This is a genomic window from Carnimonas bestiolae (assembly GCF_051251145.1).
GTDB lineage: Bacteria > Pseudomonadota > Gammaproteobacteria > Pseudomonadales > Halomonadaceae > Carnimonas > Carnimonas bestiolae.
Window position 1 is genome coordinate 1 of sequence record NZ_JBPCZK010000012.1, and the last position, 55,450, is coordinate 55,450.

The 55,450-nt window shown below is 56.9% G+C and carries 58 protein-coding genes; 33 read left to right on the plus strand and 25 right to left on the minus strand.

Annotated elements, in window-relative coordinates:
* Positions 1–453: 453 nt before the first annotated feature.
* Positions 454–1,386 carry a LysR substrate-binding domain-containing protein gene (locus R84865_RS12050; protein ID WP_435639787.1) on the minus strand — a complete coding sequence of 311 codons (933 nt, stop codon included), beginning with the start codon at positions 1,384–1,386 and terminating at the stop codon, positions 454–456.
* Between the two features lie 198 nt (positions 1,387–1,584).
* On the opposite strand from R84865_RS12050, the gene R84865_RS12055 reads away from it, so the two are divergent.
* The 3 genes from R84865_RS12055 (at position 1,585) to R84865_RS12065 (ending at position 4,099) form a co-directional block, all read left to right on the plus strand.
* A complete protein-coding gene (locus tag R84865_RS12055) occupies positions 1,585–2,625 on the plus strand; it encodes a type II asparaginase (protein WP_435639788.1) in 1,041 nt (346 codons plus the stop codon).
* Between the two features lie 293 nt (positions 2,626–2,918).
* A complete protein-coding gene (locus tag R84865_RS12060; RefSeq protein WP_435633383.1) occupies positions 2,919–3,128 on the plus strand; it encodes a DUF4223 family protein in 210 nt (69 codons plus the stop codon).
* A gap of 242 nt (positions 3,129–3,370) precedes the next feature.
* Positions 3,371–4,099 carry an SDR family oxidoreductase gene (locus R84865_RS12065; RefSeq protein ID WP_435633382.1) on the plus strand — a complete coding sequence of 243 codons (729 nt, stop codon included), beginning with the start codon at positions 3,371–3,373 and terminating at the stop codon, positions 4,097–4,099.
* 141 nt (positions 4,100–4,240) lie between these two features.
* On the opposite strand, the gene R84865_RS12070 is transcribed toward R84865_RS12065, so the two are convergent.
* Positions 4,241–5,314: an alkene reductase gene (locus tag R84865_RS12070; protein ID WP_435633381.1), complete on the minus strand. Its 1,074-nt coding sequence runs from the start codon at positions 5,312–5,314 to the stop codon at positions 4,241–4,243.
* Positions 5,315–5,462: 148 nt separating this feature from the next.
* Between R84865_RS12070 and R84865_RS12075 the strand changes: the two genes are divergently transcribed.
* The 8 genes from R84865_RS12075 to R84865_RS12110 all read left to right on the plus strand — a co-directional run bounded on the left by R84865_RS12075 (position 5,463) and on the right by R84865_RS12110 (position 13,241).
* Positions 5,463–6,356 carry a LysR family transcriptional regulator gene (locus R84865_RS12075; protein ID WP_435633380.1) on the plus strand — a complete coding sequence of 298 codons (894 nt, stop codon included), beginning with the start codon at positions 5,463–5,465 and terminating at the stop codon, positions 6,354–6,356.
* Positions 6,357–6,517: 161 nt separating this feature from the next.
* Entirely contained in the window at positions 6,518–8,140 is a 1,623-nt protein-coding gene (locus R84865_RS12080; RefSeq protein WP_435639789.1) for an ABC transporter substrate-binding protein, read from the plus strand.
* A complete protein-coding gene (locus tag R84865_RS12085) occupies positions 8,137–9,141 on the plus strand; it encodes an ABC transporter permease (protein ID WP_435639790.1) in 1,005 nt (334 codons plus the stop codon). The genes R84865_RS12080 and R84865_RS12085 overlap by 4 nt, the downstream gene beginning before the upstream one ends.
* Before the next feature lie 22 nt (positions 9,142–9,163).
* Complete coding sequence (locus tag R84865_RS12090) at positions 9,164–9,967, plus strand: ABC transporter permease (protein WP_435639791.1); 804 nt, start codon at positions 9,164–9,166, stop codon at positions 9,965–9,967.
* An 11-nt stretch (positions 9,968–9,978) separates the two neighbouring features.
* The gene (locus R84865_RS12095) at positions 9,979–10,812 is read left to right on the plus strand and encodes an ATP-binding cassette domain-containing protein (RefSeq protein WP_435639792.1); all 834 of its coding nucleotides are present in this window, start codon (positions 9,979–9,981) and stop codon (positions 10,810–10,812) included.
* Positions 10,809–11,444, plus strand: coding sequence for an ATP-binding cassette domain-containing protein (locus tag R84865_RS12100; RefSeq protein ID WP_435639793.1), 636 nt, complete (start codon positions 10,809–10,811; stop codon positions 11,442–11,444). Before R84865_RS12095 ends, R84865_RS12100 begins: the two co-directional genes overlap by 4 nt.
* Positions 11,445–11,679: 235 nt before the next feature.
* A complete protein-coding gene (locus R84865_RS12105) occupies positions 11,680–12,630 on the plus strand; it encodes a hypothetical protein (RefSeq protein ID WP_435639794.1) in 951 nt (316 codons plus the stop codon).
* Between the two features lie 41 nt (positions 12,631–12,671).
* Entirely contained in the window at positions 12,672–13,241 is a 570-nt protein-coding gene (locus R84865_RS12110) for a hypothetical protein (protein WP_435633375.1), read from the plus strand.
* Positions 13,242–13,252: 11 nt separating this feature from the next.
* Here R84865_RS12110 and eco read toward each other — a convergent pair whose 3' ends face one another.
* From eco to R84865_RS12125, 3 genes are all read right to left on the minus strand, one after another.
* The gene (eco, locus tag R84865_RS12115; protein WP_435639795.1) at positions 13,253–13,720 is read right to left on the minus strand and encodes a serine protease inhibitor ecotin; all 468 of its coding nucleotides are present in this window, start codon (positions 13,718–13,720) and stop codon (positions 13,253–13,255) included.
* Between the two features lie 180 nt (positions 13,721–13,900).
* Positions 13,901–15,766, minus strand: a complete 1,866-nt coding sequence (locus tag R84865_RS12120; protein ID WP_435639796.1) for a polyurethane esterase — start codon at positions 15,764–15,766, stop codon at positions 13,901–13,903.
* 279 nt (positions 15,767–16,045) lie between these two features.
* Positions 16,046–16,948 carry a LysR substrate-binding domain-containing protein gene (locus R84865_RS12125; protein ID WP_435638067.1) on the minus strand — a complete coding sequence of 301 codons (903 nt, stop codon included), beginning with the start codon at positions 16,946–16,948 and terminating at the stop codon, positions 16,046–16,048.
* 153 nt (positions 16,949–17,101) lie between these two features.
* Between R84865_RS12125 and R84865_RS12130 the strand changes: the two genes are divergently transcribed.
* Together R84865_RS12130 and R84865_RS12135 are read left to right on the plus strand one after the other, a co-directional pair.
* Positions 17,102–18,160, plus strand: a complete 1,059-nt coding sequence (locus tag R84865_RS12130) for an HlyD family secretion protein (protein ID WP_435633371.1) — start codon at positions 17,102–17,104, stop codon at positions 18,158–18,160.
* Positions 18,160–19,317 (plus strand): FUSC family protein, encoded by a 1,158-nt coding sequence (locus R84865_RS12135; protein ID WP_435639797.1) that lies wholly within the window; start codon positions 18,160–18,162, stop codon positions 19,315–19,317. Before R84865_RS12130 ends, R84865_RS12135 begins: the two co-directional genes overlap by 1 nt.
* 307 nt (positions 19,318–19,624) lie before the next feature.
* On the opposite strand, the gene lptG is transcribed toward R84865_RS12135, so the two are convergent.
* From lptG to R84865_RS12150, 3 genes are all read right to left on the minus strand, one after another.
* Positions 19,625–20,692: an LPS export ABC transporter permease LptG gene (gene lptG, locus R84865_RS12140; RefSeq protein WP_435633369.1), complete on the minus strand. Its 1,068-nt coding sequence runs from the start codon at positions 20,690–20,692 to the stop codon at positions 19,625–19,627.
* Entirely contained in the window at positions 20,692–21,759 is a 1,068-nt protein-coding gene (gene lptF / locus R84865_RS12145) for an LPS export ABC transporter permease LptF (RefSeq protein ID WP_435633368.1), read from the minus strand. The genes lptG and lptF overlap by 1 nt, the downstream gene beginning before the upstream one ends.
* 193 nt (positions 21,760–21,952) lie before the next feature.
* Positions 21,953–22,537: a hypothetical protein gene (locus tag R84865_RS12150; protein ID WP_435638064.1), complete on the minus strand. Its 585-nt coding sequence runs from the start codon at positions 22,535–22,537 to the stop codon at positions 21,953–21,955.
* On the opposite strand from R84865_RS12150, the gene R84865_RS12155 reads away from it, so the two are divergent.
* The 5 genes from R84865_RS12155 (at position 22,538) to R84865_RS12175 (ending at position 27,929) form a co-directional block, all read left to right on the plus strand.
* Positions 22,538–24,316, plus strand: a complete 1,779-nt coding sequence (locus tag R84865_RS12155; RefSeq protein WP_435639798.1) for a fatty acyl-AMP ligase — start codon at positions 22,538–22,540, stop codon at positions 24,314–24,316.
* Between the two features lie 40 nt (positions 24,317–24,356).
* Positions 24,357–25,334, plus strand: coding sequence for an NAD-dependent epimerase/dehydratase family protein (locus tag R84865_RS12160; RefSeq protein ID WP_435639799.1), 978 nt, complete (start codon positions 24,357–24,359; stop codon positions 25,332–25,334).
* Positions 25,334–25,588 (plus strand): acyl carrier protein, encoded by a 255-nt coding sequence (locus tag R84865_RS12165; RefSeq protein ID WP_435633364.1) that lies wholly within the window; start codon positions 25,334–25,336, stop codon positions 25,586–25,588. Before R84865_RS12160 ends, R84865_RS12165 begins: the two co-directional genes overlap by 1 nt.
* Complete coding sequence (gene spt, locus R84865_RS12170) at positions 25,585–26,769, plus strand: serine palmitoyltransferase (protein ID WP_435639800.1); 1,185 nt, start codon at positions 25,585–25,587, stop codon at positions 26,767–26,769. The genes R84865_RS12165 and spt overlap by 4 nt, the downstream gene beginning before the upstream one ends.
* Before the next feature lie 293 nt (positions 26,770–27,062).
* Positions 27,063–27,929, plus strand: a complete 867-nt coding sequence (locus tag R84865_RS12175; RefSeq protein ID WP_435639801.1) for a hypothetical protein — start codon at positions 27,063–27,065, stop codon at positions 27,927–27,929.
* Here the strand turns inward: R84865_RS12175 and R84865_RS12180 are convergent.
* Positions 27,926–29,086, minus strand: coding sequence for a hypothetical protein (locus tag R84865_RS12180; protein WP_435639802.1), 1,161 nt, complete (start codon positions 29,084–29,086; stop codon positions 27,926–27,928). The two genes, R84865_RS12175 and R84865_RS12180, sit on opposite strands and share 4 nt — an antisense overlap.
* A 20-nt stretch (positions 29,087–29,106) precedes the next feature.
* On the minus strand, positions 29,107–29,850 hold the full coding sequence (locus tag R84865_RS12185; protein ID WP_435633360.1) for a nucleoside/nucleotide kinase family protein: 744 nt from the start codon (positions 29,848–29,850) through the stop codon (positions 29,107–29,109).
* A gap of 177 nt (positions 29,851–30,027) precedes the next feature.
* Between R84865_RS12185 and R84865_RS12190 the strand changes: the two genes are divergently transcribed.
* From R84865_RS12190 to R84865_RS12205, 4 genes are all read left to right on the plus strand, one after another.
* Positions 30,028–30,762 carry a nucleoside/nucleotide kinase family protein gene (locus R84865_RS12190; protein WP_435633359.1) on the plus strand — a complete coding sequence of 245 codons (735 nt, stop codon included), beginning with the start codon at positions 30,028–30,030 and terminating at the stop codon, positions 30,760–30,762.
* Entirely contained in the window at positions 30,759–31,571 is an 813-nt protein-coding gene (locus tag R84865_RS12195; RefSeq protein WP_435633358.1) for a nucleoside/nucleotide kinase family protein, read from the plus strand. Before R84865_RS12190 ends, R84865_RS12195 begins: the two co-directional genes overlap by 4 nt.
* Before the next feature lie 51 nt (positions 31,572–31,622).
* Positions 31,623–32,366, plus strand: coding sequence for an aspartyl/asparaginyl beta-hydroxylase domain-containing protein (locus R84865_RS12200; protein WP_435633357.1), 744 nt, complete (start codon positions 31,623–31,625; stop codon positions 32,364–32,366).
* A 64-nt stretch (positions 32,367–32,430) separates the two neighbouring features.
* Complete coding sequence (locus tag R84865_RS12205) at positions 32,431–32,757, plus strand: diacylglycerol kinase (RefSeq protein ID WP_435639803.1); 327 nt, start codon at positions 32,431–32,433, stop codon at positions 32,755–32,757.
* An 87-nt stretch (positions 32,758–32,844) separates the two neighbouring features.
* Here the strand turns inward: R84865_RS12205 and yddG are convergent, their stop codons facing one another.
* A complete protein-coding gene (gene yddG / locus R84865_RS12210) occupies positions 32,845–33,798 on the minus strand; it encodes an aromatic amino acid DMT transporter YddG (RefSeq protein WP_435633355.1) in 954 nt (317 codons plus the stop codon).
* A 547-nt stretch (positions 33,799–34,345) separates the two neighbouring features.
* Here yddG and R84865_RS12215 point away from each other — a divergent pair.
* Together R84865_RS12215 and R84865_RS12220 are read left to right on the plus strand one after the other, a co-directional pair.
* Positions 34,346–34,972 carry a carbonic anhydrase gene (locus R84865_RS12215; RefSeq protein ID WP_435639804.1) on the plus strand — a complete coding sequence of 209 codons (627 nt, stop codon included), beginning with the start codon at positions 34,346–34,348 and terminating at the stop codon, positions 34,970–34,972.
* Between the two features lie 19 nt (positions 34,973–34,991).
* Positions 34,992–36,593, plus strand: coding sequence for a SulP family inorganic anion transporter (locus R84865_RS12220; RefSeq protein WP_435639805.1), 1,602 nt, complete (start codon positions 34,992–34,994; stop codon positions 36,591–36,593).
* Positions 36,594–36,825: 232 nt separating this feature from the next.
* Here the strand turns inward: R84865_RS12220 and R84865_RS12225 are convergent, their stop codons facing one another.
* A complete protein-coding gene (locus tag R84865_RS12225; protein WP_435633352.1) occupies positions 36,826–37,071 on the minus strand; it encodes a hypothetical protein in 246 nt (81 codons plus the stop codon).
* Positions 37,072–37,354: 283 nt separating this feature from the next.
* Positions 37,355–37,642, minus strand: coding sequence for a YciI family protein (locus R84865_RS12230; RefSeq protein WP_435638052.1), 288 nt, complete (start codon positions 37,640–37,642; stop codon positions 37,355–37,357).
* A 32-nt stretch (positions 37,643–37,674) separates the two neighbouring features.
* Between R84865_RS12230 and R84865_RS12235 the strand changes: the two genes are divergently transcribed.
* Together R84865_RS12235 and R84865_RS12240 are read left to right on the plus strand one after the other, a co-directional pair.
* The gene (locus tag R84865_RS12235; RefSeq protein ID WP_435639806.1) at positions 37,675–37,878 is read left to right on the plus strand and encodes a hypothetical protein; all 204 of its coding nucleotides are present in this window, start codon (positions 37,675–37,677) and stop codon (positions 37,876–37,878) included.
* 47 nt (positions 37,879–37,925) lie between these two features.
* On the plus strand, positions 37,926–38,915 hold the full coding sequence (locus R84865_RS12240) for an aldo/keto reductase (RefSeq protein ID WP_435639807.1): 990 nt from the start codon (positions 37,926–37,928) through the stop codon (positions 38,913–38,915).
* 105 nt (positions 38,916–39,020) lie between these two features.
* Here R84865_RS12240 and R84865_RS12245 read toward each other — a convergent pair whose 3' ends face one another.
* Positions 39,021–39,293 carry a putative hemolysin gene (locus R84865_RS12245; RefSeq protein WP_435633349.1) on the minus strand — a complete coding sequence of 91 codons (273 nt, stop codon included), beginning with the start codon at positions 39,291–39,293 and terminating at the stop codon, positions 39,021–39,023.
* Positions 39,294–39,389: 96 nt separating this feature from the next.
* Between R84865_RS12245 and R84865_RS12250 the strand changes: the two genes are divergently transcribed.
* Complete coding sequence (locus R84865_RS12250) at positions 39,390–39,779, plus strand: hypothetical protein (protein ID WP_435638050.1); 390 nt, start codon at positions 39,390–39,392, stop codon at positions 39,777–39,779.
* A 33-nt stretch (positions 39,780–39,812) separates the two neighbouring features.
* On the opposite strand, the gene R84865_RS12255 is transcribed toward R84865_RS12250, so the two are convergent.
* Positions 39,813–39,962, minus strand: coding sequence for a hypothetical protein (locus tag R84865_RS12255; RefSeq protein WP_435638049.1), 150 nt, complete (start codon positions 39,960–39,962; stop codon positions 39,813–39,815).
* 66 nt (positions 39,963–40,028) lie between these two features.
* On the opposite strand from R84865_RS12255, the gene R84865_RS12260 reads away from it, so the two are divergent.
* Entirely contained in the window at positions 40,029–40,535 is a 507-nt protein-coding gene (locus tag R84865_RS12260; RefSeq protein WP_435639808.1) for a GNAT family N-acetyltransferase, read from the plus strand.
* 55 nt (positions 40,536–40,590) lie between these two features.
* Here R84865_RS12260 and R84865_RS12265 read toward each other — a convergent pair whose 3' ends face one another.
* Entirely contained in the window at positions 40,591–40,824 is a 234-nt protein-coding gene (locus R84865_RS12265) for a hypothetical protein (RefSeq protein ID WP_435633345.1), read from the minus strand.
* A gap of 293 nt (positions 40,825–41,117) precedes the next feature.
* Here R84865_RS12265 and R84865_RS12270 point away from each other — a divergent pair, with 293 nt between their 5' ends.
* Together R84865_RS12270 and R84865_RS12275 are read left to right on the plus strand one after the other, a co-directional pair.
* The gene (locus R84865_RS12270) at positions 41,118–41,312 is read left to right on the plus strand and encodes a hypothetical protein (RefSeq protein ID WP_435639809.1); all 195 of its coding nucleotides are present in this window, start codon (positions 41,118–41,120) and stop codon (positions 41,310–41,312) included.
* Entirely contained in the window at positions 41,312–41,563 is a 252-nt protein-coding gene (locus tag R84865_RS12275; protein ID WP_435639810.1) for a hypothetical protein, read from the plus strand. The genes R84865_RS12270 and R84865_RS12275 overlap by 1 nt, the downstream gene beginning before the upstream one ends.
* A gap of 152 nt (positions 41,564–41,715) precedes the next feature.
* On the opposite strand, the gene proP is transcribed toward R84865_RS12275, so the two are convergent.
* From proP to R84865_RS12305, 6 genes are all read right to left on the minus strand, one after another.
* A complete protein-coding gene (proP, locus tag R84865_RS12280) occupies positions 41,716–43,287 on the minus strand; it encodes a glycine betaine/L-proline transporter ProP (protein ID WP_435633342.1) in 1,572 nt (523 codons plus the stop codon).
* Between the two features lie 136 nt (positions 43,288–43,423).
* Positions 43,424–44,521, minus strand: a complete 1,098-nt coding sequence (locus R84865_RS12285) for a 5-(carboxyamino)imidazole ribonucleotide synthase (RefSeq protein WP_435639811.1) — start codon at positions 44,519–44,521, stop codon at positions 43,424–43,426.
* Positions 44,522–44,603: 82 nt separating this feature from the next.
* Entirely contained in the window at positions 44,604–45,095 is a 492-nt protein-coding gene (gene purE, locus R84865_RS12290; protein ID WP_435638045.1) for a 5-(carboxyamino)imidazole ribonucleotide mutase, read from the minus strand.
* 304 nt (positions 45,096–45,399) lie between these two features.
* A complete protein-coding gene (locus R84865_RS12295; protein ID WP_435638044.1) occupies positions 45,400–46,656 on the minus strand; it encodes a c-type cytochrome in 1,257 nt (418 codons plus the stop codon).
* Positions 46,653–48,419 carry a GMC family oxidoreductase gene (locus R84865_RS12300; protein ID WP_435633338.1) on the minus strand — a complete coding sequence of 589 codons (1,767 nt, stop codon included), beginning with the start codon at positions 48,417–48,419 and terminating at the stop codon, positions 46,653–46,655. Before R84865_RS12300 ends, R84865_RS12295 begins: the two co-directional genes overlap by 4 nt.
* Positions 48,420–48,425: 6 nt before the next feature.
* Positions 48,426–49,187 carry a gluconate 2-dehydrogenase subunit 3 family protein gene (locus R84865_RS12305; protein WP_435638043.1) on the minus strand — a complete coding sequence of 254 codons (762 nt, stop codon included), beginning with the start codon at positions 49,185–49,187 and terminating at the stop codon, positions 48,426–48,428.
* 616 nt (positions 49,188–49,803) lie between these two features.
* Here R84865_RS12305 and R84865_RS12310 point away from each other — a divergent pair.
* Positions 49,804–50,349 (plus strand): glutathione peroxidase, encoded by a 546-nt coding sequence (locus R84865_RS12310; protein WP_435639812.1) that lies wholly within the window; start codon positions 49,804–49,806, stop codon positions 50,347–50,349.
* 89 nt (positions 50,350–50,438) lie between these two features.
* Here R84865_RS12310 and R84865_RS12315 read toward each other — a convergent pair whose 3' ends face one another.
* Positions 50,439–51,761 (minus strand): ammonium transporter, encoded by a 1,323-nt coding sequence (locus tag R84865_RS12315; protein WP_435633335.1) that lies wholly within the window; start codon positions 51,759–51,761, stop codon positions 50,439–50,441.
* Between the two features lie 752 nt (positions 51,762–52,513).
* On the opposite strand from R84865_RS12315, the gene R84865_RS12320 reads away from it, so the two are divergent.
* Positions 52,514–52,798 (plus strand): septal ring lytic transglycosylase RlpA family protein, encoded by a 285-nt coding sequence (locus R84865_RS12320; protein ID WP_435639813.1) that lies wholly within the window; start codon positions 52,514–52,516, stop codon positions 52,796–52,798.
* Between the two features lie 135 nt (positions 52,799–52,933).
* Positions 52,934–53,737 (plus strand): hypothetical protein, encoded by an 804-nt coding sequence (locus R84865_RS12325; RefSeq protein ID WP_435633333.1) that lies wholly within the window; start codon positions 52,934–52,936, stop codon positions 53,735–53,737.
* 123 nt (positions 53,738–53,860) lie between these two features.
* Here the strand turns inward: R84865_RS12325 and R84865_RS12330 are convergent, their stop codons facing one another.
* Both R84865_RS12330 and R84865_RS12335 read right to left on the minus strand, forming a co-directional pair.
* Positions 53,861–54,823 carry a homoserine kinase gene (locus R84865_RS12330; protein ID WP_435633332.1) on the minus strand — a complete coding sequence of 321 codons (963 nt, stop codon included), beginning with the start codon at positions 54,821–54,823 and terminating at the stop codon, positions 53,861–53,863.
* A gap of 151 nt (positions 54,824–54,974) precedes the next feature.
* Complete coding sequence (locus R84865_RS12335; protein WP_435633331.1) at positions 54,975–55,310, minus strand: DUF2782 domain-containing protein; 336 nt, start codon at positions 55,308–55,310, stop codon at positions 54,975–54,977.
* Between the last annotated feature and the right edge of the window lie 140 nt (positions 55,311–55,450).

Below are 55,450 nucleotides of genomic sequence, written 5' to 3' on the forward strand. Positions count from 1 at the left end.
GCCTGCCGCCTGCCGCCTGCCGCCTGCCGCCTGCCGCCTGCCGCCTGCCGCCTGCCGCCTGCCGCCTGCCGCCTGCCGCCTGCCGCCTGCCGCCTGCCGCCTGCCGCCTGCTGAATCAGGTCATGTAAGCGTGGCTTTATTGACAATAATTCTCATTACCTAGATATTGGCTAAGGCGGTGCTGCTTGGGCATCTGTTTCCACCCTTTGCTGGAGTGGTGTGCGTCATGTTTCATTTCGCTGATTGGCCGCACGGGCTGCGTCGTGCTTTCTTGCCAATCGTCACCGTGATCGTTTTATCAATAACGTCGTTTAGCTTCGTATCGCTGTGCGTTAATCGCGCCAGTATGCTGCACTGGCCACTGCACTGTGTATTGCTGGTGCTGCTGCCGTCGCTCGGCGGTGGTCTGGTTTCCGCGGTAGTGGAGGTCCGAACTGGCAGCCATGGATAACGCTACTGCGACTCGTTGTGCGATCGGCAAAAGTCGATAAAACGCTCGATCAAGGTACTTCGGTATTTCGCCTTGTGCACCACGATACGGAAATTACGTTCGATGACTAACGGATTTCCATCTTCCTGCATGATAGGCAGTGCTACCACCCGACCATCGGCCAATGCGTGGCGAGCTTCTCGCTCCGAAACGCAGGTTAGCCCCAGCCCTGCCGCCGTAGCGTTAATGATCGCCTCCGCAGAGTTTAGCTCCAGCGCTGCCGACCAATGACGCAAGTGCGGTGCCAGCGCTCGAATAAACTGCTCGCGCGTACCCGACCCCTCCTCGCGCAGTACCCACTGCTGGTCCTCCAGCGCGGCCAGCGGCAATGCTCGCTGTTTATTCGTGACCGCCAGCAATGCTGCCAATGGATGATCGAGCCCGGCTACTACGATTAAGCGATCACTGCACCAATCGACACTTTCCAATTCCGTCGATTCCGCCTCGCTTTCGATCAGGCCAATATCCAGCTCAAAGCGTTTCAGCGCCTCGCACACATCGCGGCTGTTGGCTAATAACACGCTCTGCTCGTTATGCCCTGTCGCTCGACGGAAATCTCGCAGCATCCACGGCAGCAACTGATTACCAATGGTGTGGCTAGCGCCAATTCGCAGCTCACCGCGCAGGCTATCGCCCTCGCTGGTAAATAATCCTTCGATTTCATGATGACGCGCCAGCAACTCGTCCGCCATCGGCAGTAAGCGACGGCCAAAATCATTGATATAAAGGCGGTTCTTATAGCGGTCGAACAGCGCATGCCCCAACTGCCGCTCGAGCTCCGACAGCGCCATACTGACCGCAGGCGTAGTCAGATGTAAGCGCTCCGCCGCCGCGGTGATTCCACCTTCGCTGGCAATGGCAACAAAAATGCTGAGCTGACGTGGGGCAATCTTCATGACCAGACTCGTTGTTCAGAAGCCTTCATTCTAACGGGGAGTACCGCCGCTTGCAGCGTGGAAAAAGAATGAGCGGTGGTGATGCTTCAGCATCTAGTGCGCAATAGGGCAGCGTGAGATTGTCGTCTATTGTTCTACCTCATTGCTTCTGGGAAACTGCTCCCTTTAACAACTACAACGAATGAAAGGATGTAACTCATGCTCTTGCGTATTTTTGCCGCCTTACTGCTGATGCTGTTCAGCGTGTCAGCCATGGCGGGTTCGAAACCCCACGTCGTTATTTTGGCTACCGGTGGCACCATTGCCGGTGAAGCGCCGGATAACACCCAGACGACCGGCTACAAGGCTGGCGCGCTGGGGGTTGAAGCGTTGATTAATGCGGTGCCTGAAGCCAAGAAGTATGCGGATATCAGCGGCGAACAAGTGGCTAATATCGGCAGTGAGAATATGACCAGCGATGTGACGCTGCGCCTGTCGAGACGCGTTAATCAGCTGCTGGCGCGTGACGATGTGAATGGGGTGGTGATTACCCACGGCACCGATACGCTGGACGAAACACCCTATCTTCTGAATCTTACCGTCAAAAGTGACAAACCGGTGGTGTTTACAGCGGCCATGCGTCCTTCCACCGCCATCAGTGCTGACGGCCCCATGAACCTGTTGGAAGCAGTGCAGATAGCGGCTTCGCCTTCTTCGCGCGACCGCGGTGTGCTGATGGTCATGAATGACCGCATTGGCTCCGCGCGCTTCACGAGAAAAACCAACACTACCGCACTAGATACTTTCAAGGCCCCTGAACAGGGCTATTTGGGGCAAATAGCGGGGGGCCGTATTTATTGGGAAAATCGCATTGAGAAGAAGCACACCAAGAATTCGGTGTTCGACGACCGCAATCTCAAGGTGCTGCCTCAGGTGGTAATCATCCAAGGGTATCAGGATGACCCTGCTTATATGTTCGATGCGGCGATTGAGCACCATGCGCAGGGCATTATCTACGTGGGCACCGGCAATGGCTCTGCGTCAACGCGTATTGAAGCAGCCATGAGAAAGGCTGAAAAAGCGGGAATTATCGTCGTAAGAAGCTCACGCACCGGCAGCGGCATAGTAACGATGAGCGATAGCCTGCCCGGTTTGGCAGCTGATTCCCTCAGCCCTGACAAGGCGCGCATCCTGCTGGCGCTTGCGCTGACGAAAACGCATCGTCCTGACACGATCCAAAAATACTTCCACCAGTATTGATACCTGCCTGAAATGTGCTGCGGCAGGCTGTTGGCTGCCGCGAAGCTGGCCGCGATGGCGCCATGCGCAGGTTTCTGGCCTCCTTATAACGCTACGTTGCCATTGGGACCATCGACCAATGGTGCGCCGCGCTGATGTCAGATAGCCTAAGGCGCGTTCGCCACGTGGTAGAAGGCGGATGACGCATCTCGTTCCCAGGCGCGATATCAGCGTGTCATGTTGCGCTGCCTGGTGTGGCGATCGTAATGACCGCGCTTAGGATAGCGCGACCTGTAGTAAGCCAAGGAAAGGTAATGAAGAAAGGTATTTTGAGCGCCTGCGCGCTAGTGGCGATGGCGTTCTCGCTGTCGGGATGCACCGGTTCAGTGAAAGCGTCGCAGCCGGGCTGCACATATCAGTATGTGTTTGTACCCGCGCTGTCGGTGTCGCGCTGGATGAACCAATGCGGGCCTGTGCAGCATAGCTCTGCGCATCACCCAGCGTTCAGTAAGGTGCGCCCCTAGTCCTCACGGATAGCCCCGCTGATGCAGCGGGGCGGTTCGATCTGCCTGCCTCGATGTTCCCAGATTCGGTTAATCAGTGTTCCGCTCGCTGATGATTGTGCGGCCCTCGCAACGCCCAACCAATGCCTCGGTTTTCGCTGCTACGCTTTGGCCTCGCCCTCCCGGTTAACCCACGCTATTAGACGGCTCTGCGCGTGGTGCCTAAGCTTAATGGCAATACGTCACGCGCAAGGAGTCTTCATATGTCAGCAGTTTTTAGCGGGAAAACAGTCGCCATTACCGGCGCTACCAGTGGTATTGGATTCGAAACGGCGCGTCAGTTGCTGGAGCAGGGCGCAACGGTCGTGGTGTTGGGGCGACCTTCATCGCGGCTGGACGCGGCGGTAGATAAGCTGGGCGAGCGCGCGTTCAAGCGGGCGGTGGACTTCGCGGATCATCACGATATTGGGCAGGCCATCGATGCCGTGGTTGCCGAGCACGGTGCGCTCGATATTCTGATTGCCAACGCAGGTGCCTATGTCGATGGTGAAGTGATCGATAACGATCCTGAGCGCTGGGACGAGGTGCTTAATATCAACGTCAATGGCACCTTTAAAACGGTACAGGCCGCGCTCAAGGTAATGCGTACGCAGGGCTATGGTGACGTTATTTTGACCAGCTCGATTGCGGGAATCGAAAACATTGCCGAGGCGCCCATTTACGCGGCCTCGAAGTACGCGGTGCAGGGGTTCGCCCATACCACTCGGCGACAGGTCGCGAAGCTTGATATTCGCATCGGTGCGATCTTGCCGGGGCCGGTAGAAACGCCGCTGTTGGAAGGCTGGGAGAAATCGCGGCTGGAAGCGATTCGGCAGTCGGGTGCGCTCGATCCCACTGATGTCAGCGAATCGATTTTGTTTATGCTGAGCCGTCCGCGTCACGTCATGATTCGGGATTTGGTGATTATTCCTGCCAAGACCGAACGCTTCTAGGCAGCATCACGCGCGTTACGAAATGACATTCAGCTCACGAAAAACGGCTGAACCCACCACCATGGGTTCAGCCGTTTCGTTGGAGTGACACCCAGCGCTTAGGCGCTGAGGGTGGCGCTGCTATCAACGCCACCCAGGCACTTAGTGCGCTGTTGGATAGTCGATATAGCCTTCTTCGGTTTGGCTATACCAGGTCTTGATATTGTCGTCGGCGAGCGGTAGCCCTTCCTTGAAGCGAGTCACCAGATCAGGGTTCGAGATGAAGCGACGGCCAAAGGCGATGAAATCAGCTTCGCCGTTCTGTACGGCCCGCTGTGCTTCTTCGAGGGTATAGTCCTGATTGAGCCCCAGCGGTTTGTGGAACACCTGACGAATCTTGGGCGACAGTTTGGGCTGATCGGTTTTGCCGAAGGTGCCTTCGGGGCCGGGTTCGCGCATTTCGAGGAAGGCAATATCCAGTTCCTGAAGCGCCTTCACTGCAGGAATAAACACGGCTTCAGGATCGCTATCGACGCAGCCAACCGTGTCACCAGTGGGTGTCAGGCGCACGCCGGTGCGCTCTTTGCCGACCGCCGAGATAACCCGCTCGGTAACTTCGCGCAGTAGACGAATACGGTTTTCCGCTGAGCCGCCGTACTCATCGGTACGCTTGTTGGTGCTGTCCTTAAGGAATTCATCCAGCAGGTAGCCGTTGGCAGCGTGAATCTGCACGCCGTCGAAGCCAGCCTTCAGCGCGTTGCGGGCAGCATTTTCGTAGTCGTCGAGCAGGCGTGGAATTTCCGCTACTTCCAGCTCGCGCGGCACTTCGTGATCGGCCTTGCCTTCATAGATATGAATCTGGCCCGGTGCGGCAATAGCGGAGGGCGCGACGGGCTGCTGGCCGCTTACGCTGGAGTGTACCTGACGGCCCATGTGCCACAGCTGGCAAACGATTTTGCCGCCCGCATCGTGGACTGCCTGGGTAATTGGCTTCCACGCCTCCACCTGCTCATCGCTCCAGATACCTGGTGCCCATGGCCAGCCGAGACCTTCACGCGAAATACCGGTCGCTTCCGAGATAATCAGCCCTGCATCGGCACGCTGCTTGTAGTACTCCACCATGATGGGAGTGGGCACATGGTCACGAGTGGCGCGTGCACGGGTGAGCGGCGCCATGACGATGCGATTGGCTGCATGAATGGGGCCGATGTCGATAGGGTCGAACAGGTCTGTCATGTCAGTCTCCTGCCTTGAGTGAGTCGTGTTAAAGCTGAAGCGGTAGAGCGTTTCGTGCCGCTTCTCAGTGAATGTATTCGACTCTAGCACTCTTTTATGACTGAATAATCACCTAAAATATAAAACCACTTTTTATACGTGATAAATAATGGATCAGCTGAATCTGCTCAGACTGTATGTCGAGATCGCTGAGCGCGGCAGTTTGTCGGCAGTGGCGCGGGCTAACGCCATCTCGCCTGCCACGGTGACCCAGGCGCTTAAAACACTGGAAGCGCGCGTGGGTGCCACGCTGATCATGCGTACTACGCGCAGGCTGTCGTTCACTCAGGAAGGCGAGCTGTTTCTGGCCGAATGCCGACGCATTCTGACCGATGTGACCGATGTGCTGGACGGTGTTTCCGACAAGGGCAGGATACAGGGCGAGCTGCGCGTGACGGCGACCAATGATTTTGGCCGCACACGGCTAACGCCGCTGATTGATCTGTTTATGAGAGAGCACCCCGGTGTGCGGGTAGCGCTGCAGTTGAGCGACTCGAATGTGGATCTGGTGGCCGAGCGGCAGGATGTGGCACTGCGTATGGGGCCGCTGCAGGATTCCGCGCTGACGGCACGGCTATTGATGCCGGGCAAGCGCTGTGTGTGTGCATCGCCGGCGTTTTGGCAACGTCACGGCAAACCAGCGCATCCGCGCGAATTGGTCAATTACAACTGCATCGTGCTGGCCCGCCCCGGATCACCCATGAGTCACTGGCGCTTCAGAATAGAGGGGCGCGATACGACGGTGCGTGTCTCGGGGGACCGCTCGGTCAACGACGGCAGCGCGCTGGAAACCTGGGCCATGGCGGGTGCGGGAGTGGTGCTGCTTTCCAGCATCGATATCAGGGAAGAACTGGCTAACCGGCGTTTGGAAACGGCGCTGGATGAGTTTTCCCATGAGGATACCAATCTGTATGCGGTGCATCCGGGTGGGCGGCAGCCTTCTCGGCGTGTTTCAGCGTTTATCCAGTTTTTGGTCGATCATCTCAATCCGCTGGAGGGATAGTTCGATCGTCTGCTAACTTCTTTCTTCGTGGGCTTTTAATGAGCGAACTAGCGGCTATCTTTTTGCTTCCTGTAATTTAACTTAATTCCCCGCACGGTTTCTGTACAGCGTTATTTTGAAATAATATAACAATTCCTTTCGACCTCTCGAAGGGAGCTTCCATGCCGCTGTCCACTGCGCTTGTGCGCCTGCTTTCTACCCTTGCCGTTGTAATGCTGACGCTGTTTTCCGCTGCCGCCTCGGTAGCAGCTTCTGCCGCCGATACCGTGGTCATCATTGATGGCGATACGTTGGGACGCTACAACCCCATTCTGGGCCATGGGCGCAACGGTGATTCGCATATTTATCAAGGGCTTTATCGCGTTGAAACCGGGGTCTTTACCACCCAGCCCAAGCTGGTGCCGGTCCTGGCATCTGGCCCAGCGGTGGCGAGCAAGCGCAATACCGTATGGCGGGTACCGCTGCGCAGCGGTGTGACCTTCTCCAATGGAGCATCCTTTGGTGCGGCGGATGTCGTGGCAACGTACCGAGCGCTGCTGGACCCGCGTTCGGCATCGTCAGAAATAGCCGCGTGGGACAACCTCGAAAAGGTGACCGCCGACGGCGCCAATGTGGTGTTTCATCTGAAAGAGCCGATGGCCGACTTCGATCGCCGGCTGATTAACGTGATCGCACCGGCATCGGCCTTTGATTTTGCTCATCTTGGACGCGCCGAACAGGCATCGCTTAATCATCATCCGATCGGTACTGGCCCCTACGCATTAACGTCGCTGCGCCCCGATCAGGCGATTTTCGAAGCGCGTGACGACTATTGGGGGGCTGCGCCTGCGGTGCGCCGTATTGTGGTGCGCTACACCGCCGACGACAACGCTCGCGCTCAGCAAATAAGGGCGGGGGAAGGCGATGGCACGCTGCTGGCCGGCGAGTTAGCGGCCACCTTTAAAGCGCCCGAGTACGAAGTGTTATCGGTGAAGTCCGCTGACTGGCGCGGGATTACGCTGCCGGCGGCGCATCCTGTGGCCGGCGACGACGCAGTGCGATTGGCGGTGAACTATGCGGTTGATCGTAAAGGCATGGTGAAGGACGTACTAAAAGGCAATGGCGTTGCCAACTCGACCTTCTTGGCAGGCTTCTATGGCAACGCGTACGACCCTGCTGAGGAGTTTGCTTTCGATCTGGAGCGAGCGCGCCAGATTCTCGATAAAGCGGGTTGGAAAGTGGGCCAGGATGGGATTCGGGTGCGCGACGGCCAGCGTGCCTCTTTCAAGGTGATCTACTTCCCCAATCGTGATCGTGCGCGCCGTGATCTTACGCTTGCTACCGCCAGCGCGCTGAAGAAGGTGGGTATAGAAGTCATACCTGAAGCTCGCGACTCAGGCTCGATCAATGCTGAGGATTATCGGACTACGCCGATCATGCTGGGCGGTGGGGGCATTCCGTACTCCGTTGACGGTCAGATTTATCACATTCTGCATTCCAAATATGCCAACAGCAGCACCGGTGCTATCTGGGATAACGGTTCGGACTATCGCAATCCCTCGATTGATAAGCTGCTGGATCAGGCCCGCGCGGAGCCCAGCGCCGCCAAACGCGCTGCGCTTTACCGTCAGGTGCAGAAGGCCTACCACGCCAAGCCCGCGATGCTGCAACTCGCCTATATCAATCACGTCTACGTGAAGCGCAACCAAGGCTACCGTCACGATGACGCGCTGCTCGAACCGCATACGCACGGTGTTAACTTCGGGCCCTGGTATGCCATTGAGGATTGGACCCGCGACAAGTGAATGCCTTGATGCTGAGCTGGCAGCGCCGTCGTGCCGATATTGTGCGGCTAGTGTGCCGACGTCTGCTGTTTGCGCTGCCGCTGTTACTGCTGACTACCCTCGCCGTGTTTGCGCTGGCGGCACTTAGCCCTTTCGATCCGCTGGAAGCCTACATGGGCGGGCGCGTGGCTGAATTGAGCCAAGCCCAGCGTGCGCAGCTAAGCGCTTTCCTGCAGCTGGATGTTGGCTGGTTTCGAGCGTGGTGCTCCTGGATATGGGGGCTGCTGCGCGGCGATCTGGGCACTTCTCGCTACTATCATCAGCCGGTTGCCGCGGTGCTTGCCGAGCGCTTGCCGTGGACGATGCTGCTCAGCGCAGTAGGCCTGCTACTGGCCACGGTGGTGTCGCTGCTGGTGGGCCTGCTGGCAGGGCTGAAGCCTTATGGGTGGCGCGATAAAACCATCAGCGCCATTGCCGCCACGCTGCAGGCAACCCCTCCCTTTGCGGTAGCGCTCGCGGCGGTCGCCATTTTCGCGTTGTGGCTCAACTGGTTGCCGAGCGGCGGAGTGAGCGCTCCCGGCGCTGATATCGAACCGCACTCGCTGGCCATTCATTTGTTGCTGCCGGCTCTGGTGCTGGCCGTCACGCAACTGCCGTGGCTGCTGCTCAGTATGCGCGAGGCGGTGGTTGATGCGATGGCCTCTGATGCGCTGCAAGGGGCAAGGGCTCGTGGTATTCCCTATCGCACGCAGGTTTGGCGCCATATCGTGCCGGTGGCGCTACCGCCGTTTGTCGCCTTATCCGGGGCGCGCCTGCCTGAACTGGTGGCGGGCTCGGTGGTGGTCGAGTCACTATTTGCCTGGCCCGGTGTTGGTCAGGCGTTGGTACAGAGCGCGCTGTCGCTCGATTTCGCGCTACTCACGTTATTGACACTGATCGTTACGCTGGTGGTGGTGCTGGGTAATTTGCTCGCGGATATCGCCTTCGTGTTGCTGGATCCGAGGGTCGATGCAGATGGCTAGCCGTACACGAGGGAGCGGCGGGATGGGTGTGGGTGCTTGGCTGGCATTGCTAGCGGTGGCGCTGATGGCGGCCTATGCGCTATGCGCCCCGTGGCTTGCCTCGGGTGACCCGCTCGATAGTGACTTCTCGCGCGGAGGATTGGCGCCTTCCTGGACGGCGTGGTTCGGTACCGATGCCGCAGGGCATGATCTGTTTGTGCGGGTGGCACTAGCGCTGCGGGTATCGCTATTGATCGCACTGGTCACTGCGTTGTCCTCCGCTGTGGTCGGGACGCTTGCCGGTATTGCAGCAGGCATGCTGGGAGGCTGGACGGACCGTATTGTGATGCGCTGCGCCGACACCCTATGCGCATTGCCGCATTTGCTGGTGGGGGTGCTGATCGTGGCGCTTTTCCGTGGCTCGGTATTGGCAATTATCTGCTCACTGGTGTTAACGCACTGGATTTCCATCGCGCGGGTGGTGCGCGCTCAAACGATAGGCTTACGCCATGCTGACTATGTCGAAGCAGCGTGGCTGGCGGGAATGAGCCGAATGCATATTCTTGTTTATCATTTCGTGCCGGCATCGCTGGGGCAGGCGCTAGTGGGCGTAACGCTGCTGGTGCCGCACACCATCTGGCACGAATCTACGCTGTCATTTTTAGGGCTTGGGTTACCTGCGCATATGGCTTCGCTGGGCACACTGATGTCCGATGCACAGGGAGCCTTGCTATTAGGGCAGTGGTGGACACTGGTGTTTCCCTGTCTGTTGCTGGTTCTGGTGACCTTGGCAGTAGCGGTGCTGGGAGCAGCGGCGAAGCGGCGCTTTACCGGAGCGATGGCGTGATGGCGATAACGATGGGGACTCCGCGGCTGGAGGTGGCGAAGTTGAGCGTGCGGGTGCCGGTGTTAGCGAATAACTGGGTGCAGGCGTTAAGCGATGTGTCGTTAACGCTTGGGGCGGGCCAGATGCATGCCGTTATCGGCGAATCAGGCTGTGGTAAATCTACCCTCGGGCGCGCCATTACCGGGCTGCTGCCGCGCGCTGCAAAAATGTCGGGCACCATTCGGTATGCCGGACAGTCGATAGCGGGGCGCCAGAAGCAGCTGGCCGGGCGCTCTATTGCGCTGGTGGCACAGTCGGCGGCCACTTACCTGACGCCGGTGCGAACGGTGGGCTGCCAACTCGACGAGACGCTGCGCGCGTTGCAAGGCAATCTTAGTGCCTGCGAACTGATGGCTCGGGTTGATCTCGACCCCTCGGTGCTGGGCTGCTATCCGCATCAGTTGTCAGGCGGTATGGCGCAGCGCGCCGCCGTTGCCTTCGCGCTGGCCGGCAATCCGGCGGTGATAGTCGCCGACGAGCCAACTGCTTCGCTCGACCCCGAGCGCACCCGCGGTTTGCTGCAGCTGCTACGTCAATGCGCCGATGCTGGCACGGCGGTGCTGCTGATTACGCATGATATCGCCGCGCTCAGCGATGCCGGAGTGGCTGATGAGGTGAGCGTATTGCATGCCGGAACGAGGATTGAGCACGGCGCTGCGGGTGCGCTGCTGGGCGGTCATGCGCAGCATCCTTATACTCGTGCGCTGCTAGCGGCGCTGCCACGCAATGGACTGCACTCCATGGATGCCCAACTGCTGAATGCGTCCGGCGTGGCGCAAGGTAGCGAGCAGGCGGTGTCACCATGAAAGCGCTGAAGGCCGAGCGCGTGAGCGTAGATTACCGACAGCAAGGCCGTCCGCCGCTAACCGTGCTGAGCGATATCAGCCTCACCATCGCGGCAGGGCAGATAGTCGGGCTGGCGGGGCCTTCTGGGCGCGGCAAGACCACACTGGCTCGAGCCATGGCGGGGCTGGTGCCCATCTCAGGCGGCCAGGTTCGCTGTGATGGCGTGAATGTTGGTAACGTTCGGCGTCGCTCAGGGCGTCGCGTGCGCGGCAAGATCGGCATGGTTTTCCAGTCGCCGCGGCGCTCGTGCAATCCGCTGCTTTCCCTGCGCCATACGCTGTGCGGTACCGCGCAGCGCAATATCGATCTCGAGCGGCTATTGGCATCGGTGGCGCTAGCGCCAGAGCTACTGGAGCGCTTCCCTGCGCAAGTGTCGGATGGTCAGCTGCAGCGTTTGGCGTTGGCGCGCACCTTGGCGGCGGCACCGCGCTATTTGATTCTCGATGAAGCCACGGCGATGCTCGACCCGGTGACTACCGCCATTATTGTCGGGGCGATCAGGCAATTTGCCGCCGACGGGGGCGGGGTACTGATGATCAGCCACGACGAAGAGCTGTTGTCGGCGGTGGCGGGGTCTACGGTAGTGCTTTAGTACGTCGTAGCATCATCGCAAAAATTCTTTTCGCTGCAGTGGAACTATTCTGTGCGCTGTCCGTCAGAGTAGGTAAGTTCCCTTGCAGTAATCCCTGTTCACCCCGGCTTCTACGCCGGGGTTTTTTTGTCTGAATAACGTAGCGGGATTGCGCTAAACGCGTCTAGATCAAGCCTTCACTACCATCTACTGGTACACTCTGCTCATCGACTTTCGAAACTCAACAGGTTCGTACGTGAAAGAGTCTTTCAACAACGATTCAAACGCACCCTCCTACAGCACCTTGCGTGCCGCGGTGGGGCTGTTTTTTGTAGCGGTGCTGGTTATTTTCGCCCTGCTGATGCTGCTTGGCGTGATTATCGAATCCACCGAACACAATGGCGCTGGCTATGCGGTCGCGCTGTTTAGCCTTGTTATTGCGGTGCTGGCGGCATTGGGGCTTAGCCGCTGCTATCGCGATGTGGCGGCGCTGCTTGGCAAATCGCATTGGCTCTCGGCTGCCAAGCGCTCAGGTGCGACCACCCGCAGCAAAGGTCGCCGCCGTTCCCGTTCAGGGAAGGCGCAGCAGACCCGTCGCGAGCCGCGCTCACCTGCGCAGGCGAAGGCCGCGCGTCAGGAGCCAGAGGTGCAGGCACCGCCGCGCGAGCGCTTCGTAACGTCCAAAGGCGAAGAGCCATTTATCGGCGGGTTAGCGGGCGCAGCCGGTGAAAATAACGGTTCAGCGTCGGGCGCCAATGCTCAGCGCGCTGCCCAATCGGCGAACTCGGCACCGATCGAGCCGCTGCTGGGCACAGATGCCGCTGAGTTCGACCGCGACGGTGCTGCGCTTGAGCGTGATGCTGCTGCGTCCGACCGTGACGATGCCTTCGATCATGATCACACTGCGGCCCGTTACGAAGCGCCAACGGCATCGATTAGCGCGATACCGCGTGATGAGCCGGTGCCCGCCACGGATGCGGAGTCAGATGTGCAGCACCATACCGCTGCGCAGGTGCACGCTGATGAAGCTCTGCGTGAAGAGGAAAACGAAGACTGGGTACAGCGGATAGACGAGCAGGACGCCTCGGCGCTCCGGCACGCTGAAAAGCCAAATGATTCTGTTGCCGATCAGGGACCATCTACGCCTACTGCTGCGCGCGAGAAGCCGCGCGTGCGCGTGGTCGCAGGTGGTAAGGTAGATACCTGACAGATTAGGGGCGACACCCTGTACGTTAGCGGAGGCAAGTCATGAAGCGCGTGATGTTAGGCTATCTCGATGCTTGGCTGAGGATCATCGATATTTCGTTGATCATTACCTTCGTGACGCAATTCTACCCGCTCACGCAGGCGATGCTCGGCTTCATCTACAAGCCTTCCGACAGCATCTTCATTTTGATTGTGGGACTGCTGTGGGGCGTGCTGGCATCGGCGTTGTTAAGCTGCTTCGTCGCGTTCGCGACTGCCATCGCACTGGTAGTGCTCTGTGTGCCGCTTAACTTCATGATGTTTATCTGTCGATGGAACAGCTCGCGCCACTATATCGCCGTCGGCATTATTGGCGGGGCGATCATCTCGCTGCTGGCGTGGTTCCTGTCGACATACACCAGCCTGGTGGTGCCGCTTTACCTCAGCATCATCTTCATGCCGTTCACTTCCTACACCTACTGGAAAACGGCCCGTCCTGATCTCAACGATGAGCAGTATGAAGCGTTGCAAGAGGCCAAGCGGCGTAGCGGGAAAAAACAAGGCAAGGACGACGGCGATGCCGATGCGCAATCCGAACAGGACGCCCATCAGCAGGTCGCCCAGCCGCGCTAGGCGAGCACTGATCAGTCGGAGTGGGTGTCGCTATGCTGCTTAGTAGGGCGCTTCGGAAGCTGGGGGTGGCCAACGCTGTTATGCCAAGTAGGTTCTGCTTTCCACACGCGGTAACGCACTTCGACATCGGCAGGCGCATACACCACCACCGGTAGGCGGCTGTTGTAGGCCACGCTGAAGCTGGCGTTGTGTGCTGCCACGAAACGTTGCCGTGTGGCTCCTTCCGGGCACGCCATCAGGGTAGAGGCGCCTCTCTCAATCGCGGATACGCGGTAGTATGAATACCCCCAGCCTTCGACGTCGTGCTGCTTGCTGGTGCCCCTGAGCATCTGCTGGTTGCAGTCAACCTTCAGCTGTTTTCCCGGCATTACTTCCACCGTCATATCACCTTCGTTGGCCTGCTTCGGCAGCTCGATAACGTGCACATGTTCGCCCTTGGCTGGCGCGGGATACATGCTGGTGTCAGCGGCGTAACTCATGGTTGCTCCCAACACTAATGGCAAGCTCAACAAGTAGCGTTTCATAATGAAGTTCCTCGACCCATTCAAGCAATGCTGACTACATTGCGACGGCGTATTGTCGCAATGTAATCAGCATTAAAAAAGCACTCGGCCAGCATCGTAAAAGGTGCTGGCCGGGTGCTTTGGGAAGTTAGATGACTAGGCAGTGATCAGTTGATCCTGTGAGAAGTCATCAGCGGTAATCCCTACCAACGACACGCTGTTATCTCCAAAGGTCAGATCAAGCCCTTCATCACTGAATTGGAGGTGCGACAGCGGATCGCCATCGTTGGAGCCCGTGGTGTTGAGGAACACCAGTTTGTCGTCGCCGGTAAAGCCGTAGAGCGTATCCTGCCCGAAGTTTTCGCTGAACAGGAAGGTGTTGCCGCCCGCCTGGCTGTAGAGGGTGTCATTGCCTTCGCCGCCGATAATGGTGGTGCCGCCGCTTTCGCTGGCAAAGATAATATCGTCGCCAGCGCCACCGAAGCCCCACTGGTCGCCGTTATCGATATACAGCAGGTTGTCGTCGCCTTCGCCGCTGACCGATTGCGACTGCGCGTAATCGACGTGCTTGCCGTGCCCGTCATCAAGGCCCTGTTCGGACACCTGATAGTCGCGATCACGGTGGAAGAGAAAACTGCGTTCGTTGGAGCGCAGCGTATCGATATCACGAGCGATGGTAATACCGCCGTAGGGGTTTTGCGTGTACAGCGTGCCGTCGTGATACGCCACGGATAGATCATCGAGACCTCGCTGCACGTCGAGCACGTTAGTGCCGTCGCCGCCAGCAATGATGTTATAACCATCCCCGATGCGGAAGGTGTCGTTGCCGCCTAGCCCCTCAAGATAATTATTGCCAGAGCCTCCCTGGATCAGATCGTCCTTGTCTGAACCGATGATAAAGCTCGAGCCGTGACGCTCCTGATGGCGCTGATTAAGATCTTCTACCCAGTAGCGATCTCGTGCGGGGTCCGAGAGATTGCTTACCACAATGGTGGAGTCGAGGTTGGTCTGCTCATAAAAGGCTGAGTTCACGATGCGCGGGATCATTGTGCTGTAGCCCGGCATATCGTGGGAAATCCAGGAAAACAGATTGAACAGGCTCTGCGGTGTAATACCGTCGGCGTAGAAGTCGTTGAACTGCACCAAACCGGAAGTGCCATGCTCGAAAGTGTCCGGATGGCTAAAGTGTCCGTTGGGAAACAAGCCGCTCAGGAGATTACTGGGATCGAGATCCAGGCCATATACCGGATCATTCTCAGAACCGATGTTGAGCACGCCGTCGCTTTCAACCGGCGACGCGAAACCTATGAAGTTAGCGTCCTTGTAAAAACCGCCCGCGAAATCGTCGCGGTGGGTGGCGAGGCCATTGACCGCCCCTCCGCCCAGGCTATGCCCTGTGATCAGTACATCGTCGCCTTCTAGACCATTTTTTTGAGCGAAGGAAGCGACGCTTTCCAGTAGATCACCGAACGCTGAGACCGAGTAATCCTGCCACTGATTAGTACGCCCCAAAATCGCCAGAAAGCTTGCGAAATCAAGATCGTGCAGCACATCAAGCGCGGTATCGATGATGGCAGTTTCGCGAGGGCCACTGGTGCCGCGGAAGGCAACGCCAATCTGTTGCAATTGGCCGTCTTCGTTGTATTTGCCTACCACATCAGCCTGCGCGGAAAGATAGCCGAACTTTTCACCGTGATAGGTGCCAAGCTTGTCGGTACGGCCCTCGTAGCCCAATTGTTCGGGAGTAATCACCTGCCAGCCCGCATTGTTGAGGTCCTGTTCTGCTTGGGCTTCGGAGTTGGGCGTCCATGGCAGATAGGGAATAATGCCTTCGGCGTCTGAATTGCCGACTACCGCTCGAATCAAGGTGGCCGGTAAGCCCAGCTTGAACCCATGATCGTAGTAACCCGACCACAGTCCTTGGCTAAAGTTGTGATAGCTGAACTGGGATAATGCCGCAGCATCTTCAACCAACTGAGCTGACTCTGCAGTGCTTTTACCAGTGATATCGAAAACGGCCATATCGCTCTCCTCTCGGGTGTCCAATGGTCAGTCCGCCAGTAGTGGCAAACTTACTGTCCAAGGGCATCAGATACGTGGTGATTATTTGTAGTTAATGGAATGTCAGAAGAGCACTGGCCCGCCTGACACTGACGTTTAGAGTAAGGCAGACACAACGATAATAAAGCTGGAATTGATCGAAATTCGACTAAATGGCTAATTGTTTAATAATTATCAATATTAAGCCCTAATGTGTTCAGTAGGGTTAATTTGTGCTCTGTTTGGCCGGGTGGCGAACGTTTAGTGGTGGTCAAACTGATCGAGAACGGTAAGAAAATTGGCGACCAATGGCGTGGCTGGCTCGTCACGAATCAGCACCGCCACGTCGGAAGTGTGATGGTCGCCCGCTAGCGGAATGTAACGTACTTGATCGAAATCGAGCGAATGCAGCGAGTCGGGCACTAGCGCGATGCCTAATCCCGCGTTTACCAGGCTGACCACGGTGGCGAGGTGGGGGGAGGACTGAATGATGCGGGGCGCGTTGCCGCCGCTGTCGATGCCGATCTGGCGCAGAGTTGCCGCCCAGCCGGCGCTTTCATGAGACATGGCGGCGACGAAGGTTTCATTGACCAGATCGCGCGGCGTCAGCTGTGACGCCTTCGCCAGCGAATGGCTGGCAGGTACCGCCACCATAATTGATTCGCGCACGCGTTTGAGCAAGCGTAGGCCATCCAGTGAGCCCGGTAGCGGCAGCCTGACGAATCCGACATCAAGGGTACGTTCGTGCAGATGCTGCATCTGATCGTCGGCATTCTGCTCTTGCAGGGATAGCTCAACATCGGGCCAATCGCGTCGAAAGCGCGAGATGACCCATGGCAGGCGTTTAGCGAAGGGCGCGGAGCCAACAAAGCCGATATTGAGCACGCCTGCCTTGCCTAGCGCCACTTGCCTGCCAACTTCCTCGGCATGATCGAGTTGTGCCACCGCACGGCGCGCCTCAATCAGAAAGCGCTCACCCGCCGCCGTTAATTCAACGTGGCGGCGGCTTCGGTGCAAAAGCTCCGTGCCTAGTGAAACTTCCAACGCCTTGATCTGGGCGGAAAGCGCGGGTTGCACTATGTTAAGACGAGCAGCAGCGCGACCGAAGTGAAGTTCTTCGGCAAGCACGACGAAATAGCGCAGTGTCCTTGATTCCAAAGGCATTTTTAGTGATAAATCAGAAAATATGATTAATAGAGCAGAATATATTATTTTATTTGTTCAGTGCTCTCAATCATTATAACCGGCCTTGATGCACCTCTAACGTCTATCGCACGTCGTGAAGTGCGTAATCGATAAATAAAGAAGGTGGGTGGTGTGAGCACCGAATCCAAACAAACCCCGCACGTGCAATCAGCTAGCAAACAGCAGGATGCCAACGATGCGGCACAGCAACAGGCCGCAACAGCGCGCAGCTACCGTTTCCAGGTCATTCGCTTTATTACCATCGTAGTGGTGTTTTTGCTGCTGTTGTGGGGGGGTAGTTACTTTATCGCCTATACCTCCGACGCTTACGTTGATGCCAATGTGGTTGAGGTAGCGCCCGAGGTTACCGGTAAGGTAGACCATGTCTATGTGAAGGATAATCAGCAGGTAAAGCGCGGCGATCTGCTATTTACGCTGGATGCTGACGAATACCGCTTGCAGGTCGAGAGTGCCAAGGGTGCGCTGGAAAGTGCGCGGGCGCAGGTAGAGGTCGACAAGGCCTCAATCGAAAGCGCGCGCAGCCACCAGCGTAGTGATCAGGCCGAGCTCACTCTGTCCAACCACAATTTGGCGCGTGCGCAGGATTTGTGGCAGCGCGGGGCCTTTGCCACGCAGCAGCTCGATCAGCAGCGGGCCGCTCAGCAGCAGGCCGCGGCGGCGGCATCCTCGAGTGCGGCCGATCTTCATGAGGCCGAAGGAACCCTCAAGCTGCATCAGGCGCAGCTCACCTCAGCGCAGGCAAGCCTGGGGCGAGCCCAGTGGCGGTTAAGCCGTACACGGCTGTATGCATCGCAGGATGGCGTGGTTACCCACATGACGCTGGAAGAGGGCGATACTGCGGAAGCGCATGATGGCGTAATGGCGGTGGTATCGCAGGACAATTGGCGCGTGATGGCGAACTACAAGGAATACTTCGTGCGCCACTTCTCACCTGGTCAGGTGGTGTGGGTATGGGTAGATGCCGATCCTTGGCACCTCTACAAGGCCCGCGTTCAAGGCGTGTCGCAGGCGATTTCACGCCAGCGCCATCCAGATAAACTCGTGCCTTATGTCGATCCCAGTGTCGACTGGATCAGGCTGTCGCGGCGTATTCCGGTTCGCTTAACCTTCGATAAACTGCCACCGCAAACCGTTGCGGGCTCCGATGCACGCGTAGTGGCGTTTTACTGATGAAAACCATTCTTAGGGTGCTGCACGGTATTCCTGCCGCCCTCCATCAAGAGTGGCGATCGCTCAACTTCAGGGAGGATCGCTTCCGCTTCGCGCTTTGGCGCTGTGCATCGGTAGTGGTAGCTATCGGCGTGGCGACACTCCTCCAGCTAGACGATTTGGTGTGGGCCGGTTTCAGCGGCTTTATGGTGATGCGCTCGGATATCGGCGTGTCATTCAAGCGCGGCGCCAATCGTATTCTGGGTACCGTGATGGGTGCCTTGGTAGGGCTGCTGGCCTCGCTGATCTCAGCCGATTATCCGATCGTGATGATGGCAGTGCTGTTTGTGATCGCGTGGGTGTCGTTCATGCACTGCTTCTTCAGTCGTTATTCCTATGCGTGGCTGTTCTTCTTTCTAACGGCCAGCATGGTGATGGCGTATGGGCTGACCAACCCAGACGATATCATCAACTTTGCTGAAACGCGGGTGGCCGAAATTGTCATTGGCACCGGCGCGTGTCTGCTGATTGCCGCGATCCGAGCGGGCGCGCAACCCGCCAACATCAAGCGGCAGTCCACTAGCGGCTTCCACTTCAAGGCGAGGCTGGTATTCAACGAAGCGTGGCTAAAACAGCATTGGGTATTAGTAGGCTACGGGACGCGCGTCGCGATTGTGGTGGCGCTGCAGCCGCTGATTGCCAGTTTTGCCAATCTGGATAACGACTCCAACCTGACCCAGCAATTAACGACCACCTTTGTGGTAATGATGACCACCTCCGACAACGTGTACAAAAGTGCTCATAGGGTGGTGCATACGCGCATGGCGCATCGGTTGGTGGGATGCGTGCTGGGCAGCGTTTTTGGCATGTTGATGCTGAGTCTTTTCGAGCAAAACGCATTAGTGACGCCGATAGTGCTGACGGTCGGCATTCTGATTGGCTCTCAAATTGAACACGGCGAAGCGAAAATCAACTACGTGGGAACCCAGTTCGCACTTGGTTTCATGACCACCTATATACAGCTCAGTGCACCGGCCACCAGTGTTTCGCTGGGGCTCGACCGCCTGGTGGGGATTATCTTCGGTGTGGTAAGCGTTTATTGCGTGCTGGCATGCTGGCCGGTGGAGTGGTCGCTGGCCAAGTACCGCTCACGTAACGGTACCCATTCTCAGGAGTAGCACAGAGGCGACGCGCCAATAGCGGCGCAGGGCTTGGCGCGTATTGCGCTGCTCAGATGGTGTACAAGTGACCGTACCCGTAAACAAGAAGAAGGCGAGCATTGCTCGCCTTCTCTATTTTGCGCTTGCAGGATTTTGTGCCTGCAGGCCGGTGCCCTCTGGCTTCCGGCCAGGCTGCGTGCCGATACGGTGCGCGTCGGCATATCTCGAGCATCCGTCACTGGTGCGGGTGAGCCATGCAGCGGCAGGTGCAGTGGAACAGTCTTCCCGAAAGCACCTTACCGATGCGATACAAGCGTGAGGATGGCTAACCGTTACGCTTGAATTGGTACAGCCCTGCGCCAACGCACAGCAGAATGGGAATCAGCACGGCCCACAGCGGCGGGAAGCCGAATAGCAGCGATGCGGGTGCCAGCAGATCCTGCAGATACTTCACGCACAGCGCGACGATAATGCCGATGAAAATACGGGTCCCCGCGCTTTTGGATCGCAGCGGCCCGAATACGGAAGAGGCAGCCACCAGCATCAGGCTGATAAACGACAGCGGTTGCAGTATTTTCTGCCAGAAATAGAGCCATGCCGAGTTACTGCTAACGCCCTGTGCGTCCTGGTAGTGCGCCAATTGCCACAGCCCGCTGATCGAATGGGTATCCATGTCGAGGATGAGCTGGCTGATAAATTCCGGGTCGAAGCGTGTTTTCCAATCGGCAGAGTCCTGGTGCTCCGCCTTGGTGTGATCGTCGTAGAAGCGTGTGGTTTTGATATCTTCGATATGCCAGCTTTTCTTATCGGCGTCCCATTCTCCACGCGCCCCGTAGCTAATCGAGCGCAGTTTGCTGCCGTCGAATTCCAAGCGTTCGATGCCGACCAGCGAATCATCGAGTCTAATACCGCCGAAGTTAAAGAAGGTTTCGCCGTCAATTTCCCAGGCGCCACCACTAATCGATGCCACGTCGCTCTTCTGCTGCTTCTCCGACTTATAGGACTGCGCCAACTGCTCCGAGTTGGGCACCAGCCACTGTCCCATTGCCATTACGATAATGCTGATGACCAGCATTGGCTTGAGGGCCGCGAGCGTTAGTCGGGTGATCGAGGCCCCGGCCGCGCGCATCGCAGTGAGCTCGTTGCTGGCTGCCATGTTGCCCAGGCCGATCAGGCCGCCCAACAGCACTGCCAGCGGGGCGAATTCGTACAGTCGCCACGGCAGTCGCAAACATTGATAGATGAAGGATTCGAAGACACCGTAGTTGCCTTCCATGCCATCCAGCTTGTCGATAAAAACGATCGCCAAATTGAGCGCCACCAGCGCCACTTCGGTGACAAGCATGGCGGCAAATACGTTGCGTGCGATGTAGCGGTCAAAACGACTGAACATTAGCGGGCTCCCTGCCGGCCAAAGGTGCGGCGGAACAGCCACCAGCCAAGCAGCAGATAAACAAGATGAATGGGCCACATCCCCAGCCACGGGGATAAGCGGCCGGCCTGGATCATGTTGTTGGCAGTAATCAGCGAGAGGATATAGATAATGTGCAGTATCAGCGCGGGCAGCAGTGTGGCGAAGCGCCCCTGGCGCGGATTGACCTTCGACAGCGAAATGCCCAGCAGCGCCAGAATGGGAAGCATCAGAATGATGCTGACACGAAATTGGAGTTCGCCGGAACTCTGGTGATTATCCATCGCGATAAGCTGGGCAGTGGGTACCATGGATAAATCATCGTCGTCGATGCTGGCAGGGTTCGCCTTAAGTAGCGACGAATAGGTCGAGAACTGCATTTTATCGGCGCTGGCGTCGCCCGGCGTCACTTCGTAACGATAGCCGTTGGCGAGCTGAAGGTAGCGCGCGTTAGTGGTCGGAGACGTGTACTGATAGCCGGTTTCCGCGCGCGAAATAACGCGGCGGCCATTGTGCTCTTCACTGATAAACACATTGTGTAGCGTGCTGTTGCGATCGCCCAGGCTGGCCGCATAGACCGTCCGACCTTGGCCAATTTCCTGAAAGCGGCCGGGTGTTAACACGCTGAAATCGAGCCGCGAGGCCTGTTCGTTGAGCATGCGGGTATTGCCGGACATGCCTGCCGGTGTCAGCCATAGCGAGCACAGTCCCACAATCAATGCGGTAAGCATGCAGGGCCACAGAGCAATCTTGAACAGTCGTTTGGGGCTGTAGCCGCAGGCTTGCAGCACGGTCATTTCGCTATTGAGGTAAAGCTGCCCAAACGCCATCAGGAAGCCGAGGAAAAACGCCATCGGCAAGATCAGCTGCATAAAGCTCGGCAACTGATAGATCATCATGTTGCCTACCAGTGTGATCGGGAAGTCGCCGTCAGCGGCATCGGAGAAGAAGCGGATAAACTGACTGCCAACGACGACCAGTACCAGCACGGCCGTTACCGCCAGCATGGTGATCAGAATCTCGCGGATCAAATAACGAAAGATGATCAAATCGGCGTCCTGTGCTTTCTCGTCAAGCGTGTGAGTACGCGCAGCTCTAATGTGAGATAAAACCGCGCCCGAGGCTCGGCTTTGGACGGTGAACCGTTGATGAGTGGCTGCGTCGGAAAATTTGAAAACGGCGGAAGGTTGTCCGGCCTATTTCAAGACAGCGTAATCATACAGAAGTGCCATCGCTTATGCCTCATTGGAGATGGGAATTGTGCATCGTTTGCGCATAAGCAGTGGGTGCAGCCTGTGCAGGCATTCCATTTTTCGGTAAATATGCGAAAATGATCGTTTTCTTAAAACCCACAATGAAAGATGCGCGTGGTATGGCCCTTGGCGACAAGGTGCTCACTGGCTGAGAAACTTTCAGCAGTAGCGGGGAGGTTGCGCTCGATCGTATCGAGACGCCGAAACCATAATGTCGGTAGAAACAGGTGGCAAGCGAGCGCAGGCGTGCACGTTTTGCAATTCCCTGTTTTCCCAGTGAAAACCATCGCGTGATCAGGAAACCAGGCAATAGAGCCGGGGAAATGCAGGCCAGAATTGGGGGTTTAGCCCTCGCTTGCATTACAATAGACCGAATGCTCTCGGAAGCTTCCAGTAGCCAATAATCTCCCGCTATCTTGATCGGCTGGCTCATAGCGAGCCATCTATCGAGTTCCAGGACGATTTTTGATGCGCCGTTTCCTACTTTCACATTTTTATCATAAAGACATGTCGACGTTGGTTTCCAGCAGCGCAAAAGAGCCATGTCGTCGTTTGAGAAGGCATTGCTGAACAAATGAGTTCTGAAGCGTCTTGCGTGTCATCTGCCGAGGCAGTGACACCCACTCGTAATACGCTTCCCCTGCGTCGCTCCGATTTTGCGACGCTCGCGGAAGCGCTCGACTACGCCGCTAAAGGTGTCACTGGTGCCAATTTTTATGTGCGCGGCAAGCTCGATACGGTATTGCCGTATGCGACCTTGCGCGCTGAGGCACAAACGCTAGCGCAGCGCTTGCTGTCGCTGGAGCTGCCGCGTGGCGCGCGCATTGCGATTGTGGGGGAAACCAGTCCCGACTTCTTGCGCTTCTTTTTTGCGTGTCAGTACATCGGTCTGGTGCCGGTGGCACTGCCTGCCACCGTTAACCTGGGTGGTCACGCCGCCTATGTCGAGAAAATGCGCGGCATGCTGAAGGGCGCGGGCGCGTCCGTTGTCGTCGGCTCCAAGGAATTCATCGGCTTCGTTGAAGAGGCCGTGCAGGGTGTCGAGATCGCTTTCTGGGGCACGCCTGCTACCTTCAACGAGCTGCCGCCCAGCGATGCCCCATTGCAGCCTACTGGCCCTGACGAAACCGCTTACATGCAGTTCACCTCGGGCAGCACCGGCTTTCCTAAAGCGGCGATGGTTACGGAGCGCGCGCTGAGCGCCAACATGTACGGGGCTTCGGTGCACGGCGTGGACATGACCGAAGACGATCGCTTCGTTTCATGGCTGCCGTTCTATCACGATATGGGGTTGATCGGCTGCCTGTTGACGGTTGTGTCGAGCCAGCGCTCCGTCGATTACATCGACACCCGTGAGTTCGCGATGCGACCGCGTCGCTGGCTTGAGCTTATCAGTAACAATCGGGCCACCATTACCTACGGCCCGCCTTTCGGGTACGAGCTGTGCGCCCAGCGCGTGCGCGCATCCGATGTTGAAGGTTACGACTTCTCGCACTGGCGCATCGCTGGAGTGGGTGCCGAGCCGATCAGTCCGGCGGTGCTGGACCGTTTTAGCAGCGTGTTTGCACCGTGCGGCTTCCATCCCAAAGCCTTCATTCCCTCTTATGGGATGGCGGAAAATACGCTGGCCATCAGCTTCGCGCCTCGCGACAAGCCGTACGAGGTTGACTGGATCGATCCCGACGAATTGACCGAAGAGCTCAAGGCCAAGTTTGTTGATGCTGAAAACGCGCGTGGTTTCGTGCGCTGCGGCAAGCCGCTTCCCGGTCACGATGTCAAGATCGTCGATGAGCAGGGCAATCGACTGGGTGAGCTTGGCGTTGGTCGTATTCTGATTTGTGGCCCAAGCATGATGACAGGCTACTTCGAACGTCCGGAAGCAACGGCTGAGGTGCTGGGTGCCGATGGTTGGTACGATACCGGCGATATCGGCTATCTGAGCGACGGTGAGATCGTTGTGACAGGGCGTCACAAGGACATGATCATCATCAACGGGCGTAACATCTGGCCGCAGGACATCGAAGCGATTGCCGAGCGTCAGCCCAATATCCGTTCGCGCGATGCGTCAGCCTTCGGCATTGTGTCCGCAGAAGGCAGCGAACTGGCGGTAGTAGTAGTGCAGTGCAACAATCTTGAGGACAGCGAACGCAACGAACTGGTGCAGTCGCTGCGTCGCGAGGTATACGAAGAGCTGGGTATCACCTGTCTGGTGGAGCTGGTCCCTCGCCACACGCTGCCGCGTACCTCTTCTGGCAAGCTGTCGCGCTCCGGTACTCGGGTGGGCTATCTGAAGCGCCGTGAGGCCGAGAAGAATGGTGATAAAAGTGCCGATGGTGTCCGTCACGCGGTGTAGCAACAGATGCGCATCGGCGACCCGACGGGGGTAGTCAGACATGAGCGAAGCCAAGCATGATTCACGCCGGTTGGTGGCCTTAACGGGCGCCACCGGCTTTATTGGATCTACGCTAATCAGCCGGTTGTCACGCGAGGGCTACCGCGTTCGCGCCCTGTATCGGCCTCGGCCAGGCCGTCAGTTGCCCGCCGGCAACCACGTAGAGTGGATTGCTGGCGGTATCGACTCGGCGGCATCGCTGGACACACTGCTTGATGGTTCCTCTGCGGTCATCCACTGCGCAGGCGCGGTGCGCGGGGCCTCTCGCGAAGACTTCGACGCGGTGAATGTGGCGGGCATGCAGGCGGTCGCAGAGGCGTGCCTGCGTGCTGGTGGCCTGCGGCTGCTGTCGCTGTCATCGCTGGCGGCGCGCGAGCCTCAGTTATCCCATTATGCCGCTAGCAAGCGTGAAGGTGAGCGAGTGCTCGCACAGTATTCCGATTCGCTGGCGTGGATCGCGCTGCGTCCGCCGGCGGTGTACGGCCCCGGTGACCGTGAAATGCTGCCGCTCTTTCAAGGAATGCAGCGCGGTTGGGCACTGATTCCCGGCAGCGGTGCAGGCCGGCTTTCGCTGATATATGTCGATGATTTGGTCGCCGCCATGCTGGCGTGGCTGGTCAGCGACTCCCCACAATGTGGCGTGTACGAAGTCGATGACGGTCAGCCCGATGGCTACGACTGGAACACGATCATCGAAACGGTGTCTCAGGTGTGTCGGCGTAAAAGGCCTATTCGTCGGGTGCACGTGCCGTCGGCCCTGCTCAAGGGTATTGCGGCTGGCAATCAGGCAGCAGCCCGCCTGTTTCGCTATGCGCCGATGTTAACGCCGGGTAAGGTGGGCGAGCTTACGCATAGTGATTGGGTATGCGATAGCGCTCCTTTCCGCCATATCTTCAACTGGAGCCCCCAGGTTCGCTTTGCTGCGGGTCTTGCTAAAACGCTCCAGCTTTCTCCTTCCCATGTTTCTGGAAACGTGTAATGAATCATCAAGATATTGTGACCGAGATCATCAAGGTGCTAACGCCTCTGGTCAAAGACAAAGGCGTCGACAACATTAGCGAAAATACCGAGCTAACGGGCGAGCTGGCACTCGATTCGATGCAGGTAATGAACATGCTGCTGGAACTCGAAGATACCTTTGATATCTCTATCCCGGTCAATGCGATGGCGGATACCAAAACGGTAGGAGATCTGGCGACTCAAATCGAGCAGTTGATGAGCGGCCATTCATGAAGAGCAATCAGCGCCTGGCAAGTATAGAGGCCGCCCACGGGGAACTGGTCGAGTTTGGCGTAGATCCGTTTTCGGTAGAAATTGAAGAGATCGTTTCACCTACCGGCGGCATTATCCAGGGGCGTCCGACCATTTTGGCCGGCACCAATAACTATCTGGGGCTGACCTTTCATCCTGAATGCGTAGCGGCGGCCAAGAAGGCCCTGGAGGCGCAGGGAACGGGTACCACTGGTTCACGCATGGCTAACGGTAGCTATGCCTGTCATCGCGAGCTCGAGAAGGAACTGGCGGCGTTCTATGAGAAGAACGACGCTATCGTATTCTCGACCGGTTACCAAGCGAATCTGGGAACCATCTCCTCGATCGCCGGGCCAGGTGATACCGTTCTCATTGATGCCGACAGTCACGCCAGTATCTACGACGGCTGTCAGCTGAGCGGCGCCAGCGTCATCCGCTTCCGGCACAACGATTACGACGATCTTGCCAAGCGCTTGCGGCGTATGGGCGATGCGGCGGCTGATGCCTTGATCGTTATCGAGGGCGTGTACAGCATGCTGGGCGATCGCGCGCCGCTGAAGGAATTTGTGCGCGTCAAGAATGAGTTTGGAGCCAGGCTCGTAGTAGACGAAGCGCATTCGCTGGGCGTGTTGGGTGAGCGCGGTCGCGGCGTTGTCGAAGAAGCGGGCGTACTGGATGAGGTCGATTTCATTGTCGGTACCTTCAGCAAAAGCCTTGGCAACACGGGCGGCTTCTGCGTCAGCAGCAGCGACAACATGGCGGTGCTGCGCTATGCCAGCCGCCCCTATGTGTTTACCGCCTCACTACCGCCGGCCACTATCGCCGCCACGCGCGCCGCACTCAAACTGCTTGATAGCGGCAGCGACCTGCGCAAGCGCTTGCACAACAACGCCAAGCGTTTGCACGACGGGCTGAAATCGTTCGGCTTCACGCTGGGAGCGCCGGTTAACGCGGTGGTAGCCGTAGTGATTGGCGATAAATCCGAGGCGCTGAGGATGTGGGACTACCTGCTCAAAGCGGGAGTTTACGTTAACCTGATGGTGCCACCGGCCACGCCGGGTTCGGATTCATTGCTGCGTTGCAGCGTGAGTGCGGCGCACTCGTCAGCGCAAATCGATGCAATCTGCAACGCGTTCGGTGAATGGCGCAGCCGCAAAAGCTAGCGTCGAGTACGATAGGGGCTTGAGGGCCCCTATCGCAGTTTGTTTGTCGCTAAGGTGATAACAACAATGGTCGCTTTAGTGATGCTGCCGTAACTCAGCGCTTCTACATGCTGATGTGCTCGGTTAGCGTGGGATGCGGCTGCTCGCCTCCGCTGCGATCCGATGCCGTGCGGCATCTTCGTGCTGCGACATGCACGTCGTCAGGGCGCTACCTCTTTAGTTAAAAAAACAGCAACAGCCATGTGCATGTTGCATTACCCGTACATACGTCTGGTCGTCCACGGAGTTTCTCGATGAGAGCCGAGTCCCGGTGGCAACACTTTCCCGAGCACACGCTCGCGCAGTTGTTTGACGCCATTGAGGTTGATGACGTCGTTGAGGAGCAGGTCTCCATACCCGATCACGGTGCACTGCTGTGCGCCAACGATGAGCAGATTCACCAGTGCTATTCGTTATGTCTGCAGCTATGGCATGAAGGTGTGTCGCGTCACGCACTGCTGGAATTGCTATCAACGTTGCAGCAGCGTGGCGATCTGTCCCCCGATGAGCGTCGGCGTTTCAAGTCGATGCGGGCCAAGTTCAAGCATTTGCGTTTTGCCCAGCGCCTGTTCGGCAAACGCCATCAGTGCAGTGGGCTGCTGCATCGCACCACGGTAATGATGGGCAAGCTGCAGGACGCCTTTCGTGGCGGCCATCGGGATGAGCTACAGCGCAGTATTCGGATCATGCGGCTGCTGTTATTGCCGCCGGTATGGGCACTCATGCAGCGCGCCGCTGTTCATTTCCCGCTCGATAGCGCTGCGGCGATTTGTGACTATCGGCGGCAGTGCTTCGCCGGCCTTGAGCCAGCGATCAAATCAACGGTTCTTGATGGCAAGGGTTTTCACGATACTCGCAAGATCGTAAGTCAGCAGGTCGCCTACTACGACACCTTCCGCACCCTCTACCCCGATAGCGATGTTGCTCGGCGCATGTCGCGATTTCTTGCGGCCATTAACGGGCTGATGGGGGATCGCCACGATGAGATTATCGAGGCGACCTTGAAAGGTGAGCGCGCGTACAACGACGCTGAATCGTTCAGTGAGGACGTGCGCTGGCGCCTCGAAACGCTGGTAGAGGCGTTGTGCGCCAGCGAGCGCGGTTCGGTGGGAAAAGCCTAGGCGTCTGCGCTGTTGGCGGACAGATGCTTTTCATAAACGCGGTAGGTTTTATACACCTCGCCGCCAATCGATTCGATGATGGCGCGAACGCCTTTGTTTGTTTCGAGAATCCAGGACATCTCGATGTGCCTGACGCCGCGATCAACAAGCTGTTTTTTCACCGCTTCGATAGCCCGGAAGGAAAGGGCAGGGCCTAGCGTATTGTGGAATTTCTTGCGCACTCCCATCAGCGGTACTCGTGCTGTGGTGGGGAATTTCACCTTGAGCTTCCACAGTAGCTTCGCCCACTTGAATGGCAGCAGACGGCCATCGAACCCTTTGATCACCTCATTCAAGTTGGGCAGCGCAACGATAAAGGCAGCGGCTTCGCCGTCCACCTCGACAATCTGAATAAGATCGGGCGACAGCAGCATTTTCAGCGTCTTGCCCAGATCGTTGAATTCCTCGTCAGTGAAGGGCACGAAGCCCCAATTGTCCGACCAGGCATCGTTGAAAATCTCGCGTACGGTCACGAGCTCTTCGTCGAACTTCTTGAAGTTCATCGGTCGCACGGTGATCTCGCCGGTTGCCTTCCCAAGCAGCCATTCCACCACTCTCGGCGTTTTGAACTCTCTGGTATCGACGATATAGGCGAGCAGGTCCATGGCCTTGTCGTAACCGTTCGCTTCGACGGCATGCCCACTGTAGGGCGCTGAGTGGCCCATCATGAACATGGGTGGCGTATCAAAGCCGTCGATCAGCAGGCCAACCTCATCGTTGATCGACAGACTGAATGGGCCGCGTACGCGCTGGATGCCGCGCTCGCTGAGCCACTGCTCGGCGGTGCCAAGCAGCGCCGTAAAGGTTTCCTGCGAATCCTCGGCATCAAGCATGCCGAAAAATCCGGTGGCGTCCTGATGTGTCTCTAAAGACAGATGATCAACCTGCGCCGAAATTCTGCCGACGGGCGTATCGCCACGCCATGCAATCCAGGCCTGAAAGTCCGCATGCTCAAACCACGGATTGGTTTTGGGCGTCAGATGCAACCGGCGCTCCAGCGTTAGCGGCGCTACCCAGGCCGGGTCGCGATCAAATAGTCGGCTTGGCAATGTAATGAAGGTGATGAGATCGGCTTTGCCATCGACAGGGGTTATTCGCAAAGGGGCGTTATCGCTCAAGGGAGACTCCACGTAGACGGTTAGGCCGTTTTCTGGTTGGTCGAAGGGGTGTCGTGCAGGTGATAGCCCTGCGCTTCCATTGCTTCGGTGACGACTCGTTCGACGTTAGCAAGCACGCTGTCGAGCGGCTGATTGGTATCGATGTCAGCGATGGGCGCGCCCTTATAGCTAAGCTGCGGAGTAACGTCGATTTTGCGTGCCAGCGACTCACGCTTGTGGTCGGGCTTGCGAGCGCAGGCAACGTCGAGATCGACGTTTAGACGTATCACCAGCGTGGGGCGAGTGTTGGTCATCCAATCGAAGGCTTTGCGTTCGTGGCGCGCCAGCGCTCGTACAATGGCGCTGCCATCATCACTGCGAGGGAAACGCGGGCCATCATAAGCACCGTCGATAGCGGTTTGCGGAAAACGGTCGGCAACGATGATATTACCCGCCGCGCGTAGTTTGAGCATGCGTTTGAAACGGCGTAGACGGCGTACGGTAAAAGCGCCCATCACAAGCGCGGGCAGCAGATCAGGCAGCTTACGCTTATCCATACTGGCATTGGCTTTGTTGCTTTTTTTGTTGATTTTCTTGTTTAGAAAACCGCCTACCACAGGCCATTTAGCGATGGCTCGCCCCACGTTACCCGACTGCTTTCCAAGATGTACTTGCTGCGTGGGGCCGAATCCTTGAATCCAGGAGGTGAGGTGTTCGCAAACAGTAGATTTTCCGGAGCCATCGCAGCCGATCACGGCAATGATGGGCGCGATAGAAGAGCGCATGGGTGTATCACCATCTATTAAGTTTCAATCAAGAAATATATCATTAAGGAACTTTAACCGATATTGAGGGTTAAACGTTGAATGATGTAAAAAATTGCTGCTTATTGTACGCCATTCAATAGCCGCCAAGCGTGGTTTGTCGAAAATTTGACGTTTCCTAACTTATACTGAGCAATTATGAGTGCCGCGAATTCCCCCTATAACGTGCCGGGTGTCATTGCTGTGACGGGGTGCGATGGTTCGGGTAAGTCTACCCTTACCGCCAGCTTGCTTGAGCAGCTCTCTCGCGAGCAGAAGATAGAGTTCGTCTATCTGGGGCAGTCGTCAGGACGCATCGGCGAGTGGATTCAGGAGCTGCCGATTATTGGTGGGCCATTCGGGCGCTATCTATTAAAAAAGTCGGACCGTGTACACGACAAGCCAAGCACACCGCCGGGCAATATAACGGCACTGGTCATCTACTTGCTGTCGCGTTGGCGTTTATTCAAGTTCAAACGCATGTTGCGCAAGGCGAAGCGCGGCACGTTAATAGTGGCAGATCGTTTTCCGCAGGCAGAAGTGCCAGGTTTTCGCTTCGACGGCCCTCAACTGGCGAAAACCGAGGGCGGAAACCGTTGGGTGGCGCTGTTACGCCGCCATGAACAGCAGTTATATCAATGGATGGCGGGTTACCTTCCGGCCCTGCTCATCCGCCTCAACGTGGACATCAACACGGCACACCAGCGCAAACCCGACCACAAGCTCGAGTCGTTGCGCCAGAAGCTGGAAGTGATACCAACGCTCGCTTTCAATGGTGCGCCCATTCTTGACATAGACGGCCGTAAGCCTGCCCAAGAGGTTTTGCAGATATCTCTGGATGCCATTACAGAGCAGGTTTTTGGTCTCGATACTCACACATCCCCAAGCGTATGAATGATAAATCTGCATTTATTCCCGCGTCGCGTCGCAGCGATGCTCAGCAAGCGCCTTCGCAGCAGGCCGAGGATACATTTACCAGCGTGGAAGAGGTGACGGTGGTAGAGGGCCTGGTCGCGGTTGTGGGCTGCGATGGCACCGGGAAATCCACCCTGACGCGCGATCTGGTGGCGCGCTTGCAGCAGCAACGACCTACCGCATGGCGCTATTTGGGGCTGGTGTCCGGCGAGTCAGGCGACAAGATCAAAAAATTGCCATTGATCGGCACTTGGCTGGAACGACGCTTGGCCGCCAAAACAGCCAAAGTACAGAATCTGCATACGCGGCGCCCCTCATGGCTGGCGGTGCTTGTGATGTACGGATTCTCCAAATGGCGTGCGCGCAATCTGGAAAAGGTGTGCCGCCTTGCCGAGAGTGGCGTGCTGGTAATCGCCGACCGCTATCCTCAGGCACAGACCGAAGGATTTCGCTTCGATGGCCCCGGCATTGGCATCAATCGAGTGCCGCAAGGCTGGAAGCGCCGTATGGCGGAGCGCGAGCACCGCATTTATCAGCAGCTCGAGAAGATTCAGCCAAGCCTGATTATTCGGCTCGATATCGATCTGGACACCGCTTACGCGCGCAAACCCGATCACGATGCAGAAGAATTGAAGGAAAAAATCTCGGTCATGTCCCAATTGAATTACAATGGGGCACGTATCATTGATCTCGACGCGCGCGCAGCATACGACGATGTTATCGCCGGTGCTCTCGAGGCCATCCAGCGCTTCGCGCCGGTCGAGCATAATAAAGGCCGCCTTCGCTAAGCTCTTTTAATCGGCTAGTAACGCGGCGCGTAGATATATCAGGGGGATCTCATGAGTGAACGTAAACGTCCGTTCTGGCGCGAGTGGCTGGTTAAGCTTGGGAAGCGCTTCCTGCGCTGGAACGGAGAGTTTCAAACCCGCCACTCGCTGATTCCGACAACGCCCAAACTCGATAATAGCGTATTCGACTGGGTGCCCGAGCTTGAAGCCGCCTACCCTGAAATTCGCAAGGAGCTCGATCACCTGCTCGAGCATCCTGAAGATATTCCTGCTTTCCACCAGCTGTCGCCCGATCAAAAGCGTATTTCCAAAGGGGATAACTGGAAGACCTTCGGCATGTACGTCTATGGCCAGCGTGTCGATGAAAACTGCGAAATCTGCCCTAACACCGCTGCCATTCTGGACAAGCTGCCAGGCATGCGAACGGCGATGTTCTCCATCCTCAAGCCGCACTATCATATCGAACCGCACCGTGGTCCTACCCGAGCGGTGGTGCGCGCGCATCTTGGGCTGAAAGTGCCCGAGCAGGCCGATAAGGTGTGGCTGCGCGTCGACAACGAATACCTGCATTGGGAAGAGGGCAAGGTGGTGCTGTTCGACGACTTCTACGAGCATGAAGTGCGTAACGACACCGACGAGTATCGCGCCGTGCTTTTCCTCGATATTGATCGTCCGATGGACAAGGTGGGCACCGTGGTTAACCGCATCCTGTTCGCTCTGATTGCTGCCAGCCCCTTCGTGAAGCAGCCGATCAAAAACGTAGCGGCGTGGAATAAAAGCCGTAACCGCAGCTGATGATTGGCACCAAACCGTTATGAAACAAAGTTACTCAGGAATTGCGCGCCTTAGGCGCGCATTTATGTATTCGTGCTACGGGCTACGCGATGGCTGGCGCTTCGAAGAGGCGTTTCGCTTGGAAGTGGTGCTGTTCGTGCCGCTATTTATTGCGTCCTTCTGGCTGGCACATGGCGTGGTCGAGTGGTTGATTCTAGTGATCAGCGTACTGCAACTGATGCTCTGCGAGCTGTTTAATTCAGCGATCGAAGCGGTGGTTGACCGTATTGGCAGTGAGCATCATGAATTATCGGGCCGAGCCAAGGATTTGGCAGCGGGCGCAGTAATGATCAGTATCGCGATCACGCTGTTGGTGTGGGGCGGCTTCATCGTCGCGCGTCTGATAGCGTAGTCGCAGCGCTTCGAGTGCGCGTAAGAGGGGCTATCCCGCCCTCCGCCCTCCGCTGAACGCGCAGCAGGCCGTTAATAACGCTGTGCGCTAGTGGTCGCCCTCTGAAGCAGTCGTGGTATGTTCATGGGCCGCTTCTGATTGCTTTGCCTTGCGCCGCTGCCCCTGGCGCGTGGATACCCAGCACAGAATCGACCCCAGCACGACCAGCCCAGCCCCTTGCCAAAAAGCAGCAGTGAGCGATGCCCCCAACATGAGTGCTGCCAGCAGTGCTGAAAGCACGGGTATGAAGTACGAAGCGCCCGCCAACAGAGTGATATTGCCGCGCAGCATGCCTAGATTCCAGGCACCGTAGCCAAACCCCAATGCGGCTCCCGCCGCTAGCAGATAGCCGACCCCCTGCACGGTAACAGCATCGAATCCAGTGTTTCCTGCCAGGAAGCCTAGCCACAACACGACAGCGGTAGCGCTGAAAAACAGCGTAATGCCATTGGCACCGCGCGACATCCGCACGGTGATAGTGCAGTAGGCCGACCAGATAAAAACGCCCATTAGCGCCAGCAGATAGCTGGTGGGGTTGGTCTGCAAATGGTCGAGCAATGTGGTAAGGCTAAGACCGTGATCACCTTCCAATACCTGAAAGACGCCCAACAGTGCGAGAGCGATCCCCGGCACCATTAGCAGGCTGGCACGCTGCTTGTTGAAGACTACCGCCATCACCATGGTTACCGCCGGCCATAGGTAATTGATCATGCCTACCTCGATAGCTTCCCGACTGTTGTTGGCATAGCCAATCGACAGCGACAGGCACAGCTCATAACAGACGAATAGCACGCACCCCACGATCAGATAGCGGCGCGGAAAGCGCCCCAGCGCCGGTGGTTTGGCAATGATCCATAGCAGCACCGACGCCACCGTATAGACCAGCGCCGCTCCACCCACCGCGCCCCACTCGTCAGCCACCCGCTTGAATAGCCCCACCAGCAGCGCCCACAGCAGCACTGCACATAGTCCGATCGCGGTATACCGCGCGCTTTGGTTCATTACTCTTACCTGCTGCTGAAACGAGAGTGGAGGCCGCCTGCAAGCGGCGGATAGTGCCTGCCGCCAGGGAAAAAGGTAGCACGGCAGCGATGCTCTCCCAATGCCTGTCGTTTGGTCGAAGGCGAAGCGAGAACTGCGTCATGGCGTTCGATGGATTCGCGGACTTTTTGTGGCGCGGCGCATAAGCGGACGGTTGGCCAACGTGTTTCGCTTTCTTTCCTGAGTCGAAAACACGCCCATCGGTTTTGTTAAGTCAAGTTAATTTAATTCTTAAGTAAGAATGTCGCGGACATTACGCGCACATGTCGGTACGTCATTTCGTTGTCGAAGCGCATGTGATGCCTCAGTTGGCCACCCTGTAACCCGCGCCATAGCGGCATCGTGAAATTTTTTTGCACAAAAAATTAAGTTTATGGAGGATGTAAGGGAACCTCTGCATAAAACGAGAGGTCTATTTGAGCGAAGGTTAATATAACAAATTAATATAACGTTAAGAATTCCGGCGAAGGAATTTTTAAGTATTTACGCCATCTACTGCGAGATCTCTATGCACTCCATCGATCGAATTCTGCTCGAAAATGCCGCCTGGGCATCCGAGCACCATGAGGCCGACCCAGAATTATTCGCTCGTCTCAGCAGCGGTCAGGCACCGCGCGTGTTATGGATAGGCTGTTCGGATAGCCGGGTGCCCGCTGAGTCCATCTGTAATGCTGGCCCCGGCGATATCTTCGTATTCCGCAACATAGCCAATCTGGTGTCTGACCAGCGCGACGCGCAGGCGGTGCTCGACTACGCCGTTATGGTGCTGAAGGTCGAACACATTATTGTCTGCGGTCACCACAGCTGCGGCGGAATTCGTACGGCATTGCAGCCGCATTCAAGCGGAAGCGACTGCATCGACGCCCATTTGGCCTCGGTCAAAACGCTCGTTAAGCAGCACGCCGATGAGCTCGCCACGCTGGATGAGCAGGCGCAGGTGATTCGCCTAAGCGAGCTTAGCGTACAGGCACAGATTGACCATCTGCTCGAACACCCGCTGGTTAGGCAGGCCATGGACCAAGGCACGCTCACCCTTCACGGCATGATGTATAGCCTGCATACCGGGCGGTTACGTGAATTGGTACGCAAAACCTCTGAAGCGGTCGAGGCAGTACCCGCTGCCTCGTCTCACTGATTATTGGCGGAGTCTACTCATGCATACTTCAACTAAAACAGCAGGGCCGCTCAGCCACACCTTGAAGCGTGATCTGCCCGCCGGAATGGTGGTCTTTCTGGTGGCGGTACCGCTGTGTCTCGGTATCGCCATGGCATCCGGCGCACCGCCGTTGGCGGGATTGATCGCCGGTATTGTGGGTGGCCTGGTGGTCACCTCTGTTAGTGGCTCGGCGCTTAGCGTTAGTGGCCCCGCGGCCGGGCTGGTGGTCGTGGTGGTGGCAGCCATTGGTAACATTGGTTTTGACGGCCTGCTGATGGCCACGGTACTGGCCGGTGTAATGCAGCTCATTTTCGGCTATCTGAAGCTGGGCCGCATCGGTGCTTTCGTGCCAAGTTCTGTCATCAAAGGCATGCTGGCCGGGATCGGGCTGATTCTGGTCATCAACCAACTGCCGCTGCTGGCCGGTATGGAAAAAAGCGCGGTCGATCAGTCGCTATCAACGGCGATTGCCGAACAATTTTCGTCTCGTGCGCTGCTGCTCGGATTAGTGGCATTGGTGATACTGGTGCTGTGGGAGCGACGCTTCATCAAGCGCTCACCGGTAGGCAAGATTCCCGGCCCGCTGCTGGCGGTTGTCGCTGCGGTGGCGCTGGATAAACTGCTGCCTGAAAGCATGCTGGCGGGCTTGAGCGACATTCAGCGTATCTCATTGCCGATCGACGAATTGGGCTGGGCCGGTATGCTGCAGTTCGCGGATCAGCTTCAGGCGCCTGGCTTTGAGACGTTGCTAAAACCGGGGGTGTACACAGCGGCCATCACGATCGCTTTGATCGCTAGTCTCGAAAGTTTGCTCAGCCTTGAAGCGGTCGACAAAATCGACCCGCTGGAGCGTCACTCTCCGCCGCACCGCGAGCTCAAGGCGCAGGGCGTCGGTAATCTGGTCAGTGGTCTGGTGGGCGGCCTGCCGATTACCGCCGTGATCGTGCGTAGCTCGGCTAACGTTCAGGCTGGCGGGCAAACACGTTTGTCGAGTCTGGTACATGGTGCGTTGCTGCTGGCAAGCGTGGCGCTGTGTGCACCGCTGCTAGAAGTTATTCCGCTGGCCTGTCTTGCCGCTGTGCTGGTCCAAACCGGCTATAAGCTGGCGTCGCCCCAGCTGTTTATCGAGCAATACCGTCACGGAGCCAAACGCATCGTGCCCTTTGTGGTAACGCTGGTGGGAGTAATGGCGCTCGATTTGATTCAGGGCGTATTGCTGGGCATTGTCGCCGCGCTCTACTTTCTGGTGCATACCAACTATCGGCGGGCGCTCAGCGTTACTCAGCAGGGGAATCACCTGTTGATTCGTTTCCGCACCGATATCACGTTCTTGAATCGAGACGAACTGCGTAGCCGTTTAGATCAGGCGGCAAGTGGCGATGTGATTATTATCGATGGTCGCCATGCGCATCATATCGATCCCGATATTCAGGACGACATCATGGCGTTTTGCCACAACGCTCCATCGCGGGGGATTCAAGTGGAGCTACAAAACGTCAAAGGCACCTCGGCTACCTATGGCCCATCCATTGGCGTGGTGGCACAGCCTCATGGCGCTTCCCCCAAGGAAGACGGAATGAGCGCAGTGGCGGGGAGTTAGAAGGAAGAAATAGCTAGCTAGAAACACGAATGGGACAAAATGCTGCATTTTGTCCCATTTTTATTGGCTGAATGCTGAAATCCACGCTAACTGCCTCGGCTTGGAGCGGCCTCGGCTTGTGCACGATGGCGGGTTCGTCGGTGATGGATGGCAGACGGGCGGGCTTCTTTCTGTACTACACCCTGCCAAGTGCCCCTTCACTGCCTTATCGCCGCAGCAATAACGATCGTCATCACGCGATGGCACGCGAGCTGTGGTAGTAAGGGCAGGTAGGTGAGGCGCTGCGTGGCGCTTGCGCCAGCGACTGCACGAGACGAGCGAACGCTGAGCCCGCGCTGATTTTGATGCCGTCGCTAAAGCGGTCGTAGCCGCGCTGGATGGCATGAGCGCTTAGGTTGTCGGCCGCCTGATGAGGGTCGTTGGTATTCAGGCGGTGATAGGTTAACAGTTGGCTTTCCTGAAGAATGTTAAGTTTCATGATAATGCCTCCGCACAAGGTGTAGTGAAGAAGCCAGCAACGGTCATTGCGTATCGTTATCATTTATTTAGCATTCGGGCGCAGGATGTGCAACACCTCGTTGTTTGGAATTGTTGCGCACTGGCACTTGCCCCGGTCAATGCAGAGGGCGGCGCGACTTCTAACGTAAGCGTACAAGATGACCAACAGGTGTTTACCGCGACAGCGTCGACTGCTTGTGCCGACACTCGTCGCGGGTACCACTGAGGCAACTGCCGATTGCGGCTGCGCGGCGGTTTGTGCCTTACAGGAGAGACTCGATGGCGTCATCGTATTTATCTACCACAAACTCGACGACGCGGTAGTCAGCCATATTGTGCTTGTAGAAAGGGTCTTCGCTGATGATTTTGTCCAACTCATCGCGTGGCAGCTTGCCATTGGCAATAATAATGCCGCCGTCGCGCGGGTTTTTGGCACCCGACGCGATGAAGTGCTTCTTCGCGTAGTGTTCGTCGAGATAGTTAAGATGCGGTACGACTTGGGGTTGTACTTCATCGACGGGACAAGTGAAGGTGAGCTCTATCACATACATGGGCATCTCCTTTGTTATAAATAAGGAAGCTAATGGGGCCAAATGCGCTGCTAACGGTAGCGGCAACGGTGCACGTCTGGCAACTCGTTGATTGCGTCAGGGTCAAAGCTCCACGTGGCTTGTTATCCATCGCCGCGCCATCGAACGAATTGGCAGTGAAATCGATGGCAGCAGTGCGTGGACAGAAAATGGCAATCAACCGTGGTCATATTGCCACTATTCGCGTTCATCAGTAGCCGTTATGGTGGACGTTATCTTTAGATCATCTTCAAGGGGCAATGCGATGCAACAACGTCAGCTAGGCCAACAGGGGCTCACCGTATCGACGCTGGGCTACGGCTGCATGGGCCTGAATAGTAGCTACGGCAGTGCGCTATCCAGCAATGAAGCCAATCGGTTGCTGCGTGCCGCCGTCGATCGCGGCGTTACCTTCTTCGACACGGCGGAAGTTTACGGCCCGTTTACCAATGAGAAACTGGTGGGTGAAGCGCTTGCTCCAGTACGTGATCAGGTCACTATCGCGACCAAATTTGGCTTCCGTATCGAAGAAGGTGCGCCGGTAGGAGTGAATAGTCGCCCCGAGCACATCAAGGCGGTGGCAGAGGCATCGCTGCAGCGCCTGGGCATTGAGCAGATCGACTTGCTGTATCAGCACCGCGTGGATCCCGACGTACCTATCGAAGAGGTAGCGGGAGCGGTCAAACAGCTTATCGATGAAGGCAAGGTGAAGTTCTTTGGCATGTCGGAACCCAGCGCCGAAACACTGCGGCGTGCCCACGCCGTTCAGCCGGTATCAGCGCTGCAGAACGAATATTCGCTGTGGACGCGCGATGTAGAACGCAACGGCATTTTGGCGACCTGCGAAGAACTGGGAATCGGCTTGGTGCCTTATAGTCCTTTGGGGCGTGGGTTCCTGACTGGCGCTCTATCCGGTAACCAACCGTTCGATAGCAGCGATTTTCGCAGCCGCTTGCCGCGTTTTACCGCAGACGCGATGCAAAAAAACCAGGCGTTGCTCGATTCGCTCAAGCGAATTGCCGACAGCAAACAGGCTACCTCTGCGCAGATTGCGCTGGCGTGGCTGTTGGCGCAGAAGCCGTGGATCGTGCCTATCCCGGGCACTACCAAGCTGCATCGACTGGAAGAAAATCTTGGTGCGGTAACGCTCGAGCTGAGCGCGAGTGAGGTGAGCGAAATTACCGAGCTTGCCGATGCGGTGCCTATTGAAGGCGAGCGCTATCCCGATGATTTAATGGCCGCAACGGGGCGCTAATAGGCTCCGCCGAATGGAACACCGCCGCATGATGGTGCGGCGGTGTAGGGGCAGCAAACGCGCTTATGGCGAGCGTTGGTGGTGCAAGAGATAAGGCGTTCGCCACTAGGTGCGGTCTTCCTCATTGGCTTGCGCGTTGCGGAACAGCGTCCATTCTTCGATGACTCGCCCATCCGGCAGATGGCAGTAGCCTGTTTCGCCCTGTGGGCCTTTGCGTATTTCCAGTTTGCCGCCCTGCTCAACGCAATACCGCGAGGCAGGGTTACCGCCGTCCTGACCCACCATAGGAGTATTGGGCGCAGGCGTATCGTCGTGGTGACTGGCGCAACCGCTTAGCGGTACGAGCGCCGCCGCCAGTATGAACAAATGTCGTCGCATGGTAGCTCCCACTTCATGAGAAATATTCAAAGGCATGATCAGCGGATAGTGTGGTGGCAGCCACGGCCTTTTTCCAGCATCTCACGCGACAAAAAGATGATCGAATTATCCCGTACTCGACTTTCGCTGCCTGTTGGTCGCTGTGTCATGAAGGCGTTGTTACTAAGCGCACTGGCCGCCATGCTGGTTCCGCAATGTCAGGCAACACCCTCATCGGAATCCTTGCAGCAGCACAGCGCTAAGGCGCAAACCGTTACCCTGATTATCTACCATCAGGCTGGGGTCGATCGCCGTCAGTTGATCAAGGCGATCGAGCGTTTTGATGGCAGTGTGGTCTATCAGCTCGACAACATGCACGCCTTGGTTGTCAGGCTGCCTGCTAACAAGGCGAAGAAGGCAGCACATGACCTGCGCCAACGCTCCGAAGTGCTGTCGGTATTGCCCGATCGAATGCAGCCGCTGAGCGAATCGAGTTCTGCGCTATAGGTGATAAGTGAGCGCAGGGGCTGCTGTTCGGGCCTAGCGACCGCTGCGACGAGAAGGGCGATCGTTACCGTGGCCAACCACCTTGGCAGGAATGCCGGCAGCCGTCGCGCCGGGCGGTATCGCTTGCAACACCACAGCGCGTATCTGCTGCCATAGCGTATCTGCATGATTGGAATAGGACATCGCTGTGCTTGCGCCGCATAATAGGAGTGAATTTCAGCATACTTATCAGTGTGAGACAGCAGCGACATGAACACCAGCATCAGGGCCGCGAAAGAGACCGACATCGCGACGATTACCGAGATATACAACGACGCGGTCGCAAACACTACCGCCATCTGGAACGACCGACAGGTCGATGAAGCCAATCGGCTGCGCTGGCTGCGCGAGCATGAGCAGCAACAATTCCCGGTGCTGGTCGCTATAGATGAGCAACAGCAGGTGGTGGGGTATGCCACTTATGGTGCGTGGCGGGCCTTCGATGGCTATCGCTATACCGTGGAGCATTCGGTGTATGTGCATCGCGATGCGCGGGGAGGCGGCATTGGAAAACAGCTGATGCAGGCGCTGATTGAGCGAGCGCGTGATCAGGGCTTACACGTTATGGTGGCCGGCATTGATGCCAGTAATCGCGCTTCCATTGCGCTTCACGAAAAGCTGGGCTTCAAGCAAACGGGGGTACTACCGGAGGTGGGAACCAAGTTTGGGCGCTGGCTGGACCTGGCCTTTCTTCAATTGGTGTTGCATAAGCAGTAGCGATAGCGATTGGCGAGCCAAAAAAAGCGACCTGAGAGGTCGCTTTTTAGTCTGCTTACTTCTTGTTGCCGAAGATGCCGCCTAGCGCATCTTTAGCAGTATCGACGGCGTCGGCCACTTTATCCTTGGCCTGTACGACTTTGTCGTAAGTTTCCTTGTACTGGTTGTCGCTGTGCTGTTCGTCACCTTGTTGTTCGCTGCCTTGTTGTTCGGCAGAAGGCTGCTGGGATGCAGTGTCAGCATCCTGCTGAGGTGCGTCGTTGCTATTCTGCTGGTTGTCGTCGCTCATGGTGAATCTCCAGTCACTAAGGATGAATGACAAGCTTCTACGGTGAGGGCGCGTTTATCGCCTTCCTTGCGTCGCCCCAGAAGAGGGTGCTACCTATGAGTATGGTGATTTATGGCGGGTATTCAAGAGCGCCACAGCATGGTCGTTGCGGCAAAATGATCAGCTTGCCGTGAGTCGCGGCTGGTGGCGACGTTACCTATGCAGCCTTATGCGGCATAAATCTCGGTCGAAAACGGTGGCACAACAGGCTTTCTGGGATATTCTTGGGCATCACCATCCAACGGGAGAAGCTCGTGAAAGACAAGCGTTATGCAGCGGTAGCACTGGTCGCCGCCATTGCCAGCCTATTGATTCAGGGCTTTATTGAACTTCACTGGTTGCCGCGCTTTCTGCTGTCGTTTGGCGTGGTGGGCATGGCCTGCTACATCGCGCATAGCCTGCTCCGGAACCGCCCAAGCCAGCCCGATCAAGATCACGACTCACACTGATGCAATCACCTAATTGGCTGATGGTCGCGTTGGTTGCTGGAGCGGCATGCCTAAGCGCGGGCTGTGCATCCCTCGATCAATCCAACGGCAAGTTTGCTGCGCATTCGGGGGTGCATGCGGTGCGCGCGACCAATCAGGGAGAGCTTGAGCGCCGCTCGCGAGCGCTCTGCCCTGATGGCTATCAGGTGATGTGGCTGGATCGGGATTTTCTCGACTGGCAGTCATCGATTCAGTGCAAGCCTGCTCAGTAATGAGTCTCCCGATGAGAGGGCTGTCCCTTCGTTATGGTGGAGGCAAGCCAGCGATGGCCTGAATCTTTCTATCGCACATAAAAAAGCCGAAGGCATATGCCTTCGGCTTTTTCGTCTTGCCTCAGCGAGCGCCGAGGCAAGTGGCAACGAGGCTACTCCTTGCCTTTTTCAGCCTGCTGTTGCTCTTCGGCCTGCTGCTGCTTATAGAGCTCTGGGTGTTCATAGATCAGATTATCGCGACGCATCTCAAGGCGTTCGATTTCACTGCTGATGTCTTCCACCTGCTCTTCGATGGTTTCGTGGTGCTCGGCCAGTAGCTCTTTGGCCTCTGCCTTGTCGGCAGCGGCAGGGGTAGAGCCGATCAGGCGCTTACCAGCAGTTTCACGAGTGCACAGGATGGTGATGGCACCAATAACGCCGCCCAGCATCAGATAGTAGGCCGGCATATAGAGGTTGCCGGTCGCGCTGATCAACCAGCTAGTGACCAGCGGAGTGGTGCCGCCGAACAGTGACACCGACACGTTGAAGGCAATCGCCAGCGCACCATAGCGAATTGCCGTCGGGAACAGCGCTGGCAGTGTCGATGGCATGGTGCCGGTGAAGCAGTTGAGCGTGAGGCCCATCATGATCAGGCCAGTCAGAATCAATGCTTCGTTACCAGTTTGAATCATCCACAGCTCGGGCACTGACAGAATCAGCGCGGCCATACTGCCGAACAGGATAACCGGTTTGCGACCTACCTTGTCGCTCAGCGCACCCACCACCGGCTGCATCACCAGCATCACCAGCATTACGATCAGTACCAGGTAGGTACCGTGGTCCTGGCTGTAGTTGAGGTTAGCCGACAGGTAGGTAGGCATGTACGACAGCAGCATGTAGTCGGTAACGTTGAACACCAGTACCAGTCCAATGCAGACCAGCAGCGGTTTCCAATGCCCGGTTACCATGTTGACGAATTCGTTCTTCTGGGTCGGCTCAGAGGCGGCTTGCTCGGCCTGATCCTGGAAGGCAGGCGTTTCTTCGAGCTTGGTACGCATGTACAGGCCGATGATGCCCAAAGGCCCAGCTACGAAGAACGGGATACGCCAGCCCCACGAGTGCAGGTCGTCGGTGGGCAGCATGGTGGTCAGAATACTGACAATGGCCGCGCCGAGGAAATAACCGCTGGTGGTACCGAATTCGAGCCAGCTGCCCATCAAACCGCGCTTACGGTCAGGGGAGTATTCCGCGATGAAGGTGGCTGCGCCGCCGTATTCACCGCCGGTCGAGAAGCCCTGCACCAAACGCGCCAGCAGCAGCAGAATGGGTGCCCATACGCCAATCGTGTCGTAGCTGGGGATAAGCCCGATACAGAAGGTACTGACCGACATCATGATCATGGTCAGGGCAAGAATTTTCTGCCTGCCGACCTTATCGCCCAACGGGCCGAATACCATGCCGCCAATGGGGCGGATCAGGAAGGCAACGGTGAAGGCGCCAAAGGTGGCCAACTGGCGGATGGTGGGGTCGGCACCGGTAAAGAAGACATCGCCAATAACGACGGCGAGATACGCATATACGCCGAAGTCGTACCATTCCATGGCATTACCCAGCGCTGCCGCGGCGACCGCTCGCTTCAGCGTTGAGTTATCGATAACGGTGATATCTTCCAGCCGCAAGCGCTTTTTGCGTCTGCGTTTTTTGTGCGCGTGCTGGCTTTCGTTCAGTGATGCGCTTGAGCTCATTCAGTCACTCCTTATGCTGTTCCCTTGCAAAGGGGAGAGAGTCAGGGCAAGCAAATTAGTATAGCAGCTTGAGATAAGTAATCCATAAGCATCCCCGAAGCCCCAGGTATGCTTTTTTAGAAATATTAGCGATGAATCATGACACACCGAGGTCGTTGGTCAGTGCGTTTTCGACGAGATCTATGCGCGTCTTCAGTTCGTCATTATTCTGGGCGAGCACGGTAACGTGACCGATCTTGCGCCCCGGGCGAGGAGCCTTGTTGTAATCGTGAAGACGTACACCTGGTATGGCCAACAGGGCGTCCGCTGAGGGCATGGCGCCAATGATGTTCAGCATGGCGCATGGTGTAATCAGGTCAGTGGTGCCCAGCGGCAGTCCGGCAACGGCGCGCACGTGGTTCTCGAACTGACTGGTTTGCGCGCCCTCAATGCTCCAGTGGCCGGAGTTATGCACGCGAGGCGCAATTTCGTTGGCAATAAGGCCTTCTGACGTGACAAAAAACTCAAAAGCCATCACGCCAACGTAATCGAGCGCATCCATTACCTGGCCGGCATAGCGGAAGGCGTCCTGCCGGAAAGGGTGCTGCTGGCGTGGAATTGCACAATGCAGTATACCAGCGCGGTGCTCGTTTTCGCTGAGGTCCCAAAAACGCGTCTCGCCATCGCGGCCGCGCACCGCAATCACTGACACTTCATGATCGAAATCGACGAAGCCTTCCAGAATGAGCGGCACGCTGCCCAGCTCTTCGAAGGTACCGGCGATGTCCTGCTCGCTACGCAGCACTTTCTGGCCTTTGCCGTCGTAACCCAGCGTACGCGTCTTGAGCACTGCCGGCAGGCCAACCTTGGCGACGGCTTGCTCGAGATCGCACTGGCTATCAACGCGGGCGATGGGCGGTAGCGGAATATCCAGCGACGCAAACAGCGACTTTTCGTGCAAACGATCGCGCGATGTCTCCAGCGCCGTGGCCGGGGGGAAGGCCGGTCGATGGCTGCTGAGCTGTTCCAGCGCACGCGGTGATACGTTTTCAAACTCGAAGGTAACGACATCAGCGCTTGCGGTCAGCGCCTTTAGCGCATCGGCATCATTCCAGTCGGCGGTCAGCAGTGCGCCATAGGGAGCAGCGCAGGGGGCTGTGGCTGGATCAAGGAAAGTGAAATCGATATTCAGCGGAGCGCCTGCTTGCGCCATCATCTGGCCTAGTTGCCCAGCGCCCACGATACCAATGTGCATCACTCTGCTCCTGTTGTGTAGAAACTGCGGTGTTTTTGTCGGTAATTGGTGCCATGTACATGGCGATTCGAATATCCAGCGGTTAGCTTGCGCGCGGGTCCGGGTTATCCAACACGCGCTGGGTTTGCTGCTCGCGGAAGGTCTGCAGCGCTTCGCGCACCGCGCTATCGGTGGTTGCCAAGATGGAAGCCGCCAGCAATGCGGCGTTAATGGCTCCTGCGCGGCCAATCGCCAGTGTTGCAGTAGGTACGCCAGCTGGCATCTGTACGATCGACAGCAGTGAATCCACGCCCGACAGAGTGCTGGATTTCACCGGTACGCCGAGCACCGGTAGCCAGGTTTTGGCCGCGCACATGCCCGGCAAGTGCGCCGCGCCGCCAGCCCCAGCGATAATCACCTGTAGCCCTCGGTCAGCGGCCTGCTCGGCGTATTCAAACAGCAGGTCAGGGGTACGATGCGCCGACACCACCTTTACCTCATGTTCTATGCCGAGTTGCTCCAGCGTGGTTGCGGTATGGTGCATGGTGTCCCAGTCGGAGCTGGATCCCATGATGATGCCTACTCGTACGCTCATTGTTGCTCCACTGTTCTCAAGGGTGCCATGCATTGGGCGGTGGTTGCGGTGTGTGCAATGTCGAAAGGCGGCTCGACGCACTCACTGCCGAGGCGCGCGAACCGCGATCGCTGAAAGGGCCAATACAGCTGGAAGGGGCGGCTTTCGTTCACTGCGTTAAAGAATCCGCCAGTCTACCACCGCCACAGAGATAACTTCACGTATCGTTGCCCGGCGGCGTCGAAAACGCTCAGATACCTGCCTCAAAACGCACATGCCCCAGGGGGTTACCCCGGGGCATGTAAAGCGCTAGCGGATAGAGGTGCTAGTCATCCTTGAGCGATGCACGAAGCTTCGCTACGTCGGACGGTGACACCGCCTCTGCCGAATTGCCCCAGCTGTTACGTACAAACGTCAGCACATTGGCAATCTGCTCGTCGCTCATGTTCCAGCTAAATGCCGGCATCGACGGTGCAGTCGGCGCCGCGTCGGTGGCACCTGCGCGTGAACCGGCCAGCACCACACGGATCAGTGAGGTTGGGTCGTCCTGACGCATCAGTGCGTTGTTGGCAAGGCGCGGGAACAGTCCTTCAACGCCGCCGCCGTCAGGAGTGTGGCAACCTGCGCAGCGATCTGCGTAGATGTGCTCACCCGACTTCATGCGGTCGTCGTCGGTGGCAATCGGGTCGGGCGGCGTGGTCTGGTGATCGCCGTCTTCCCCTTCCTTCAGATAAGTGGCAACGGCCTGCAGATCCTTCTCGGTCCAATACTGCGACGAGTTGACGACTTCTTCTGCCATCGGCCCTGAAGCGATATCGAACTTGTTCTTGCCGTCTTTCAGGTAGTCCACCAGATCCTGTTTGGACCACTCGCCAATGCCTTTGTGGTCATCTGGCGTGATGTCGGGCACGGTCCAGTTTTCCAGCAGGCTGGACTTCAGGAACTGGCTATTCTTGTCGCCGCCAATCAGGTTTTTGGGCGTATGGCAGGTGCCACAGTGACCAAGACCTTCAACGATATAGGCACCGCGATTCCATTCCTCTGATTTGTGAGGATTGGGTTTGAATTCGCCTTTGCTGAAGTTGATCATGTTCCAGCCAATCAACGACAAACGCACGTTGAAGGGGAAGGGCAACTGGTTGGCAACGACGTCATTATCGACCGGCTCTACCGTGTGCAGGTACGACCACATCGCGCGCAAATCCTTCTCGGTCACCTTGGTATAGGCCGTGTAGGGCATTGCGCCGTACAGGTGGCCAACCGGCGCCTTACCTTCCGTCATCGCGCTTTTGAATTGCTGGAAGTTCCAGTTACCGATGCCGGTCGCCTTGTCAGGCGTAATGTTAGGCGCCACCAGCTTGCCAAACGGCGTTTCCAACGCTACGCCACCCGCCATCGGCTTGCCGCCAGGCTTGGTGTGACAAGCCGCACAGTCGCCGAGAGTGGCTAGATAGTGGCCTTCTTGCACGGTATCGAAATCGGTCGAAATGCCGTAGCCATCATCGCTATCGGCAGCGCTTGCCGAGGTCGCCGCAGCAAGCGCCACGGTGCCGCCCAGTAGAGTCATCAGCAGCTTGTTCATCCGATCATCTCCCCCGGGTTTTTCAAATAAAGACGGCGAATGGCATCGGCAGCCTTGTAGGCTAGCGCACCGACGGTGCCGGTTGGGTTAAAGCCGGGGTTTTGCGGCGCAGCAGATGCACCGACCACGAACAGGTTGGGGATGCCCCAGGTTTGCAGGTGTTTGTTGACCGAACTGGTGCTGGGGTCTGAGCCCATCAGGAAGCCACCGGTCATGTGTGAAGACTGGTAGCTCTGGTTGTTCCAAGGGCGCGTGCGGGGCGTTTTCACCACTTGGTCAGCGCCCATGTGCTCACCGATTTCACCGATCTTGTCGGTGACGTAGCGCGCCATCCGAATGTCGTTGTCGGGGAAGTCGAAGGTCATGCGCAGCAGCGGATAGCCGTGCGGATCCTTGTAGGTAGGGTCGAGCGACAGGTAGTTGCCTTGCTGGGCGTAGCTGCTCGCCTCGCAGCCAACGCTCATGTTGCCAAGGTAGTTCTCCTTGACCGCACGCTTCCACTGCGCCCCCCATTTGGGGGTGCCGGGCGGCACTGGCGTATTGGCGATGGGGGCTGCTCCGATGGGGGTAACGCGCGTGCTGCCGCCGCCGAAGAATCCAAGGCCAGAGTGGTCGAAGTTATCGTTGTTAAGCTCATCGATGCCCATGCCCACTGCACCGCCGCCAATGAACGGATTGAAGTTCTTGTCCTTGAAGAACAACTGCGCGTTGTTGGCAGTCTGGTAGCAGTAGTTACGACCGGTGGTGCCCTTGCCCGTGCGCGGATCGTAGGGTTTGCCTACGCCGGAAAGTAGCATCAGGCGCACGTTTTCAAGAATGAACGCAGCGACAATTACCAGCTCGGCAGGCTGTTCCCAGGTACGTCCGGAGGCGTCGCTATAGATGACGCCTGTGGCGCGTTTGCCAGAGCTATCGAGGGTGACGCGATGCACTTCACTGTTGGTTTTGGCAACGAAGTTGGACTTGCGAATTAGCGCCGGAAGTATGGTGGTAATGGCACTTGCCTTGGAGTAGTTAGCGCAGCCGTAGTTGGTGCAGAAACCACAATAGGTGCAGGGCCCCATGGTAACGCCCAGCGGGTTGGTGTAGGCGCGTGAGACCAGCGAAGAGGGCACGTAATAAGGCTTATAGCCCATGTCGGCAGCGGCCTTCGCGAACAGGGTCGGGCCGTAGGGCTGCTTCAGCGGTGGGTTGGGGTATTCGCCGGAACGTGGCCCCTCATATGGGTTACCCCCTTCCTGAATTTCGCCCTTGATGTTACCTGCCTTGCCTGACGTACCGGCAATCGCCTCGAACTTGGCGTAATGAGGCTCCATCTCATCCCAATCGGTGCCCCAGTCCTGTAGCGTCAGGTTCGAGTCGTTATAGGCCTTCTGGCCGTAGCGCTCGATCAGGTGGCTTTTCAGACGGAAGGTTGAGGGGTCATAGCGGTAGGTAATGCCCGCCCAGTGGTTGCCCGCGCCGCCAGTACCATTGCCAGGGTGGAATGAGCCCCACTGGCGCATTGGCAAGGCTGTTTGGGAAATGTTGTTGCGCATCGTGACGGTATTCTGGCGGGTGCGCAGCATCAGTTCCTGACGTGCGTTATAGCGCAGTTCATCAGGTACCGTCGCGATGTTGAAATCCTGTGCGGTATCGCGCCAAGGGCCGCGCTCGAAGCCGATGACATTGAGACCTTCTTCGGCCAACTCGTGGGCAAGGATAGAACCTGCCCAGCCAAGACCGACGACTACAACGTCGGTAGCGGGTAATTTCGTTGCCATTATACGTTATCCCTGATGGTTCCAATGAGTGCCGCCACTGATACTCAGAGGCTCCAGATCAAGCGTTTGGTTATGTTTTTCGACGTAGTCGCGGTAGTCGTAGCGGGCGCCCGGGAAGCCAATCATTTTCCACGACACCATATCCTTGTTGCCGCCGTACACGGGGTCAGCAAAGAAGCCTTCCTTGGTGTTTTGCAGCACTAGCGCGAAGAAATCGGCGCTCGGATATTTTTCGAAGTGGATGTCGCCCTTCTCAAGCGCGCTCAGAATCTGATCCTGCTGATCGCCCTTGAGGTCCTTGAACGATGCTTGATGTTTCGATTGACAATACTGTTCAAGTTCGGCAAGCCCGAATCGATAGCGCTGCTGCGGAACGAGCGGGGATTGGTCGCCCTGGGCAGGGACGCCCTTACCGAAGGGCGGCTCCATGTAAAGCCGTGAGAAAGTACCGAAGAAACCGTTCAATTGGCGGTCAATAAACACCGCGCAGCCTGCTTCCTTGCCGCCGATGCTGAGCTCGTCTGCGGGAATCAGTCGATCAACAATGGCCTCAACGGCGGCAGCTTCATCAGCGTTGAAGAATTGCCAGTCGTCGCTGTGTTTAGCGCTGGGAGGAGGGCTGTGAGCGAAAGGGCTCCATTCAGGTACTTGGGTGAAGGTTAGTGCTGAGGCTTTGCTGCTGGCAGCGGCTGCAAACGCAGTGGCTGCACTGGTAGCGAGCACCTGGCGTCGTGTAACGCCAACTCGAGCACCAGAGTCGTTACTCATGGAGCGTCCCCTTGCTTATCACGGTAATTGCCGGTTTCCGCGTAGCGCGCCAACGCTTGCCTAACCTGTTGGAGCGAGACGCGCTGACAGGTGTTGGGCGGCGGAAAATTGTTAGGAGGGTAATGATTACCCGGATTCTTAAATACAAATTACCTGATCGGCGGCAGTGATGGCAACGCTTGTGTCGCTTACAGGTGTCCGTAATACCCTCCCAAAATCGCCTCATAGTGTAGCTCGGTAATATTAAACTTTCCGCAAATAGCGGTTAACTCGAAGTTAAAATTCGCGATTGGTTGATTACTTTCTATCTGTAGGTTTCATGGGGCTGGCATGACATTTCGCCGCTGCAGTAAGGGCGTCACCAACGGTCGCTAGCGCGAGGTGCGTCGCTTGCGCCCCGTTGAGCGCCACGATGAGCGGTCGATGATAAAAATCACCTATCGGAGCACGGCCGCGAAGGCTATCAACAAGGGAGCAAAATTAATGATGTCATGATCGCCGTATGGACTGTACATTGTTGGCATAAGGTGCCGTCGCTCAGGTTCAAGGAGCCTTAGCGAGGGTCTTGTCGCTCGCTGTTGGCGATATTCTTTCAGTACTACCAGGAGGTTTGATAATGGCCGCTGTAGATAATATTGCTCTTGAACGCATCGATGGCAGCGCTGCATCGCTGTCCGATTTCGCTGGCAAGGCGTTGCTGGTGGTCAATGTAGCGTCCAAGTGTGGTTTGACGTCTCAATATGAAGGGCTGGAAGCACTCCACGCGCACTACAAGGAGCAAGGGCTGGAAGTGCTGGGCTTCCCGGCCAACGACTTCCTCGGTCAGGAGCCGGGTTCCAACGAGGATATCCAGGAATTTTGCCGCGGCACTTTCGGTGTGCAGTTCCCGATGTTCAGCAAAATCACCGTGTTGGGTAGCGACAAGCATCCGCTTTATAAAGCGCTGATTGATGAAGCCCCTGGCAAACAGTGGGCGGAAGGCAGTGGCTTCAAGGAGAAAATGGCCGACAAGGGGCTGCTCCCGGACGATGAGTCTGAAGTCAGCTGGAATTTTGAGAAGTTCCTGCTTGATCGCGACCACCGTGTGATTGCGCGGTTCGCGCCCGACGTTACGCCAGACGCCGAGGTACTGGTGAAGGCGGTGAAGGAAGCACTGCAGTAACAGCACGCTCGATTTATTGCGCTAACAGTAAAGCGGGGCACGTTAATAACGTGCCCCGCTTTGCGTTGGTTAGCCTTAAGTGAACGGCGTTACAGGTTGTAGCCGCGCTCGTTGTGCTGTGCCAGATCGAGGCCGATGTCTTCCTGCTCTTCGCTAACGCGCAGGCCCAGCGTTTTATCGATCAGCTTCAGCAAGATGAAGGTAATCACGCCGGTATAGACGATGGTAAACAGTACGCCCTTGATCTGAATCCAGAGCTGCAACCCGATGTTGGTAACGTCGCCGAATCCACCCAGCGCGGGAGCGGCAAAAATACCGGTAAGCACCGAGCCGAGAATACCTGCCACACCATGCACGCCGAAGACATCGAACGAGTCGTCGTAGCCAAACGCCCGCTTCATGCTGGTGGCGGTGTAGAAGCTAACCACGCCAGCAATCAAGCCCAGCACAATCGCGCCCATCGGGCCGCAGGTGCCTGCTGCAGGAGTGACTGCCACCAGACCTGCGATAGCGCCTGTCACCATGCCTAGCAGAGTCGGTTTGCCGGTTTTCAGCCACTCGGCGCACATCCAACCCAGTGCCGCTGCCGAGGTTGCCACCTGTGTGACCAGCATGGCCATGCCTGCGCTGCTGTCGGCGGCACCGGCTGAGCCGGCATTGAAACCGTACCAGCCAAGCCACAATAAGCAGCCGCCAATCATGGTGAAGATCAGATTGTTGGGGGCCATGTGCAGGCTTGGATAGCCTTTGCGCTTACCCAGCACCAGACAGGCCACCAGGCCCGCGATACCCGAGTTGATATGCACCACCGTACCGCCGGCAAAATCGATCACGCCATCGTCGGCCAGCAGTGCTCCATCGCCGCCCCACACCATGTGAGCGATCGGGAAGTACACGAAGGTAACCCACAGCCCGCTGAACCACAGCACGGCGGAAAATTTCATGCGTTCAGCGAATGCACCAATAATCAGCGCGGGCGTCAAAATCGCGAAGGTCATCTGGAACATGATCCAGACACTTTCGGGGAAGGTGTCCTGAAGGCTATTAAGGTCAAGCCCCGACAGGAACGCGCGATCAAATCCACCGACAAAGGAGTGAATGTTGATGGAGTCGGCACTCATGCCGGTTGTATCAAACGCCAGTGAGTAGCCGTACATTACCCAGATGATGCTAACCAGTGCGGTAATGGCGAAGCTTTGTGCCAATACCGACAGAATGTTCTTTGAACGCGCCATGCCACCGTAGAACAGGGCAACGCCGGGTATTGTCATCATCAGCACAAACACCGTTGCCACTAACATCCATGCGGTATCGCCGCTATTTAACTGCGGCGTTGACGCTTGCGCCAACGCTGTCAACGGCGCAGCGCCGACTAATCCGGTTAATGCTAACAAGGCGCGTTTTACAGACATTGTTGGAATCACTCCGCACTCGTGGGGTTCCGGCGCTGCTCTGGCTGTCGTTAGGGAGGCAGGAGAGGTGCCGGAATTCGTCTAATGGTGTTCTATAGGTAGCAGTAGCACGAATCTTTCCATTTTTAATAAAAGTTAGCGTTATCAGTGGGTTATTTATTTTCATGGGTGCGGGGGAGTAGGTAGAAAAGAGGCGGGAGGCTGATAAGAGAAATGGGCGAAAGAAAATGGTGCTTTCAACTGCGCGCAACGCACCTCTTTGGTGCATCTGCTTGTCGAGGCCAGTTGGCTGTTGGTTTCGTCCGCCGTGGCGTCAGGTGTCATGCCTTAAGGGTATTCGATAAGACGTGATAGACGGCTGGTTAAAAGATAGACAATTTCGCTCTTTTAAGGTATTTTCCGCGACATTATTGATCGCAGTCTATGCAGATGTTCACCGTCTTTGAGCGGGGGGCAGGTTGAATGCTACCCGGTTTTTCGACGGCGCTCTGCGCAGTGAATTGAAAGCGATTGATGAACGTTGCCTTGCTTATGTTGTCAGGGCTGATAGCAGTTTTTCCAACAGGAATGTTCGACATAGTGACCGCCTTTGTCAGGCGCAGCCAGGAAAGTTTATTTACATGTGTTCATATTTATTTAGATCGTTTTTTTCGTCTGCCGCTGGGCGGATGCTCGCGTTGTTTTTTGCCTTCTTCTCCTTTGCTGTTATCAGCGTTGTTTCCATTCCTCATGCCGACGCTCAGGAAACTGTCATGCGTGGCAGAGCCTCTTTCTATGCTGACTGGTTCGAAGGTCGTACCACTGCTAACGGCGAAACTTTCAGCAATAACGACATGACCGCCGCTCATCGTAGTTTGCCCTTCGGTACCAAGGTTCAGGTCACCAACTTGCGCAATGGTCGCAATGCAATCGTTACAATTAACGATCGTGGTCCTTACGTGGGCAATCGATTGATCGACCTTACTCACAAGGCCGCCAGTCGTTTGGGTATGGTGGAACACGGCGTGCAGCAGGTGCGTCTTAAAGTGCTCGATTAATTAAGCGCTTGGCAGATAAACAGTTTTAGCGGGAAAACCGCAGTGAATAGCGGCGTCCGTGTATAGGGGCGCCGTAGTAGTAGGGCGTCTCGTCATTACAAGCGAGAATTAATCTCGCCATTCAGAGAAAAAATCATGACATTCAGCAAGGGAATCTGGCTGTCGGCTATCGCCGTTGCCGCTTTGGGCGTTTACTCCTCGTCGGCGTCTGCCGCAGGAGGCTCCATGTTTATCGTTGGCGGGCAGCTGGCCGATAGTCATTACAAGGGGAAGAGCACGTATAACGGGGACGAGCCTGGCTATTCCGAAGAATGGACGGAGAAAGGTAGTGACGACGTCGCCAGCTATGGCGCCTTCCTTGAGTACGGTAACAAGTACCAGACATGGAAAGGCTGGCTCGATATCTACAACTCGTCCAATACCCCGCTGTTTGATATCAAAGTCAATTATCTGCACGACAAGTACAGCGACGCAGCCGACGCCATGGTGCAACTTGGCTACCGTTTTGGGATCAATCAGTATACCCAGTTCGACCTGCTGTTAAACGGCGGCTATCAGTATATTAACTACAGCCATGATAGTGATGCATGGGCCAAGTCTGCACATGTCTGGAAGGTGGGCGCGGGTGCCGGTCTTAACGTGATGGTCGATCGTTATAACGTGCTGCGTGCTGAAGCCGGCGCCAATTACTCGGTCAACGGCAGAATCAAGATGGACGAAGGCGAGAACATGGATACCGACGACAAGTTGGATCCTTACGTCGAGCTCTCCTGGATTAATCAGGCAACCCGCTTTGCCTACATCACTACGCTCTTTTACACCCGCCAGTCGTTCAATATGGACGGCCAGCAGACATACTCGTTTGGCAGTGCCAGCGAGCGATTCGGGGAAGATGCTAAGCGCGACATTATCGGGGTGCGCTTCGGTATCGGCTTCTAAACGCTCGATGGCTCAAGCTTTGCGCCGCTGAGTGATAGTGGCGCTATAGCAAAACGGCCGGAAGTCGCCATAGGCGGCTTCCGGCCGTTGTCGTTTCCGAGAGGGCGCGGGGTGTAGAAGAGGCTAGTCGCTCAATGCATCAACCGGCTGATTAACGCGCGCCTTGACCATATCGCGGTACTGTTCCGGGGGCTTCGGCGTGAGCGAGTGCGCCGGTGGATCGACGTAAATCACCAGCAATCTGGACAGCCAGTAGCGCAGCGCCGTCATGGTGAGCATAGCGGGCCACACCTGTCGTTCGCGCGCTGTGAGCGGGCGCTGCTGCTGATAGGCGTTGAGAATTGCTTGATAGCGTTCAATATCGAGCTCGCCGTGGGCATCGCTGCACCAATCGTTGATCACAATGGCAAGGTCGAACAGCAGATCGCCGGTGCACCCATTATAGAAGTCGATCAGGCCGCTCAGGCTGTCGCCTTCGAACATTGTATTGTCACGGAATAGATCGCCATGTAGCGCGCCTTGCGGCAGCTCATTTGATGAGCGCGATGAAGGCGCCAGCTGCTCCTCGATGGTATCGAAGGTATCGAGCATCAGTTGGCGATCATCGTCGCTGAGATAGGCCATGACCTTCGGCATGTTGGCGTCGATCCAACGCAGATCGCGTGGATTGGGGCGCGAGCCGGAAAATCCCTGGCTGCAGCGGTGCATCTGCCCCAGTGCATCGCCGATGGCCGCACACTGTGCCACGCTGGGGTGCTCAGGATGGCTGCCGCCCAGTCGTGGGAACAGCAACGCTGGACGCTCAACCAGCAGCTGCAGCGCTTTGCCCTGGCGGTCGCGCAGCGGGCTGGCAATCGGCAGCTGGTGTTGATCGAGGTAGGTGAGCAAATCGACAAAGAACGGCAGTTCTTCCACTTCTCCCTGCTCGAATAACGTCAGTACCAGTCGATAGCGATCGGTGGTCACGAAAAATGTCGAGTTTTCCGTGCCGCTGGCAACTTCTTCGAGTTTTTCCAACTGGCCAACGTCAAAGCGTTCTAGAAACGCGCTGACCTGCTCATCGGTCAAAGGTGTGAATACCGCCATCGAGATTCCTGAACGTGACTGAATAGAAGTAGGGCGGAACGCTGCCGCACGTTTGCGTGCCCAGATTCTACCATCATCTCCGCTCAACACGACGAGCGTTGCGGTGAATTATTCTTGCAGTGAAGATGAAAAACGTAACATCGTGCTAATGCTACCAACTAGCGATAGTCCAACGCGGCACCACCACACGCTGGTCATCGTTCTGACGCTGGAAGTTGCCGTCGCCATCGGTATCGACCAGATAATAGGCCGGCGCGTGCGCTGGCTTGATCCTGATCGCGTAAAGCTTACCGTTAACGCGATATTCCTTCACCTCGCGGCCATTATCCTGATGGGTTGTGATATCAGGATCCGGCGCGTCCTGCTGCTGAGTGGACTGCGGTTGTTGAGGCTGCTGCTCGGCTTCAGCCTGCACGTTAGGAATAGCGGCAAGGCTAAGTGCGAGAGAGGCGCTGGCGGCAAACGCTGCACGTTGAGTTAGTGTCATGATCGTGGCCTTTAAAGTCATGCGTTAATTTGAGTGTAGGCCCAATGCGGCGGCAAGGCTATTGAGTTTGCTGAAGCTTGCGCTGCAACGGTGCTTTTTTCAGCATCATGGCACCGCAGCAAGAGGGCATAATGGATGCG

Bases quoted from the DNA above. Each gene is read 5' to 3' on its own strand.
- R84865_RS12050 (WP_435639787.1), bottom strand. From the start codon at position 1,386: ATGAAGATTGCCCCACGTCAGCTCAGCATTTTTGTTGCCATTGCCAGC.
- R84865_RS12055 (WP_435639788.1), top strand. From the start codon at position 1,585: ATGCTCTTGCGTATTTTTGCCGCCTTACTGCTGATGCTGTTCAGCGTG.
- R84865_RS12060 (WP_435633383.1), top strand. From the start codon at position 2,919: ATGAAGAAAGGTATTTTGAGCGCCTGCGCGCTAGTGGCGATGGCGTTC.
- R84865_RS12065 (WP_435633382.1), top strand. From the start codon at position 3,371: ATGTCAGCAGTTTTTAGCGGGAAAACAGTCGCCATTACCGGCGCTACC.
- R84865_RS12070 (WP_435633381.1), bottom strand. From the start codon at position 5,314: ATGACAGACCTGTTCGACCCTATCGACATCGGCCCCATTCATGCAGCC.
- R84865_RS12075 (WP_435633380.1), top strand. From the start codon at position 5,463: ATGGATCAGCTGAATCTGCTCAGACTGTATGTCGAGATCGCTGAGCGC.
- R84865_RS12080 (WP_435639789.1), top strand. From the start codon at position 6,518: ATGCCGCTGTCCACTGCGCTTGTGCGCCTGCTTTCTACCCTTGCCGTT.
- R84865_RS12090 (WP_435639791.1), top strand. From the start codon at position 9,164: ATGGGTGTGGGTGCTTGGCTGGCATTGCTAGCGGTGGCGCTGATGGCG.
- R84865_RS12095 (WP_435639792.1), top strand. From the start codon at position 9,979: ATGGGGACTCCGCGGCTGGAGGTGGCGAAGTTGAGCGTGCGGGTGCCG.
- R84865_RS12100 (WP_435639793.1), top strand. From the start codon at position 10,809: ATGAAAGCGCTGAAGGCCGAGCGCGTGAGCGTAGATTACCGACAGCAA.
- R84865_RS12110 (WP_435633375.1), top strand. From the start codon at position 12,672: ATGAAGCGCGTGATGTTAGGCTATCTCGATGCTTGGCTGAGGATCATC.
- eco (WP_435639795.1), bottom strand. From the start codon at position 13,720: ATGAGTTACGCCGCTGACACCAGCATGTATCCCGCGCCAGCCAAGGGC.
- R84865_RS12120 (WP_435639796.1), bottom strand. From the start codon at position 15,766: ATGGCCGTTTTCGATATCACTGGTAAAAGCACTGCAGAGTCAGCTCAG.
- R84865_RS12125 (WP_435638067.1), bottom strand. From the start codon at position 16,948: ATGCCTTTGGAATCAAGGACACTGCGCTATTTCGTCGTGCTTGCCGAA.
- R84865_RS12135 (WP_435639797.1), top strand. From the start codon at position 18,160: ATGAAAACCATTCTTAGGGTGCTGCACGGTATTCCTGCCGCCCTCCAT.
- lptG (WP_435633369.1), bottom strand. From the start codon at position 20,692: ATGTTCAGTCGTTTTGACCGCTACATCGCACGCAACGTATTTGCCGCC.
- R84865_RS12155 (WP_435639798.1), top strand. From the start codon at position 22,538: ATGAGTTCTGAAGCGTCTTGCGTGTCATCTGCCGAGGCAGTGACACCC.
- R84865_RS12160 (WP_435639799.1), top strand. From the start codon at position 24,357: ATGAGCGAAGCCAAGCATGATTCACGCCGGTTGGTGGCCTTAACGGGC.
- R84865_RS12165 (WP_435633364.1), top strand. From the start codon at position 25,334: ATGAATCATCAAGATATTGTGACCGAGATCATCAAGGTGCTAACGCCT.
- spt (WP_435639800.1), top strand. From the start codon at position 25,585: ATGAAGAGCAATCAGCGCCTGGCAAGTATAGAGGCCGCCCACGGGGAA.
- R84865_RS12175 (WP_435639801.1), top strand. From the start codon at position 27,063: ATGAGAGCCGAGTCCCGGTGGCAACACTTTCCCGAGCACACGCTCGCG.
- R84865_RS12185 (WP_435633360.1), bottom strand. From the start codon at position 29,850: ATGCGCTCTTCTATCGCGCCCATCATTGCCGTGATCGGCTGCGATGGC.
- R84865_RS12190 (WP_435633359.1), top strand. From the start codon at position 30,028: ATGAGTGCCGCGAATTCCCCCTATAACGTGCCGGGTGTCATTGCTGTG.
- R84865_RS12195 (WP_435633358.1), top strand. From the start codon at position 30,759: ATGAATGATAAATCTGCATTTATTCCCGCGTCGCGTCGCAGCGATGCT.
- R84865_RS12200 (WP_435633357.1), top strand. From the start codon at position 31,623: ATGAGTGAACGTAAACGTCCGTTCTGGCGCGAGTGGCTGGTTAAGCTT.
- R84865_RS12205 (WP_435639803.1), top strand. From the start codon at position 32,431: ATGTATTCGTGCTACGGGCTACGCGATGGCTGGCGCTTCGAAGAGGCG.
- yddG (WP_435633355.1), bottom strand. From the start codon at position 33,798: ATGAACCAAAGCGCGCGGTATACCGCGATCGGACTATGTGCAGTGCTG.
- R84865_RS12215 (WP_435639804.1), top strand. From the start codon at position 34,346: ATGCACTCCATCGATCGAATTCTGCTCGAAAATGCCGCCTGGGCATCC.
- R84865_RS12220 (WP_435639805.1), top strand. From the start codon at position 34,992: ATGCATACTTCAACTAAAACAGCAGGGCCGCTCAGCCACACCTTGAAG.
- R84865_RS12225 (WP_435633352.1), bottom strand. From the start codon at position 37,071: ATGAAACTTAACATTCTTCAGGAAAGCCAACTGTTAACCTATCACCGC.
- R84865_RS12230 (WP_435638052.1), bottom strand. From the start codon at position 37,642: ATGTATGTGATAGAGCTCACCTTCACTTGTCCCGTCGATGAAGTACAA.
- R84865_RS12235 (WP_435639806.1), top strand. From the start codon at position 37,675: ATGGGGCCAAATGCGCTGCTAACGGTAGCGGCAACGGTGCACGTCTGG.
- R84865_RS12240 (WP_435639807.1), top strand. From the start codon at position 37,926: ATGCAACAACGTCAGCTAGGCCAACAGGGGCTCACCGTATCGACGCTG.
- R84865_RS12245 (WP_435633349.1), bottom strand. From the start codon at position 39,293: ATGCGACGACATTTGTTCATACTGGCGGCGGCGCTCGTACCGCTAAGC.
- R84865_RS12250 (WP_435638050.1), top strand. From the start codon at position 39,390: ATGATCGAATTATCCCGTACTCGACTTTCGCTGCCTGTTGGTCGCTGT.
- R84865_RS12255 (WP_435638049.1), bottom strand. From the start codon at position 39,962: ATGTCCTATTCCAATCATGCAGATACGCTATGGCAGCAGATACGCGCT.
- R84865_RS12260 (WP_435639808.1), top strand. From the start codon at position 40,029: ATGAACACCAGCATCAGGGCCGCGAAAGAGACCGACATCGCGACGATT.
- R84865_RS12265 (WP_435633345.1), bottom strand. From the start codon at position 40,824: ATGAGCGACGACAACCAGCAGAATAGCAACGACGCACCTCAGCAGGAT.
- R84865_RS12275 (WP_435639810.1), top strand. From the start codon at position 41,312: ATGCAATCACCTAATTGGCTGATGGTCGCGTTGGTTGCTGGAGCGGCA.
- proP (WP_435633342.1), bottom strand. From the start codon at position 43,287: ATGAGCTCAAGCGCATCACTGAACGAAAGCCAGCACGCGCACAAAAAA.
- R84865_RS12285 (WP_435639811.1), bottom strand. From the start codon at position 44,521: ATGCACATTGGTATCGTGGGCGCTGGGCAACTAGGCCAGATGATGGCG.
- purE (WP_435638045.1), bottom strand. From the start codon at position 45,095: ATGAGCGTACGAGTAGGCATCATCATGGGATCCAGCTCCGACTGGGAC.
- R84865_RS12295 (WP_435638044.1), bottom strand. From the start codon at position 46,656: ATGAACAAGCTGCTGATGACTCTACTGGGCGGCACCGTGGCGCTTGCT.
- R84865_RS12300 (WP_435633338.1), bottom strand. From the start codon at position 48,419: ATGGCAACGAAATTACCCGCTACCGACGTTGTAGTCGTCGGTCTTGGC.
- R84865_RS12305 (WP_435638043.1), bottom strand. From the start codon at position 49,187: ATGAGTAACGACTCTGGTGCTCGAGTTGGCGTTACACGACGCCAGGTG.
- R84865_RS12310 (WP_435639812.1), top strand. From the start codon at position 49,804: ATGGCCGCTGTAGATAATATTGCTCTTGAACGCATCGATGGCAGCGCT.
- R84865_RS12315 (WP_435633335.1), bottom strand. From the start codon at position 51,761: ATGTCTGTAAAACGCGCCTTGTTAGCATTAACCGGATTAGTCGGCGCT.
- R84865_RS12320 (WP_435639813.1), top strand. From the start codon at position 52,514: ATGCGTGGCAGAGCCTCTTTCTATGCTGACTGGTTCGAAGGTCGTACC.
- R84865_RS12325 (WP_435633333.1), top strand. From the start codon at position 52,934: ATGACATTCAGCAAGGGAATCTGGCTGTCGGCTATCGCCGTTGCCGCT.
- R84865_RS12330 (WP_435633332.1), bottom strand. From the start codon at position 54,823: ATGGCGGTATTCACACCTTTGACCGATGAGCAGGTCAGCGCGTTTCTA.
- R84865_RS12335 (WP_435633331.1), bottom strand. From the start codon at position 55,310: ATGACACTAACTCAACGTGCAGCGTTTGCCGCCAGCGCCTCTCTCGCA.